Below are 45561 nucleotides of genomic sequence, written 5' to 3' on the forward strand. Positions count from 1 at the left end.
TCAACGCCAACTTACTGGATTTCTATCTTGCTCACATCAACCTCATTCCCGAGGATTGGAAAGGGAAGGCAGTGTTCTTTTGGGCAACCATCTACCGCCGCTCGGATGGCAGTCTGTACGTTCGCTACCTTTTCTGGAGTGGCGGCGGGTGGTACTGGCTCTACAATTGGCTCGACGATGACTGGGGTGATCATAATCCCGCGGCTTCTCGCAAGTAATTAAGTCCTTTGAGCTTAGGAACTTAGGTCTGTTTGGCCTTTGAACTTAATCCTTTGGACTTGAGTCCATTCGACCCACAATGGTTTGTCTTACAAACTGGCGTGGGTCGTTTTATTTTTGTATAATGAACTAGGCGCAGCTTGTGGCATAGATAAAAAGGGACGGGTTTTTGGGTTGATGGGGCACTATCATTTGTTAATAGAACATAAGACAAAGACCATATTTTTTAAAAGACAGTTGACAATATTATTGTAAGAAATTACAATATATATTGTAATAATTTACAATGATATTATGTTAAAGCTCGGTTCGGAAATCACGATTAAACTATTAGATTATTATTTTTTGAATCCCAAAAAAGAACATCACATTAATCAGTTGGCCGATGTTTTAAAAATTGACCCGGGAAATTTATTCCGTAAGTTAAAAGAATTAGAGAATGAAGGCGTTTTGGTTTCCGAAAAAGAAGGCAACCAGCGACGATTCAAGTTAAACAAGGATTATCCATTTTTGGCAGAATTTAAGAAGATATATGAATCTAAATACGGCTTTTTGTCTTTATTAAAAGAAAAAATTTCTAAATTAAAAAATTTACAGGAAGCATATGTGTTTGGCTCGTATGCCAATAGTCAATTTGGGCCTGAAAGCGATATAGATATTTTGCTTATCGGAAATCATTCTCCGATAAGCGCGAAGAGGATAATTCTTCCTTTACAGAGCAGAACGAAGAGAGAAATTAATATAATAGACCTAACTCCTGATGATTTTGTAAAGCGAAAAAATAAAAAAGATGAGCTTATAGAAAATATTTTTTCTGGGCAGGTGATTAAAATATTTTAATATGTTTGAGAAATTTTGCTTCACTGAAAAACAAATAGATAGGCACTATAAATCTTGCTTAAGAGATTTTTCAATAGCAAGTAAATCTGAAATTCCCGAGGTGGCATTCCGTTTTTGTTATGATGCTATAATCAAGCTGTCCATAACCATCTGCGCGAAGAATGGCTTAAGGGTTAAAGCCAGAGCAGGGCATCATATAGAATTAATCGAAAAATTATCGGAGTTTTTGAAAGATAAAGAAATAGTGATTATTGCAAATGAAATGAGGATTAAGAGAAATAAGGACTTGTACGGAGAGGGAATTTTGATATCAAATATAGATGCCAAAGATTATGTTAAGTGGGCTAAGAGTGTTTTTGGCGCAGCAGATGAATATCTTTTTAAAAAGGGAAGTAGATTAAGATTATAGTCGTAGAAAAACCCAAAAACCCGCTTCAAGCGGGTTTTTGGGTTAGGAATTAGAGGTCTTGGATGGTCGGGGAAGGGAGAGTCGAACTCCCGCCACACGCACCCCATGCGCGCATCCTACCACTGGACCATTCCCCACAGTCGGTTTCTGGCACATCCTATGACTGGACCATTCCCTGTACTAGAGTAAATTATTTACCCCTACTTTTCTTTAAAAGGGTTTTTTTACAGCGGGTGCAGGCCTTAACTCTTTCGCCTGATGCCAATGTAGCCCATTGGAGATTGGGTTTTTTTGATACTTTTGGAGTCGGATTGTATTTTGACATCAGCTTGTTGTATTTTCTTCCCATTACCGGCCCCTTGCCACAGATTTCGCAAACTTTGCTCATTTTAGAATTTTGTTAATTATGTTTTGTTTTTTGTATGAGGTGAGTTTTAGTGTAATTTATTTTCCTGATTTTGACAAGAGCAATTAATCATTTGCCTGCCTTGAGCGGGTTGATAATTTACCATTAATCGTTTATTATTAGGGCATGACTGGAATAGAATTAATAATCGTTATTATCATATTTCTTTTTTCAGTAGTTTTTCACGAAGTTGCCCATGGATGGGTTGCTTTTGCCTTGGGAGATTCTACTGCAAAGAGAGCAGGGCGACTGACCCTGAATCCTTTAAAGCATCTTGACCCGATTGGGTCGGTCCTTTTGCCTGGATTTTTGATTTTGATGAAATTTGCTGGAATGGGCGGATTTATTTTCGGCTGGGCGAAACCAGTTCCGATTAATCCATATAATTTTAAAGACCAAAAATACGGAACCGCGAAAGTTGCGATTGCCGGCTCTGCGGCAAATTTTTCCTTGGCTTTAATTTTTGGATTGGCCCTAAGGTTTCTGCCAATTATCTATTCAATCCAGGGCGTGGGTTTGATTTTCCTATATATTGTCCAAATAAATTTGATTTTAGCGATATTTAATCTGCTTCCGATTCCGCCGCTTGACGGGTCACATATTCTTTTTACTTTTTTGCGCAAGAGAGCGGATAAGCTTAAAATGTTTTTAGTTCAGTATGGATTTTTTCTATTGGTTTTCATAATTTTTTTCTTTTTTCAATATATTGCCCAAGCAGTCCTGTGGTTGATGCAGCTGATAATCGGAATTTCAATATAATTTTTGTTTGACAAAAATTTTTTGTTCTGCTAATTTAAATCGTACACAGAATTGTATTTGTTTTTAATTTGAGCGAACCCCGCCTTGGGCGCGGGATACACAATTTTGCAGCCATTCAGGCCGCATCACAAGTGATTTGCCTTCATAGGCAAAATTGGTACATGCCAACTATTCATCAATTAATTAAAAAAGGCAGAAAGAAGCAGGTTTCAAAAGATAAAACGCCTGCTTTGGCTTTTGTTTTTAATACTATTAAAAACAGGCCCAAGAAACATGATTCTCCTTTTAAAAGAGGGGTGTGTATTAAGGTTTTTACAGTCACACCAAAGAAACCTAACTCTGCGTTGAGAAAAGTGGCGAGAGTGCGATTAAGTAATGGAATGGAGGTTTCAGCGTATATTCCGGGCGAGGGCCATAATCTGCAAGAACACTCTGTCGTGATAGTAAGGGGAGGAAGGGTTAAGGATTTGCCTGGCGTGAGATATCATATTGTCCGCGGAATTTTAGATACGAGCGGGGTGGAAAAAAGAAAACAAGGCAGAAGTAAATATGGAGCCAAAAAACAAGCATAATAAAAAATAATATTAATTATGAGTAAGAAGAAATACATTCAAGTAAAACCAGACCCGATTTATAACGACATGACTGTCGCTAAACTTATTAATTACATAATGCGAAAGGGGAACAAATCTATTGCGCGTAAAATAGTTTATAGCGCATTGAGCATTATCAAAGAAAAAACAAAACAAGAGCCAGTTCAATTTTTAGAGAAAGCGATTCAGAATGCTTCTCCGGTTTTGGAAGTAAAGTCAAAGAGAATTGGAGGGGCAAATTATCAAGTCCCTATTGAAGTTTCAAAAGAAAGGAGAGTGGCATTAGCTGTGAGATGGATAATTCAAGCTTCAAAGAAAGGCAAGGGGTCAATGGCTGAAAAATTAGCAAAAGAATTGATGGAAGCAGCGGAAAACACAGGCAATGCTGTCAAGAAGAAAGAAACTGTCCACAAAATGGCAGAAGCCAACAAGGCCTTTGCGCACTTTGCGTGGTAAAGTTATTTCTTAGCGAGGGCGAGCCAGCAGACGAAGCCCGAGCTTAGAAAGAACTTTACCCGCCCTGGGCGGGTGTGTAATTTTCTAACAGCTCAGCGGCGCAAAACCTTGCTTCGCTGAGAAAATTAACATGCGTGAATTTTCAGTAGAAAAATATAGAAATATAGGAATCATCGCCCATATTGACGCCGGAAAAACCACGGTTTCCGAGCGAGTTTTATTTTACACAGGCATTTCTCATAAAATAGGAGAAGTTCACGAGGGAGAGGCGATTATGGACTGGATGGAGCAGGAAAGAGAGAGGGGAATTACAATCACTTCTGCTGCCACCACTTGCTTTTGGCATCCGACAGAAGATGGCGAGAGCAAAGAACGGGAGTGTAAAATAAATTTAATTGATACGCCAGGACACATTGATTTTACTGCTGAAGTCCAGAGGTCTTTAAGAGTTCTTGACGGCGCAGTAGTTGTTTTTGACGGCGTGGCAGGAGTTGAGGCGCAGTCGGAAACTGTCTGGCACCAAGCTGATAAATTCAAAGTCCCCAGAGTTTGTTTTATTAATAAATTAGATAGAATGGGGGCTTCTTTTGAATATAGTTTAAAAACAATTTGGGAGCGGTTAACCCCCAACGCTGTTGCAGTGCAAATACCTATTGGACAGGAAGGAAATTTTTCAGGGGTCATAGATTTAATCACTATGAAGGCCGTAAAATTTGAAGGTGAGAATGGAGAAAAAGTCATAGTTGAAGAAATCCCTGATGATATGAAAGACAAAGCAGAAGAATGGAGAAAAAAAATGCTTGAAAAAGTGGCGGCCGAAGACCATGGACTTCTGGAGAATTATTTGGAGGGCAAAGAGGTGGGAGTTGAACAGATAAGAAAAGCTATTAGAAAAGGCGTGATTGATTATCAAGTAATTCCTGTTTTCTGCGGTTCAGCTTTAAAAAATAAAGGCACCCAATTAGTATTGGATGCTGTTGTTTATTATTTTCCAAGTCCAATTGATGCGCCTCCAATCAGAGGAAAGGACCCTAAGACCGAGGAAACTATTGAAAGGAAACCGAGCGATGATGAGTCATTTTCAGCTCTCGCATTTAAGGTTGCCACAGACCCTTTTGTTGGCGCCCTCACTTATTTCCGTATATATTCCGGAAAATTGTCTTCTGGCACAAGCTTGTTAAATTCCAGCAATGGGAAAAAGATAAGAATAGGAAGAATAGTGAGGATGCACTCCAATCATAGAGAAGAGGTTGAGGAATTGTACGCAGGCGATATCGCGGCAGCCATTGGGTTGAAAGATGTGGAAACAGGCCACACTATTTGCGACCCAGATAATCCAATAATTTTAGAAAAGATAATTTTCCCAGAGCCGGTAATTTCTATTAGGATTGAGCCAAAAACAAAAGCTGACCAAGAAAAATTGGGATTAGCTCTGAAGAAATTGGCTGAAGAAGACCCGACATTTAAAGTCAAAACAGATGAAGAAACAGCAGAAACAATTATCTCTGGTATGGGAGAACTGCATTTGGAAATTTTAGTGGACAGGATGAAAAAAGAATTCAAAATGGAAGCCAATGTGGGCAGGCCACAGGTTGCTTACAAAGAAACAATTTTAGCAGAGGCGGAAGCAGAAGGAAAATATATAAGGCAAAGTGGAGGCAGGGGACAGTATGGGCATACTTGGGTGAGGGTTAGTCCGAAAAAGCCGGGTGAAGGATTTTTGTTTGTTGATGAAATTAAAGGAGGTATTATTCCTAAAGAATATATTCCAGCAGTCCGCAAAGGGATTGAAGAGGCAATGGAGAGGGGTATATTGGCAGGATTCCCAATGGTTGATGTGGAAGCTGCATTATATGATGGTTCATTTCATGAAGTTGATTCTTCAGAGTCAGCCTTTAAAATAGCAGGGTCAATGGCTTTTCAAGCAGCAGCAAAATTAGCCAAGCCAGTATTGCTTGAGCCGATTATGCGTCTTGAAGTTAGTATTCCTAATGAATTTTTCGGAGACATTATCGGAGATTTAAATGCCAGGCGGGGGAGAATAAAGGAAAGCTTTGATAGGGCTTCTATGAAAGTAGTTGAAGCATTTGTGCCTTTGGCAGAGATGTTTGGATACGCAACTTCATTGAGGTCTATGACTCATGGCAGGGCTGCTTTTACTATGGAATTTAGCCATTATGACCAGGTTCCGCATAATACTACCCAGAAGATAATAGAAGCAAGAACATAATCAATAATCATTAATCAATAATCATTAATCATTAAATATTAGTATGGATTTTAATCAGATAAAAAAGTTAATAGATAAAGAAGGTGGCAAGGTAATTGTTGTGGAAAATGGCGAACCGATTTTGGTTATCTCAAGAATAGAAACAGAAAAAGAGAATCAGCAAAAAATGTCGTTTGAAAAAAAGAGACAAGCAATGCGCAATATATTTGATGAAAGCAAAGGAATTAGCCAAAGCACAGAATTGCTTGCCAAGGAAGAATTGCCAGCTGAAGAATTAACAGTTGAAGATTTGCCATTTTAATGCTATCATAGATTCGCTTGCGTATATTTAGGCGCAAGGGGTTGACTTTTTTTCACATTTAAGTAATATACTTAATACAATTGTTTTAAAATTATAATTAATATTTAGTAAGTAAAAATATGGCTGAAAAAGAAAAATTTGAGCGAACAAAACCTCACATTAATGTGGGGACAATTGGTCATGTGGACCACGGCAAGACAACTTTGACTGCCGCGATTTTGAAAGTTCTTCACCTAAAGGGGTATAGGGCTTCTCAAAAAGGCATTGACCAGATTGATTCTGCCCCAGAAGAGAAAGCCAGGGGCGTGACCATTAATATTGCGCATGTGGAGTATGAAACAGAAAAGAGGCATTATGCTCATATTGATTGCCCGGGTCACAGCGATTACATTAAAAACATGATTACTGGCGCTGCCCAGATGGATGGAGCGATTTTGGTTGTGTCTGCAGTTGACGGGCCAATGCCCCAGACCAGAGAACACATTTTGCTTGCTCGCCAGGTAGGCGTTCCAGCGATTATCGTTTTCCTTAATAAATGCGACGCAGTTGATGACCCAGAGATGATTGGATTGGTAGAATCAGAGATAAGAGAATTATTAAAGAAATATGAATATCCCGGAGACGAGATACCAATTATTAGGGGTTCTGCTTTAAAAGCGGTGGAGGTTACATCTGCGGACGACGAGGCAGCCAAGCCGATATTAGAGCTTGCCAAAACGCTGGATGAATATTTTCCAGAACCGCAGAGACCAATAGACCAGCCATCTCTTATGGCTATAGAAGATGTTTTTTCTATAGAAGGCAGGGGAACAGTTGCTACTGGCAGGATTGAGAGAGGCATTATTAAATCAGGAGAAGAAATGGAACTTGTGGGGATTCACCCAACAACCAAAACCACTGCTGTTAGTATAGAAATGTTTAATAAGATATTAGACGAAGGAAGAGCAGGAGATAATGTTGGTATCCTGTTAAGAGGGCTTAAAAAAGAAGATGTGGAAAGAGGACAGGTGCTGGCAAAACCAGGAACAATCACTCCTCATACTGAATTTGAAACAGAGATTTATGCTTTGACAAAAGAGGAAGGAGGCCGCCATACCCCGTTTTTCAAAGGGTATAAGCCACAGTTCTACATCCGCACAACTGATGTTACCGGAGATGTTATTTTGCCTGAAGGAACAGAAATGGTTATGCCAGGCGACACTGCCAATTTAATAGTTAAACTGATAGCGCCGATTGCTTTGGAGGAAAAAAATAGATTCGCCATTAGAGAAGGCGGAAGAACTGTTGCATCCGGAGTTGTGATTAAAATAATTAAATAAAATAAGTAATAGTTCTTTTAAAGATGCCTACCACAAAGAAAGCCAAGATAGAGGAAGCGCCACAAAAAATTAGGATTAAGCTGAAGGCGTATGATAACAAGGTGCTGGATAAAAGCGCTCGACAGATTGTTGAGACGGTTTTGAGATATGGCGCCAAGATTTGCGGGCCGGTTCCTTTACCAACAGAAATTCACAAATACACTGTTAACCGCTCAAGTTTCGTTCATAAAGACGCACGAGAGCAGTTTGAGATAAGAGTCCATAAGAGATTGATAGATATTTTGGATTCAGACCAAAGAGTGGTAGAGTCATTGACGAATTTAAATTTGCCGACAGGAGTTGATATTCAAATTAAGATTTAAGGAGTCAAGTCCATTAGATGGATACTAGCCCCCATGAAAGACGCATAAACAATGTGCCGGGTTGGTTAACCCGGTATTTTGTTGAAAAAATAGTATGAAAAAAATTATTCTTGCCAAAAAAATAGGGATGACCCAGATATGGAAGGATGACAAGATTATTCCAGTGACCCTTGTTCAAGCAGGGCCTTGTTCTATTACTCAATTAATGGCCAAAGAAAAGGATGGTTATGACGCTGTTCAGATTGGTTTCCAAGGATTGAGAAAAAGAAAAATAACAAAGAGCAAGAAAAAGAAACCATTTTCATATTTGAAAGAATTTAAGACAAAAGGCGAACAAGGGGAAATAAAAAAGGGAGACATCATAGATGTGAATATCTTTGAGCAAGGGGATAAAGTTAAGGTTTCTGCTATTTCCAAGGGAAAAGGGTTTCAAGGAGGCGTGAAAAGATGGGGATTTGCTGGAAGAAAAAAAACGCATGGGACTAAGCATGAGTCAAGGACAATCGGTTCAATCGGTTCTTCATTTCCCCAGAGAGTATTAAAAGGAAAGAGAATGCCTGGAAGGATGGGAACGGGAAGGATAACAGTGAAAAATTTGGAAATAGTGAAAATTGATAAAGAAAAAAATCAGATTGCTTTAAAAGGAGCAATCCCTGGCAGAAAAGGAACTTTAGTGGAAATAAAGGAATTTTAGTTAAAATATATGAAGATTGATGTCTATAATTCAATAGGGGAAAAGAGCGGGCAGATGGAATTGCCCAAGAAAGTATTTGATAGAGACCCTAATCCTGATTTAGTTCATCAGGCGGTTATTAGCATGCAATCAAATAAGAGAAATGTTATAGCCCACACTAAAGACAGGTCAGAAGTTAGTGGCGGTGGAAAAAAACCATGGAGACAGAAAGGAACAGGCAGGGCAAGGCATGGCTCTTCAAGGTCTCCAATTTGGATTGGCGGAGGAGTTACATTCGGGCCCACAAATAAGAGGAATTTTAAAATGGTAGTTCCCAAGAAAATGAAAAAAATGGCTTTATTTTCAATACTTTCCGACAAGGTCAGAAATCAAGAAATTTCAGTTATTGATAATTTGACTATTGAAGAGGCAAAGACAAAAACAATCAACAAGATATTAACAAATTTATTAAATAAGATTTATCCTGAACAGAAAAAAGGAAAAAAACGAGCGTTTAAAAGCGTTCTTATTATTTTAGACAAGAAAGACGATAAGCTAATAAGGGCAGTAAGAAATATCCCGAAAATAAATATAATTGATGTTAGGAACTTGAGCATATTAGACGCAATATCTACCCAACGCTTGATTTTTTTGAAAGATTCAATTAAGACAATTAAAGAATTGTCTGCTTAATAATATGTCTATTTTTGATGTTTTTAAAAAGAAGGTAAGACCGGAAATAAAGAAAGAGCAAAAGAAAGAAATGCCAGTTGTAGAGAAAGCGGTCAAAAAACCGGAAGTTAAGGTTGTGGTGAAAAAAGAGAAGAAAGAGAAAAAAGAAATAGTAAAAGAGATAAAAGAAGCAAAGAAGAAAGGGGCAACAAAAAAACAAGGAATTCTTGCGCCAGACGAAAAGACAGAAGAGAAAAAGATTGTTAAGCCCAAAAAAGCGGTCAAGCCAACCAGTTTAGCGTGGAAGGTCTTGGTTAAGCCGCATGTCACAGAGAAAGCGACTTATTTGGGGGAAAAAAATGAATATGCGTTTGTTGTTTCTAAGAGCGCCAACAAAATAGAAGTGAAGAAAGCGATAGAAGATGTTTATGATGTTAATGTTGAGAAAGTGAGGATGATAAATATTCCGGGTAAAAAAAGAAGATTAGGAAGAGTGAAGGGGTTTAAGAGTGGATACAAAAAAGCGATTATTAAAATCAAAAAAGGACAAGAGATTGAGGTCTTGCCGAGATAATTTTTAATAATTATGAAGAAATATAAACCAACAACTCCAGGGAGACGACATGCCACGATAGAGGATTTTTCAAATCTGGACAAGAAGAGGCCAGAGAAGAGTTTGGTTATTAAATTGAAAAAGAAAGCTGGACGGAATAGTCAAGGAAAGATTACTGTGAGGCATAAGGGCGGTGGAGCAAAACGGCTTTATCGTATAATTGATTTTGCCAGAAAGCGACTTGATATTCCTGCAAAAGTCCTTGCCTTGGAATATGACCCTAATAGAACTGCTTTTATAGCTCTTATTGAATACAGCGACGGGGTTAAAAAGTATATTTTAGCGCCACAGGGTTTGAATAAAGGAGATACTGTTATAACAAGCGAAAATGCGGAATTGAAGCCAGGGAATAGGACGAAATTAAAAAATATACCCATTGGCACAGATATTTATAATGCAGAGCTTTTGCCCGAAGGCGGTGGAAAATTAATCAGGTCAGCTGGTTCCTCTGCTAAGGTCTTCGGTAGTGAAGAAAAATATATTCATATAAAGATGCCGTCTGGTGAAATGAGGAAATTACATCAGGAATGCTTTGCTTCTATCGGCGCATTATCCCGGCCAGAGCATAGATATGTGAAAATAGGAAATGCTGGACGAGCGAGACATATGGGGAGGAGGCCTACAGTGAGGGGTTCTGCGATGAACCCTCATGACCATCCGCATGGCGGAGGAGAAGGCAGAACAGGTATTGGATTAAAATATCCTAAAACGCCTTGGGGCAAACCAGCATTAGGTAAAAAAACCAGAAAAAGAAAGAACACGAACATATTTATCATTAAAAGACGGAAGTAATATAAAATTATGTCACGGTCACTTAAAAAAGGTCCTTATATAGAGGAGAGATTGATAGAAAAAGTTAAGAAATTAAGAGCAGGAGACCAGACAGCCATAAGAACTTGGTACAGGTCCTGCACAATCATTCCTGAAATGGTGGGTTTTGTTTTTGAGGTTCATAATGGCAAAGATTTCATAACAGTGCAGGTTAGAGAAGATATGGTTGGACATAAATTGGGAGAGTTTTCTCCGACAACCAAATTTATAAGGCACGGAGGAAAAATGCAGAGAGAGTTGAGCGGGTCAGAGAGTAAGCCGCAAGAAGCGCCTGCAGTAGGAAAGAAATAAAACGATTATGGAAAAAGAAATTAGCGCAAAATTAAATCATTTGAGAATCGCTCCACGCAAAGTGCGGTTAGTAGCGGATTTGGTTAGAGGGAAAAATGCTCTTGAGTGTTTGGTATTTTTGAATCATACTAGTCAAAAATCTGCAGGCCCAATTGCCAAACTCTTGAAATCAGCTGTTGCTAATGCTAAAAATAATTTTCAGATAGATGACAAAAATTTAAGAATTGTTAAGATAACAGTGGATGAAGGGCCGAAATTAAAGAGATGGAGGTCAAGGTCTATGGGAAGGGCTTATGCAATCCAGAAGAAAACAAGCCACATTACTCTTGTTCTGAAAGAACAAGAGAAGCCAAAACACAAAATAAAAAACAAAAAGCAAGAAGCAAAACGAGCGAAAGAGATTGCAACCCCAGAAATAAAAAACAAAGAACAAAAAGACAAAAAAGAGAAGATAGCGCAAAAGAAACAAATCAAAAAAATAAAGAAATAACTTTTAACTTAGCGAAGGAATATGTCACATAAGGTTCATCCAAAAGCATTCCGATTGAGAGAGAGCTCTGACTGGGTCTCTCGATGGTTTGATGAAAAGCAATCCCCAATATATTTAGAGGAGGATTTTAAGATTAGAAGATTCTTAGTGGAAAAATTCAAAGAAGCAGGCATTGAAAAGATTGAAATTGAACGGTCTCCAAACAGGGTGAATATATTAATACATTCTTCCAGGCCTGGCCTTATTATCGGCAGAGGCGGTCAGCAGATAGATGAATTAAAGGATTTGTTCCAAAAGAAAATTCTTAAGAGACAATTGGACGAGAAACAAGCATTAAAGATTGAGATAAAGTCAATCAAAAATCCTTGGATAAGCGCTCCATTGGTAGCCCAATGGATGGCTCAAAGAATAGAGAAGCGAATGCCTTTTAGGAAGATAATGAAACAATCCATTTCTATGGTTATGGGGTATAAGGAGGCAAGGGGAATAAGAGTGCAGGTTTCTGGACGACTAAATGGCGCATCTATTTCCAGAACAGAATGGCTCCAGAAAGGGCAGTTGCCAAGACAGACCATTAGGGCGAATATTGATTATGGCTTTAAGGAGGCAAATTGCACTTATGGCACAATAGGAGTAAAAGTTTGGATTTATAAAGGAGAAACATTTGAATAAAAAATATGTTATATCCTAAAAAAGTAAAACACAGAAAATGGCACAAGGGCAGAAATAGGGACAGGCAGATTGATACTCGTGGCACAGAATTGGCCTTCGGAGATTTCGGATTAAAAGCAATGGAATCGAAATGGATTACTGCCAGACAGATTGAGGCGGCAAGAAGGGCAATTATCAGGTATCTTAAAAAAGGCGGACGGCTTTGGATAAGGATTTTTCCTGATAAGCCGATTACAACCAAGGGAGCAGAGGTGCCTATGGGTGGAGGGAAAGGTTCAGTTGACCATTATGTATTTTCAATTAAACCAGGACGAATTATTTTTGAAATAGCAGGAATCAGCGAAGAAATGGCGAGAGAGGCGTTTGACAGGGCAGGTCATAAGTTTGGAATTAAAACAAAGTTTATTAAACATGAAAGCTAAGGAATTAAAAATTAAAAGCGAGGTGGAGTTGAAAAAGATGATTTTTAGCGACAGAGAGAAATTGCGCAGTTTAAGATTTAATTTGGCGGCAGGGAAAGTCAAAAATGTAAAAGAAATTAGGAATAGAAAGAAAGATATCGCTAAAATTTTAACTATTTTAAACCAGGAAAAACATAAATAAAAATTATGAGTAAAAAACGATTAAAAGGCATAGTTGTTTCTGATAAGATGGATAAAACCATTGTAGTTAAGGTTGAGATATTGAAAACCCATCGGTTGTACAGGAGAAAGTATAAGTCCCACACGAAATACAAGGCGCATGACGAAATGAATGCTTTCAAGACAGGGGATGTGGTAGTGATAGAGGAGACAAGGCCATTGAGCAAGGATAAGACATGGCGAGTAATATCCGAAAATCAAAAAGCCGAAACCCAAAATTTAAAAACATGATACAGGTTCAAACAATGTTAAATGTAGCTGATAACAGCGGAGCAAAAGTGGTCCAATGTTTTAAGGTTTTGGGAGGCAGCAAGAGAAGATATGCGCAGATAGGGGATATTATAGTAGTAGCTGTGAAGAAAGCAGAGCCAAGAAAGATAGTCAAGAAACACGACAAAACAAGAGCTGTTATTGTAAGACAGAAAAGACCGTTAAGGCGTTTAGATGGTTCGTATATCAGCTTTGACGAGAACGCAGTTGTGATTTTAGAGGGCAAAACAAAGGAGCCCAAAGCAGGAAGGTTGTTTGGTCCAATACCAAGAGAAATCAAAGAAAAAGGATTTGATAAGATAGCTGCTTTAGCAAATGAAATAATATAATTATATGTCAGATGTAAAACAAGGAGACACAATTTTAATAATAGCAGGCGATGACCGTGGAAGAACTGGAAAAGTGATTAAAGTTTCACCTTCAGCAAGAATTCAGGTTGAAGGAATCAATATCCAGAAAAAGCATCATCGACCAAAGAAAGAAGGCGAAAAAGGCCAAGTGATTGAAAAGCCCGGCTTTATTTCTATTTCAAATGTTAAGATAATCTGTCCTAAATGCGGGAAGCCGGCTAAAATAGGGCATACACAGGCAGGAGATAAAAGAAAAAAACGAGTTTGTAAAAAGTGTCAGGCAGTGATTTAAATATAAAAAAAAGAAATGATGAGATTAAAGGAAAAATATCATAAAGAAGTGGTGCCGAAATTAAAAGAGAAATTCGGTTATAAAAGCATTGCTGCAGTGCCTTGCATTGAAAAAGTGGTTGTTAATACTGGCTTTGGACGATTAGTTAGCGGGAAAAGCAAGCAAGACGCGGCAAACGAGTATAAGGATATCTTGGAGGATTTGGCATTGATTACTGGGCAAAAACCGATTTTGCGAGAGGCGAAGAAATCAATTTCAACATTTAAGATTAGGGAGGGCGCGCCAGTAGGCGCTATGACAACATTGAGGAAGCAGAAGATGTATGACACATTGGAGCGGTTAATCAATATTATTCTGCCCCGCACAAGAGATTTCGCTGGATTAAATCCAGATTCAGTTGACAGAGATGGCAATTTAACGATAGGAATAAAAGAACAAATCGTTTTTCCGGAAATAAGCGCTGAAAAAACTAAAAGAATATTTGGTTTTGAGATTACTGTTGTGACAAGCGCTAAAAATAAAGAAGAGGGTATGGAATTATTTAAATCATTAGGTTTCCCGATAAAAAATAATGCCTAAAGAATCACAGATTGTAAAATCAAAGAGAAAGCCGAAGTTCAGCACAAGAACTGTTAGGCGTTGTTTTAGATGCGGAAGGAGAAGGGCTTTTATGAGAAAATTCGGACTTTGCAGAATATGCTTCCGCGAAATGGCAAATGAGGGGTTGATCCCAGGAGTAAGAAAATCATCATGGTAAATTTTTCATTTTTCATTTTTAATTTAGTTATATGACAGACCCAATAGCAGATATGTTAAATAGAATAAGGAATGCCCAAGCAGTGCTTCATCCATCTGTAGATGTGCCGTATTCAAATTTTAAATACAGTTTAGCAGAAATCTTTTTAAAACAAGGAGTGATTAAAAAAATAGAAAAAAAACATAATAAAACCAGAAAGATTATCAGAATTACTTTGAAATATAAAGATAATCAGCCGATTATCAGCCATTTAGAGAGAATTTCAAAGCCAGGGAGAAGGGTCTACGCTTCAAGTAAGAGAATCCGATTATCCAGAGGTGGCGGTGGATTTATTATTGTATCAACCCCCAAAGGACTGATGATTGGTTGGGAGGCGAGGAAACAAAATTTGGGAGGTGAGATAATAGCAGAAATTTGGCAGTGATTAAGCAAATAAATAATTAAGCAAATAAGAAATTTAATATATGAGTCGCATAGGTAAACAACCAATTAAAATCCCGGACAAAGTAGAGGTGAATATAGACGGGAATAATATAACAATCAAGGGCCCTAAAGGAGAGCTTAAAGTTCAGATTCGTCCTGAAATAGAAGCAAGTGTTCAGGATGGTCAAATATCATTTAACATCAGGGAACAGGGCAAAAATGCCAGCGCTTTTTGGGGATTGACAAGAGCGTTAGTAGCTAATGCTGTTAAGGGAGTAATCGAGGGATATAATAAAAAATTAGAGATTCAGGGAGTTGGATATCGGGCAAGAGTTGAAGGAGATGGTTTGATTCTGGAGATGGGCTTTTCTCACCCGATAAATCTCAAAACGCCGGAAGGAATAGATTTTGCGGTTGAGAAGAATATTATTATAGTTTCTGGAATTGATAAGCAGTTGGTGGGAGAAACAGCAGCGAAAATAAGGAGGGTAAGACCGCCAGAGCCGTATAAAGGAAAGGGGATTCGTTATGTCGGAGAAGTCGTCTTGAGAAAAGCGGGTAAAAGAGCAGAGAGTGCGAAGGTGTAATTTTTAAATAATATATCAACATGATTGGAAGAAGAATAAAAAGAATACAAAGGCATAATAGGGTAAGGGGAAGAATTAGTGGCAAAAAGGATTGTCCCCGACTTTGTGTTTTTAGGTCAGCAAGCCATATATACGCCCAATTGATAGATGACGATATTCAAAAGACATTGGTCTCTGCAAGTGATGTTGAAATTAAAAAAGACAAAGAAGAGAAAGGGAAGATTGGAATTGCTTTTAAAACAGGTGAGTTAATAGCGGAGAAGGCAAAAGAGAAAAAAATTACAAAGGTTGTTTTTGACAGGGGTGGCTATAAATACCACGGAAGAGTAAAGGCATTAGCCGAAGGCGCGAGAAAAGGCGGATTAAAGTTTTGATGATTCAATCTTAATTATATGTTTAAAAGAATTAATCAACAAAAAGAAACAGAAAAAGACGAGTTTGACTCTAAGCTTTTAAGTTTGGACAGGGTTGTGAGGGTGACTGCAGGAGGTAAGCAAATGAGGTTTAGGGCGGTTATGGTGGTAGGTGATAGGAACGGCAGAGTTGGAGTTGGAGTGGCTAAGGGCTTGGATGTTGCGCAATCAGTAGAAAAAGCAACTAAGTCAGCCAAGAAAGAATTACTTACAGTGCCAATGAAAGGAGGCACTATTCCTCATGAGGTTAGGGCGAAATTTGGAGCAGCAAGAGTTCTATTAAGACCGCAGAGAGCAGGTAGAGGGTTGGTCGCAGGCGGCACAGTGCGGGTTATTTGTGATTTAGCTGGCATTAAAAATGTTTCATCCAAGATTTTGGGAGGTACTAGAAATAAATTGAATAATGCTCGGGCAACAATGTTGGCATTGAGTAAATTAAAATTGTAAAAGAGAAATAAAAAGATGCAGTTACACGAAATAAAGCCAAAGCATAAGAAAAAAACCAAGAAGCGAATCGGTAGAGGCGGAAAGCGAGGCACTTACTCTGGCAGGGGAATGAAGGGGCAGAAATCCAGAGCAGGCAAGAGCTTTGAGCCGATTATCAGGGGTTTCATTAAAAGATATCCAAAATTAAGAGGATATAAATTCGGTTCCAAGGGCGAGCTGGTATTTATAATTAATCTTAAAACGCTTCAGGAAAAATTTGATGATAATGCTGTTATAAGTCCGATGGTCTTGCTTGATAAGAAATTAATTCATAAAATAAAGGGGAAGATGCCTTTGGTTAAAATTTTGGGTGAGGGTGATGTTAGCAAAAAATTTGTTGTCAAGTGCTGCAAGATTTCTAAACAAGCTGAAGAGAAAATAATAAAAGCAGGGGGAGAAGTGAAAAAGTCAAAAGTAAAAAAGACGGAATCTAAAAAATGAATTTTAGTAAAATAATTCAGATATTTAAAATAAAGGACTTGCGCAAGAAGATTTTGTTTGTCTTGGCAATATTTTTGTTATTCCGATTGATGGCAAATATACCAGTGCCGGGCATTGATGCTCAAAACCTTCAAGGGTTTTTCGATAGATTTCAGATGTTCGGTTTGCTAAATATTTTCACTGGAGGAACATTAGCCAAGCTTTCTATCGTGATGCTTGGAATCGGTCCATACATCACAGCAACAATCATTCTTCAGCTTTTAACAATGATTTTCCCTGCTCTGGAGAAAATATACAAAGAAGAGGGGGCGGCTGGCAGACAGAGATTCAATCAATACGGTAGAATCTTGACTATACCTTTGGCAATAATGCAAGGATATGCCATGCTTAATCTTCTTCAAAGGACTCCGACTGCCGGTGGAGAGCCGGCCATTGGAGCATTGTCTCCGATTATGATGATAAGCGCATTGATTACAGTCACCGCTGGAGCTATGTTTTTGGTTTGGCTGGGGGAAATGATTACTGAAAAAGGGATTGGTAATGGCGTTTCTTTGTTGATTTTTGCCGGCATAGTGTCAAGTATTCCGGGGAACATCTATCAATTCGCTTTTAGCTGGGACCCAGCGCAATTGCCGGGCTATCTTTTATTTTTTGGCGCAGCGTTTTTGATTATTATAGGAGTAGTTTTAGTTACAGAGGCAAGGCGTAATATTCCGGTTTCATACGCCAAAAGAGTGAGGGGTAATAAGATTTATGGAGGGTCTTCCACTTATCTTCCGCTGAATGTTAATCCAGCAGGGGTAATTCCGATTATTTTCGCTCTTTCAATCTTGCTTTTCCCGCAAATGATAGGCAGTTTCTTCGCTAATGCGGGGGGCGTGGTTGGCTCAATAGCCAGGTCAGTGGCAAACTTTCAGAACCATGAGATTGCCTGGGGCACCACTTATTTCATATTGGTTTTTGCCTTTACTTATTTTTATACAATGGTTACTTTTGACCCGAAAGCGATTTCTAATAATTTAAAAAAGATGGGAGGATTTGTTCCTGGCATAAGACCAGGGGAATCCACCGCATCATTTCTCACATATATTCTCCACCGAGTTTTGTTTATCGGGGCAATGTTTTTGAGCGTTATCGCAATTATGCCTTATCTGATAAAAGGAATTACAGGTGTTACTTCTTTTAGTTTCTTAGTAGGAGGAACATCTCTTTTAATCGTTGTGGCAGTTGTATTAGATACTGTGAAGCAGATAAACGCTCAATTGCAGATGAGGGAGTATGAGACCTTATAAGTCCAAAGTCCAAAGTCCAAATCAAGCTCAAAATCCAAATTAAATAATATTATTTTGATATGGCGAAAACTAATAATCAACAGATAATCATCATTTTGGGACCGCCGGGTGCAGGGAAGGGCATACAGGCAACGCTTTTAGCCGACAAAATGGGTTTTTATTATTTCGACACAAGCAAGATTATTGAACAGAAAGTGATGAATGCTCGAGACGGTGAGGTTCAGAAAATTGGTGGCAAGGAATATAATTTATTGGCGGAAAAGAAATTATGGGAAGATGGGATACTTTGCACTCCGTTATTGGTCGCCTTTTGGGTCAATAACAGAATTAAGGAATTGGCAGAACAAGGCGAATCAATTATTTTTGCAGGCAGTCCCAGGACATTGCCAGAGACGAAAGAAATCATGCCAGTCATGGTAGAATTTTATGGCAAGGAGAACATAAGGGTTATTGTGTTTGAACTTAAGGCTGAGGATAGTATTTGGCGAAATTCTAATAGACGGATTTGCGAACTTATGAGGCATCCTATTTTATTTAATAAAGAGACCGAGAATTTAAAGATTTGTCCATTAGATGGTTCAAAATTAATTAAAAGAGAAAAATTAGACGATACAGAAGTAATAAAAATTAGATTAGAGGAATATAAAAATAGAACTCTTCCAATAGTTGATTATTTAAAAAATGAGGGGTATAAAGTGACAGATATTGACGCTTCGCCAGCGCCAGCAAATGTTTTTGATAATGTTCTTAAGGCGATAAAATGATTCCTATCAAAACTCCACAAGAAATAAAAATAATGGCAGAAGCAGGGAAAATCCTGGCAGAGATTATGAAAGAGATAAAATCAGCAGTCAAGCCAGGAATTACCACTAATGAATTAAATAAGCTCGCTCAAGAGCTTGTTTTTAAATCCAATACAATTCCTGCGTTTTTGGGATATGATGATTTCCCAGCAGTTCTCTGCACTTCAATTAACGAAGTAATAGTGCATGGCATTCCATCAGAATATGTTTTAAAACAAGGAGATATTTTATCCCTTGATTTAGGGATAATGTATAAAGGGTATTTTTCTGATATGGCAATTACAATGCCTGTGGGAGAGATAAGTATTGAGGCCTGGCAATTAATTAGGGCAGTTAAAAAATCTTTAAGTATTGCTATTAAAAAAGCAAGGCCAGGCAATACTCTTGGGGATGTGGGGAATACGATTGAGAGGTATTTAGAGAAAAGAGGACTTTGCGTTGTGAAAGAACTCTGCGGACATGGAATTGGCAGAAAACTCCACGAAGAACCGGAGATTTTAAATTATGGGAAGAGAAAAAAAGGAGAAGAGCTCAAGCAAGGAATGGTTTTATGTCTTGAGCCAATGGCAGGCATTGGAATAGGCAAAATCAAAAAAGCGCCAGACAGATACGGACTTCAAACCATAGATAATTCTCTTTCCGCGCATTTTGAACACACAATCGCGATAACCAGCAACGGCAATCGCATCTTGACAGAATAAGCATTAACTGTTAGGGTAAAAATAGAACAAAGGGAAGAAAAGGAGGTGATTGGAAATGGGACCATTCGAAAGTTTTGTCAGGCCTCCAAAAGTGCCTATTGGAGTTGTTGCTTTCTCGTTCGGGCTTACTAAATGTGAGCCCAATCCTTGCAATATTGCTCTTGCAAAAGCAGTGCAAAGGATTGTGCGAGAAGAAAAGCAGCGAGGAATCAGCGTTGTGGTGGTTGCTCAATGGGAGATAACGACCGCTCTTCCGTCAAAAATGATTGACTATATAGTGGTGAATCATCGTCAGCGATGTATTTATCTTGACAGCGAAGAGGTTATGGCTCAGGCAGCCGAGGTATTTAGCAGGGAAGGGGTTTCGCACGTTATCCCAGTGGCAAATCCTTTTCTGCACCTTCACAAATGTCGGCAGCTTGTAAAGCAATCAGGGTTCACGCCTATTGCAAGGAATATCGGTCGGATAGGTTTTTGCCAGAAATCCACCCAATGGTGGACGCGTGGTCCAATCCGTCTGATTCTCTACGCAGTTCTCCAGAAGTTTTTTGGATGGCGCGGGAGATGAGGCATTCTTATCTCTGTCTCAATAGCCCCAGCGTTTCATCGTGGGGCTACACTAGGCACTTGTTTCTGCGGAAATAAGTGCCTTTGTCTTTTTCTGCGCGCTATTAATAGATATTACTAGGCAAGACGAAAATTACCCGCCCCTACGAAAATTACGAGGCCCGGCCTCGTAATTTTCGTAAAACGTCGGAAGCCATACCAGTATTGAGGATTCTCACAACCCGCCCGGGGCGGGTAATTTTTCTGGCCTAATGTTTGGAGGTCGGACCTCTAAACATTCTAACTAAAATCTGCCGAGAAAACTTGCCGAGAAACGATCTCGGCAGATTCTCGGCAAGTTTTTGACATTTGGGGGAGGTATGATAGGCTTAGCTTACCTAATCAGCCAGAAAAAGGAGGGGAAATGTTCAGAATCTTATTATTGGCGGCGTTGGCGGCGTTGGCGGAATCTCTGGTAAGCTCTTTCCTTATTCATCATAATCTCTTCGGCCCAGTTGCGCTGTTCTTGTGCAATTGCTCACCATGGATTGACCTGCCTTTCCTATTTCTAAAGAGTTATAGGTTGAGGTTTTTGCGGGTAAGACTTATTGTGAGCTTTTGTTTCACATCGGCATCGTTTGCTTGGGCACTTCATATCCATCACTTGATTCTTGAAATGTGGCTTTGGATTGCCTTGGTCGCAATAGTCCTCGCAATAGTCCTTCTGTCATATATGATGGATTCGATAAGAGAAGAGATAATGGACTGCATCTCTTATTTGTTCTGGGGGATTGACTCGGACGCCGAGTTTTAAGGGCGCTTATTGGTTCAGTTGAGGGGACCTTAAAGGCGCCCCTCTTTGTTTTTTATTAATGAAATGGTAAAATAATAAAATAATTAACAATCAATCCGCACGAGGCGGGCGAGTGATAAGTGATAAGTAATAAGTGATAAGTAATAAGTGATAAGTGATCAATAATTAATAATTTATTATGAAACTATCAGTTATTTTTCCTGCTTATAACGAAGAAAAGAGAATACCCAAAACCGTTCGCTTAACAAGCGAGTATTTAAAGAAACAATCTTATGATTACGAGATTTTAGTGGTTAACGACGGCTCAAAAGATAGAACTGCGGAAGTTGTAAAAAAATTAGAAGCAGAAATCCCAAACTTGCGGTTGATTGATAATGAAAAAAATAAAGGCAAGGGCGGAGTTGTAAGACAAGGCATGCTTGAAGCAAAAGGCGAATATCGGTTATTCTCTGATTCTGATAATTCCACTTCAATAGACCAAGTGGAAAAAATGTGGCCATTTTTTGAGCAAGGATTTGCCGCGGTAATCGGGTCAAGAGATGTTAAGGGCGCTGTCCTGAATCCGCCCCAGCCATGGATAAGGAAAGTTATTCTCGGAGACAGCTTCAAGCTTATCAGGAAGTTTATTATCGGACTTTGGAATATTCAAGACACCCAATGCGGTTTTAAAGGATTCACTGCCAAGGCAACAGAAGATATTTTTTCAAAAGCAAAAATTGATGGATTTGTTTTTGATGTTGAATGTCTGGTGCTGGCGAAAAGATTGGGATACAAGATTAAGGAAATGCCTGTGATATGGGTAAATGATTTAGAAAGCAAAGTTAAGCTTAAGCATATAATTAGGATGTTTACAGGGATGATAAAATTAAGAAAAGATTTAATTTTAGGGAAATACAATGGCAAAAAATAAAGAGGAAAAACTTCCTTCAGAATTGCGTTTTGCCTTAATTTCAGGGGATTGGGTAGTTATTGCTACTGGCAGGTCAAGAAAGCCAGATTCTTTTAAGAAAGAACAAAGAGTAATAGAAACAATACCTGAAAAAGATTGTTTTTTTTGCAACATAGAAACCCAATTGCCTCCGGTTTTGATTTCGCGCAAAGGGAAGATAGAAGAATTTCCACATGATTATGATAAAAAAATTAAAATCCCAAAAAATTGGACGATTATTGTTGTTCCAAACAAGTATCCGGCGTTTAGCAGATACGGCAAAGGATTAGATATCAGAAAAAGAGGTCTTCATTCTTATATGAACGCTTATGGCGTGGCAGAAGTAATAGTTACGCGCCATCATACAAGGCAAATAGCAGAATTTAATTTGGAGGATATTAAAGAATTATTAGATGTTTATGAGGAGAGATATGTGGAAATAATGAAAGAGCCACACATAAACTATATTTCTATTTTTCATAATCACGGCAAAGAAGCTGGGGCATCGGTGTCTCATCCTCATTCTCAAATTATAGCTGCGCCCGTTATAGACCCAAAAATTAAAAGAAGCTTATCAGGGGCAAAAGATTATTTTGACCATAATAAAAAATGCGGGCACTGTGAAATGAATGAGTGGGACAGAAAAAGCAAAGAACGATTGATTTTTGAGAATAAGGAATTTTTAGTTGTCTGCCCATTTGCTTCTAAAACCGCATTTGAAATGTCGATTACGCCGAAGCAGCATTTGCCTTATTTTGAAAGGATAACAGATGAGCAGAAGAAATATTTAGCAGAAGCATTTTTTGTGGCAATGAGAAAATTAAATAAAGGGTTGGCAGACCCTCCATATAATTTTTTTCTACAGACAGCGCCCTGTGATGGCAGGAATCACGATTATTACCATTGGCATTGGATAATCGCGCCAAAGACAGGAACTTGGGCTGGCTTTGAAATGTCAACAGGCATAGAGATTTCCACCATAGAGCCGGAAAAAGCAGCAGAATATATTAAGAAGCAGACAATTTAATATTTAAGATATGATTCCATTAGTTGTAGCAAATTGGAAATGTAATCCGCAGACGCTTGCTCAAGCAAAGAAGCTTTTTTTAGCAGTGAGCATGGGAATAAAAAAAACAAAAGCAGAGGTAGTAATCTGTCCTCCTTTTATTTTTATCCCAGGGATTAGCGCTGTGATAAAAAGCCCCATTAAATTAGGCGCACAAGACGCTTTTCCCCAAGAAGGTTCTTTTACTAGTCAGATTTCAGTCCGAATGTTAAAGCTATTTGGCTGTGAGTATGCGATTATCGGGCATAGCGAAAAAAGGGCGTTGGGAGAAACAGATGAGATGATAAATAAAAAAATCATGGCATGTTTAGACAATGATATAATTCCGATTTTCTGTATCGGGGAGAGTTGGCAAGAGAGAAAAAAAGGCAAGACGGAACAAGTTTTGGAAAGGCAGTTAGAGCTTGGCTTAAAAGATATTTCAAAATTCAAAATTCAAAATTCAAAATTAACTATCGCCTACGAGCCGATTTGGGCGATTGGTACTGGAAATGCTTGCGATTTAGACAAGGCGAGAGAGGCGAAGGCATTGATTAGAAAAAACCTGGCCATGCTTTACGGGAAAACCAATGCTCAAAAAATAAGAATCATCTATGGCGGGAGCACTAATCCTGACAATGCTTTGGGATTTGTCAAAGAGGCGGGGATGGATGGATTGCTATCCGGAGGAGCTTCGTTAGACCCAAGAAAGTTTATTGCTATTTTAAGTAAATTTTGATATATAGAACAGAATGCAAGACATTACCGCAGGAAAATTTTATAACCCCACTAAAGGAAAAATTGATTTTGACGAAGTAATAAAAGAGATATTCTCATACATTAAAGAGTGCCCAAAATATGATTATGAGATAATTGTGGGATGCGATTCCTCTTCTGGTCAAGAGCCATTTTTTCCTATTGCCATAGTAGTTTTGAGAAAGGGCGCAGGCGGAAGATTTTTTTTGAAAAGGATTAAATATCATAACAGAAAATTTTACAATCTCCACGAAAGAATTTTAGAAGAAGTGCTGTTGTCCTGTAGATTGGCTTTGGTGTTGAGAGACAGGACACAGGAAGAGACCCTGAAATTAGCCGAGCCCTTGGACTATGAATTCCGTTATATCCATGCGGATGTCGGGGCTAACGGCGCTACCAGGGATATGATTAAAGAAGTTGTCGGGCTCATCAAGGGTAATGGTTTTGAGGCGAAAATAAAGCCAGAGTCATTTGTTGCCTCATCTATCGCAGACAGATTCAGCTAAAATTTTATTAATGAATCATCTTAAACTGCGGAAATTATTTTTAGAGTTTTTTGAGAAAAGAGGGCACAAGATTGTCTTGTCTTCTTCATTGATTCCGAGCGACCCATCAGTGCTTTTTACCACTGCTGGAATGCAGCAATTTAAGCCGTATTTTATGGGTGAAAAGTCGCCTTATGGAAAGAGGGCAGTAAGTATCCAAAAGTGCGTAAGAACTTCTGATATTGATGAGGTAGGGGACAAGAGTCACCTAACTTTTTTTGAAATGCTCGGCAATTTCAGCTTCGCTGATTATTTCAAAAAAGAAGCAATAGAAATGGCAATTGATTTTTTAGTGAAGAAATGTAAATTGTCAAAAAAGAAACTTTGGTTCACCTTTTTCAGTGGACAAAATAGCTTGCGAGAGGATGCGGAAAGCAAAAAGTTTTTATTAGAATCAAAGGTTTTAGCTGAAAGAATTTTTCCATTTAATAAAGAGACCAATTGGTGGGGACCGACCGGAAACGAAGGGCCTTGCGGACCAACAGTTGAAATCTATTTTGATTTAACAGGCAAGCCATGTGATTTAGCAGACAAGTGTCTGCCCAACTGTGAATGTGGAAGATTTGTTGAAATCTGGAACCTTGTTTTTAACGAGTATTATCAGAATCAGGCAGGCGAATTATCAGCGCTTGAGCAAAATGGCGTTGATACAGGGATGGGCCTTGAACGGTTAGCAGCAGTTTGTGAGAAAAAAAATTCTGTTTTTGAAACCGACTTGTTTACGCCGATTATGAAGATTCTTAACAATGGCGATAGTCCTGAAAAACAGCGGATTATAGCAGACCATATTAGAAGCGCAGTGTTTTTGATTTGCGAAGGCATATTGCCTTTAAATGTGGAAAGGGGATATGTTTTAAGAAGATTATTGAGAAAAATTTTTACCAATATTGAGATTTTAGAATTAGAACAGGAAAAGATTTATGAGTTAGCAAAAGCGGTCGTGGAAAATTACAAAAATATTTATCCTGAAATAGGACGCAACGAAGATAGAATAATCACTGTTATCCAACAAGAGTCAGAGAAATTTGAAAAAGCGAAAGAGTCAGGCAGGAAAATATATGATAGAATAAAGAAATCATTGTTGGAAGGAATAATTACCGGAGCAAACGCTTTTGAGCTTTATTCAACCCACAGCATACCCTTGGAGATTACGGAAGAATGGGCAAGACGAGATAATATGAAAATCAAGAATAGAGATGATTTTTTTAAGCTTCAAAAAGAACATCAGGAAATTTCCCGGGCTGGAGCAGAGAAAAAATTCGGAGGAGTCGGCAAAGAAGCGTCTTCGCCAGAAGCAATCAAGCTGCATACGGCAACTCATCTTTTGCACGCATCTTTAAGAAAATTACTTGGGGACGGAGTAAAACAAATGGGCTCTGATATAACTTCAGAACGATTGAGATTTGATTTTTCTTTTGATAGAAAACTGACAGATGGAGAAATAGGGGAGATAGAAAAAATGGTCAATGAAAAAATCAAGGAGAATCTGCCAGTGAATAAGAACGAAATGACCCTTAAAGAAGCTATAGATGGCGGAGCAATAGCGTTTTTTAGAGAAAAGTATCCTGATACAGTAAGCGTCTACTCTATCGGAGGCTTTTCAAAAGAAATTTGCGCTGGGCCTCATATAGAAAAAACAGGCCACTTGGGTAATTTCAAAATAACAAAACAAGAGTCAGTCGGCTCTGGCATAAGAAGAATTAAGGCCATCTTAGGACAATGAAAAAGAAAATTTACGATATTACACCACCTCAAAAACAACCCCAAAGATTCATTCCTGGAAAAGTTATTCCTATTAAAGAGGAGAAAATAGGGGTGGAGCCAAATGGAAATATCGCTATCCCAGAAATAAAAGTTTCAGAAATAAAAAGAAAAGGAATCAGCCCGGGGGAGAATTTTCAAAAAGCGAAAAAGTTCTCGGCATGGAAAATTGCCATACTGGTTATTTGTATTGTAATAGCTGTGGGCGGTTATTGGACTATTTCCAGCACTAATAAGATAACGATTGAGCTCGTTCCTGCCACAGAATTATTTTCTTTAGAAACCTCTATTGCCCTAACTGCCTCTACAAGCGAATTTATGCTTGCTTCAGAGTTATCCCAAACCATTATTCCTGTTGAACTAATAGAAATAGAAAAAGAGTTTAACAAGGAATTCTCAGCAGGTCAGGCAATAGTTGAAGAAAAAGCGAGAGGCACGATAAGGGTGTATAATAAACACATGCGCGACATCAGCTTGGTTGAAAACACAAGGTTTTTGTCTTCAAGTGAACCGACTCGCCAATTCCACGCTGAAACAAAGATAGTCGTTCCAATGGGCGGTTATGCAGATATTCCAGTAATCGCCAGCGAAGCAGGAGGGGAATATAATATTGAGCCCTGCACTTTTTCTGTGCCTGGGCTAAGGAATTTTTCTCCGCCTCAATTGTATTACGACATTTATGGAAAATCATTTTCCGATATGCAAGGAGGGAGAAAAGAAACAATTTTAAAGGTCACAAAAGAATCTTTAGAAAATGCTCAAAAAGAGCTTTTGGCTGTGGCTAAACAGGAGATGGAATCGGTTTTACAAAAAGAGGCAGGCGATGATTATAAAATTCTTGGCGATAGCATAGAGATTGAACTAATTAATGGAAGTCCGCTTAATGTCCAAGAAGGACAAGAGATTGATAAGTTTGTATACCATATTAATGTAAAAGCCAAGGCCTTTATGGCAAAGAAAGCAGATTTATTAGAATTTGGAAGAGCGTATCTTGGCGTCAACATGTCTAGTAACAAAGAGTTTATTGACGAATCAATTGACATTGCTTTTCTTTCAGAATCAGGCGGTATTTTGACAGGACTTAAGGCGAAGTTAAAAGTTTCAGCCCAGATTTATTCCATAATAGACGAAGAATCATTAAGGGAAATAGTCAAGGGTCGGAGTAGGAGCGATATCGCCCGCTACACAATTGGAATCTGTCCCGAATTGGCGAAACAGCCGAAGGTGACATTTAGTCCTTTTTGGGCGCGTAAGGCCTCTTTAAGCGCAGACCAAATAAAGATATCCGTAATTTTCAAGTAATCTATTGACCTATTTTTTAAATAATGTTATGCTGTTTATCACTATTTTGAAATGAGCGAAAAAAAACAAACACATAGATTAGAGGGAGTGATTGAAGAAGCTCTGCCAAGCACTACTTTTAGGGTAAAGCTTGATAATGGCAAAGAAATACTAGCCCATTTAGCAGGCAAATTAAGAATCAATAGGATAAAGGTTTTGCCTGGAGACAATGTGGTGGTTGAGTTGGCATCATTAGACGATGACAGGGGCAGGATAGTTTACAGGAGGAAATAAAATAAATATTAATTTTGATTTGCGTTATAATGTGACGCGAGATTTATTTTATCAGTAAGTTTTTAGATAAATATTCCATGAAAATTCGCGCATCAGTAAAAAAAGTTTGTAATAAATGCAAGACAGTTCGCAGAAAGGGGCATGTTTATGTTATTTGTCAAAACCCGAAACATAAACAGAGACAAGGGAAGTAATTTACCCGCCCGAGGCGGGTGTAAGAATCTGTAATAATTCGTAAATTTATAAATAAACCCACTCATTAACAGCTTCTAACATGGCGAGAATATCTGGGGTAAATTTACCCCCTAAAAAAAGAATAGAGATAGCGTTGACTTATGTATATGGCATAGGCAATTCTTCAAGTAAAAAAATTTTACAGGAACTTAAGATTGATTTAGATAAAAAGGCGGAAGAGTTAAATAATGATGAGATCCGGCTTATTCAAGATGCGATTAGCGCTAAATATAAGGTAGAAGGAGATGCCAAAAAGATTCAGATGATGGCGATAAAGCGTCTGAAAGACATCAATTCTTGGAGAGGCAGTAGGCATAAGAAGAATCTGCCAGTGAGGGGACAAACCACGAGAGTAAATTCAAGGACAGTAAGGGGCAACACAAGGAAGACAGTTGGTTCTGGCAGAAAGGCAGCACCAGGACCAAAATAAGTATAAAAATCAATGGGAAAGAAAAAAGTTATTAAAAAGAGTACAGAAGAGCTACTTAAAGAGCGAGAAGACATAGAAAGCAAGATGCAAAAGGGAGCAGGAGAATTAGGGGCTGACAGGGCTCGTGTCCAGAATGGATTTCTTTACATCTATTCTTCTTACAACAACACGATTTTAACGCTCACCGACGAGATAGGCAGTGTTTTGTGTTGGATTAGCGCCGGCAAAATCGGTTTCAAGGGCACAAAAAAGGGGACTCCTTATGCTGCTAACAGGGTGGCAGAATCAATGGCTCAAAATATTCAGAAATTTAGATTAGACAAAATTAGTGTAAAGGTTAAGGGCATTGGAAGCGGGCGCGAATCAGCCATCAGAGCATTAGCTGCGCACGGAGTTAATATTGTTTCAATTGAAGACAAGACCTCTGTTCCGCACAATGGTTGTCGTCCCGCTAAACCAAGGAAATGTTAGTAATAATAAAAAGGCATTAAGCGCAAGGTCTTATGGAAAATGCAAAATGTAAAATTTGTCGCAGAACAGGTAGAAAATTATTTCTCAAAGGAGAGAAGTGTCTTTCTGCTAAATGTCCGATGATCAAGAAAGCGTATCCTCCTGGCAGTGCGGGAAAGAGAAGGGGTAGGGCGTTATCAGAATATGGTAAGGAGTTGAAGGAAAAACAGAAATTAAAGGAATGGTATGGTCTTAGAGAGAGGCAATTTAGTAATTATGTCAATAAAGTGTTGGAAAAGGCGCACAGAGCCAAAACAGAAGAAAATCCAGCAGAGCTTTTGGTAAAAGAGTTGGAGAGTCGATTAGATAACACTGTTTTCCGCTTAGGCATCGCCTCAAATCGCGCCCAAGCAAGACAATTAGTTTCACACGGTCATTTTTCAGTGAATGGGAAGCCAGTTGATATTCCAAGTTTCTCTTTAAAGAAAGGAGACAAAGTAAGCATCAGGCCAAATTCTTTGAAAAAGCCGGTGTTTGAAAAATTATCAGTAAATATTAAGAAATACCAAGCTCCGACCTGGCTTAAGCTTGATAAAGAAAAGATAGAAGGCGAGTTCATCGGAAAGCCCAATCTTGAAGAAGTTGCTCCGCCAGCGGAAATATCCTCAATATTTGAATTTTATTCAAGATAATTTATTTTCTCATTAAACCCGAACGAACCCGCCCAGGGCGGGGAGTGAGGGTAAATAAATATGATTTCTTTGCCCAAGGTTCCAATGATTTCTGAAAAAGACAATAATCGCGCTGTATTTATAATTGAAGGATTATATCCAGGATACGGCATCACAGTAGGCAATGCTTTGAGAAGGGTTTTGTTGTCTTCTTTGGAAGGAGCTGCTGTTGCGCAGGCGAGAATCAAGGGAGCACAGCATGAGTTTGCAACATTGCCAGGAGTATTGGAGGATGTTATCACAATTTGTCTTAATTTAAAAAAATTGCGCTTTAAGCTTTTTTCTGACGAACCACAGCAGGCAACCCTTAAACTACAAGGAGAGAAAGAGGTTTTTGGAAAAGATTTAAAATTACCGTCTCAATTAGAATTAGTTAATAAGGATTTGCACATTGCCACTCTTACGAATAAAAAAGCGGTTTTTGAAATGGACATCCTCGTTCAAAAAGGGATTGGTTATGAGCCGAGGGAGACCCGTGATAAGGAAAAATTAGAAATAGGGCAGATAAGTTTGGATGCTATTTATACACCGATACAAAGAGTGAGTTATAAAGTTGATAATATTAGGGTCGGAGACAGAACTGATTTTGAGCGCTTGAGCTTAGAGATAGAAACAGATGGAACAATGAGTCCGGAAGAGGCCCTAATGAAAGCAACAGAGATTTTAATAAATCACTTTACTTTAATTTTTGACGAGAAGAGTAATCTTATAAAAGAGAAGCCATCTGCGAAAAAGCCGAGCGATAAGGACGGTAGCAAGAAAGGCAAGGAAGTCAAAAAAGCCAAAAAGGACAAGAAAGCGAAAGAAGCTAAAGAAGTTAAGAGTTTTGAGGAATTGAAGTTTTCTGTTCGCACAATAAACGCTTTGGATAATGCGCATATTAAAAATATTTCAGGATTAGCGCGTAAAAAAGAAATAGATATTTTAAAAATAGAAGGTCTTGGTCCAAAGGGTTTACAAGAAATCAAGAAGGCCTTTAAGAAATTAGGGATAGAAATGTAATAGTAAAATAATATATGCAGAAAAGAATTAAAGGCAGAAAATTCCATAGGAAAGCAGGTCCGAGAAAAGCGCTTTTGAAGACATTAGCTTCGTCTTTGATTTTGAAAGGAAAAATTGAAACAACAGAAGCGAAAGCAAAAGAGCTATCTTCTTTTATTGAGAAAAAAATAACTAAAGCTGGAAAAGGAGATTTGGCAGCGAGAAGGGAATTGGCGAAATTATTTGCCCCGCTGATAGTGAAAAAGTTAGTAAACGAAATAGCGCCTCTTTACAAAAATCAGCAAGGGGGCTATACAAGGGTTATCAAGACAGGACCAAGGAAAAGCGATAGCGCGAGAATGGCAATAATAGAGCTGATAGAAAAGCCAAAACCCAAAACCCAAAATCCAAAAACTGAAACCCGAAAATAGCAGAAATTATTAATCAATAATTATTAATCACTAATATTTATCGTTGATTATGGAAAGGCAGACACATACAATTGACGCAGCAGGAAGGCCATTGGGGAGAGTGGCAACACAGGTGGTCGCGCTGTTGCGCGGTAAACATAAGGAAGATTTTGTTCCAAATAAAGATATTGGCGATTTTGTTGTAATCACTAATTTTGGAAAAGTGAAATTCACAGGAAAGAAATTGGAGAAGAAAAATTATTACCGATACTCTGGGTACCCGGGTGGGTTGAAAGAAATTCCTTTATCAAGGATTTTTTCTCAAGACCCAGCTCAAGTAATGAGGAGGGCAGTGCTTGGAATGCTTCCGAAGAATAAACTAAGAGACCAGCAGATAAAACGGCTGAAAGTAGAGTTGTAATAAATAGTTATTAACATTATGCCAGAGAAAATAAAAGCAACAGTCAAGAAAACAGCGAAAAAAACAATGCCAGCAACCAAGGTGTTGGTTAAGCAAAAGGCGCCCAAAAAAGCGTTGAAAAAAGAAATCAAGACAGCTGTTTTAGAATTGCCGGTCAAGAAGAATATAGCAGCAGAAAGATACATTGAGGCAGTTGGCAGAAGAAAAACCGCTGTTGCCAGAGCGCGTCTTTTTACAGCAAAAGACAAGATAGAGTTTTTGGTTAATGGAAAGGACTTTAAAGAATATTTTCGAAGTTCGGAATCGCAAAGGAATGTTTTATCAGCTCTTGAGATGATGAACTGCTTAGATAAGTTTAATATTTCTATTAAGGTTTCTGGAGGGGGGATTAGCGCGCAATCAGAAGCAGTGAGACACGGCATTTCCCGGGCGCTCATAAAGTTTAATCCTGATTTCAGGAAACGACTCAAAAAAGCGGGATTTTTGACCCGCGACCCAAGAATGCGTGAAAGAAAGAAATTTGGTTTAAAGAGAGCAAGGCGCGGACCACAATGGTCAAAGAGATAAAATATAATAAAAACAAAACCACAAAACCGTCATTTAGGCGGTTTTTGGATATTTTTTACTTTATAATATTGTCGCTTGAAAAGAGGTTATTATTGCTTAAAATAAAGAGCTTGTTTGAGAGCCAGAATATTGTTGGGTTCGGAAAAGCTGTCAACTCAATTAAGTTCGGCTTCTGGCGATTGTCAATTTCCGTAATCTTCACTGATTCATTGATGCGGAATATCAAATAATGGTTGTTCAGCCAATTTAAGTTTGTGATTTCTTGTGAAGAGCTATAAAGCAATATTTTTTCCTCTTTGGCTCTTTGTGGTTGGCTTTTTTCTTCCTCAAGATAATAGAGCCATATTTGGTTGCCAGTATTAATAGCGATTTTTTTCATATCTTCGGAAAAACTAATTTGTTTTGCTGAATCAAAAATTTTTTCCAAAATGCGTTTTTCATGGTCGAGATGATAAAGCCCCTCATCCTCTTTTAGGAAAATATCTGACAAGCTATTGGACAAAATCTGGTAATTAGCAGTTGGCTTTATAGTTATTGGTTTTACATTTAATATCTCTGTAAGCGATATTTTGTCCCTATTAATTGTTCCTTTATAAATAACGCCTGATTCGCTTAGCCAGATGATATAATTATTAATAATCGCATAAGCCAAAACATTCTGTTTTAATGATGGGTCTGAAAAATCAAGCACAGTTTCCTCCCCATTGCCCCTGATAATAAAAATCGAGAACAGGGGACTGATAGCATTAGTGGCGCTACTGGTTTTTGTTGAGGTGGCTGTCGGGGCATATGAAATAAAAAATATCTCTTCGGAATTATTGGGGTTAAAGCTGATATTTTTAATTTTCTTATCTACATCAATTACAAAGAGCCCTTTATCAGGAGATGGTTCTGCTGTTAAATATTGTTTTTCTCCTTTTTTATCAAGTTCAACTAAAATCTTCTTAGAATCGCTTGACCAGATAATATTTGTTGGTTTTGCGCCAGAAATTTTTTTGGTTGTTAGCGAACCATTGCCTGATTCAAGGATTTGTAAGTCGTTTTCAGCCAGTATTTGCTTTTGTTCTTGATTTTGGAAATCAAAAGAAGAGAGTGACCACCCATTATCAGTCATAATTTCTATAATCGCTTTTTTCTCGTCTGGCGCAGGGGAAAGGGCTTTGATATCTTTTAATGCAAGATTAAATAAAGGATTCTTTGGAAAAAGAACGATATTTTTTGCTTCTGTAACTATTTTTTCCCCTACGCTAAGCTCTTTTTCCCAAGAATAATAATCGCTTTTTTGGATTGAAATTTTGTAGTTTTTTGGCAAAAGTCCAGCCATCAGCACTGTGTCAAAAAAGAAACTTGTTTTTTTATACGGTTTGTCATCAATATATACCATAACTCCGGGTGGTGAAATTTTAAAGAAAAGTCCGCCTGTTTGGACAATCCTTATATTATCAAAATCAAAACGATACCCAGAAGCGTATAAAATGACAATCGGCGTGATTATGATAAACAGTGCGCAGATTGATAGAAATAAGATTTTTTTAAAGCGCTTAGTCATTTTTATGAGTGTTTATTAGTATAAATACAAGCAGGCGTTGATTAATGTCTATTCTAACATAACCATTCCCAACTTGCTAATTTTTTGTTTTGAGGGTAAGATAAAAATATCCATGGCAGAGCAATTCATAATCAACGGCGGAAAACGGTTGAAAGGAACGATAGAAGCGAGGGGCGCCAAAAACGCCTGTTTTCCTATTTTGGCTGCCACCCTGCTCACCAATGAAGAGTGTATTATAGATAATATCCCTTTGATTGAGGATGTTTTTTGTTTAATAGAGATAATCAAGAGTTTAGGCAAAGAAGTAGAATGGATTAAAAAGAGGACACTGCGCATTACACAGAAATCCCCATTGGACGCGAAAAAAATTAATCAAAAATTGGTTTCTAAATTAAGGGGTTCTGTTTTGCTTTTAGGACCCTTGTTGGCTCGATGCAAAACAATAAGATTCGCCCAGCCCGGGGGTTGTGTTATTGGAGCAAGACCAATTTCAACCCACTTAGATGCTTTTTCCCAATTAGGCGTAGACATAGGGGAAGAAGTGACAGAACAGGCAGAATATTTCCGTTTAGAAATTAAAAATAAGTCGGCGGATGAGATAATCCTCAACGAGTTTAGCGTAACAGCCACTGAAAATGCGCTTCTTTTTGCCAGCGCTCTTCCAAAGAAAACCATAATCAAAGCAGCGGATTGTGATTATAGCACACAGGAATTGGTCAAGTTTTTAAATAAAATGGGCGCGAAGATTAAGGCGTTTGGTTCTCATAATTTTTCAGTTGTTGGTAGAAAGAAGCTTTCAGGGGCAAAGCATAAAATTTTAAACGACCCGATAGAGGCGGGAACCTTTATTTTAATGGCAGCAGCCACAAGGAGTGATATTATTGTTAAAAATGTAGAGATTTCATACTTGGAATTCCCATTAAAGCGATTAAGGGACTTTGGCTTGCCAATAGAGATTATTGGTAAAGATAAGGTTAGGGTAAAACAATGGGCAAGTTTTAGAATGGAAAAAGTTCAGGCAATGCCTTTCCCCGGCATACCAACAGACCTTTTGCCATTGTTCGGTGTTTTGGCAACACAGGCCGAGGGAACAACCTTACTGCACGACCCTTTATATGATGGTAGATTAAGGTATTTAAATGAACTGAATAAAATGGGGGCGCAGATAATTTTTGCTGACCCGCATCGGGCTATTATTAATGGACCCACGACCCTTCGGGGCGTGACTGTTGATTCGCCTGATTTGAGAGGAGGAGCGTCATTGATAGTCGGAGCATTGCTTGCAAAAGGAGAAACAGTTATAAATAATATCTATCAGATAGATAGAGGGTATGAAAGAATTGAGGAAAGATTGCAGAAGTTAGGCGCAGACATTAGAAGAGTGCAAAGTTAGTTTAATTTTTAATTTCCAATTTTGAATTTTGATTAAATTTTGAATGATTGAACTTTTAATTCAAAATTAAGTAATTGGAAATTGATTCAGAATTCAAAATTAAAAATTAGTTTACATGTTTATACGAAAAATTGGAATTGATTTAGGAACTTGTAATTCATTAGTATTTATCCCAAAGAAAGGGGTTGTTTTGACAGAGCCATCTGTTGTCGCAGTTGATGTGAGTGAGAATAAAATTTTAGCTGTTGGCCAAGCGGCAAAGGAAATGACAGGGAGAACTCCAGAAAATATAACAGTTTTTCGTCCGCTTAAAGATGGGGTTATTGCTGATTTCCGGATAACCGAAGCAATGTTGAAATATTTTATTACGAAAGTTAAGCCCAAATACCAGTTCATAAAACCAGACCTAATAATATCTGTGCCAGCAGGAATCACTTCAACTGAAAAGAGGGCAGTGATTGAGGCCGCTGTTTTAGCAGGAGCTAAAAACGCTTATATTGCCAAAGAGCCGATTCTGGCAGCCATAGGAGCAGGAATTCCGATTCATACCTGTTCTGGTCATATGATTGTTGATATAGGCGGAGGAACGACCGAAGTAGCGGTGATATCTTTGGGCGGGATTGTGACATTTAATTCTATTAGGATGGCTGGGGACAAAATGAATGTTGCAGTAAGCGAATATATTAAAAAGAAGCATAATCTGGCAGTTGGAGAACAGACAGCAGAAGATGTAAAAATAAAAGTTGGGACAGCAGTGCCAGAAGAAAAAGAGAGATTTATAGAAATCAGGGGCAGAGATTTGGTTTCAGGACTGCCAAGGAGCATCAAGGTTTCTTCAAACGAAGTGAGTGAAGCAATTCAAGATGTTTTAGAAGAAATAATTTTGGCAATCAAATCAGTTTTACGCGACACTCCGCCCGAACTGGCTTCTGATATTATGGATAAAGGCATGGTGCTTTCCGGAGGAGGAGGACTGTTAAGAAATCTTGACCAATTAATAGCCAAAGCAACAGGCGTGCCTTGTTTTTTGGCAGATGAGGCTTTCTTTTGTGTGGCAAAGGGAACAGGGGTAGTATTAGAGAATCTTGATGTTTATAAGCGGAGCATAATGAGCAAAAAATAGTTTTTATGATAATAGGGCACAATAAACAATGGGAATTTTTAAGTAGATGTATTCAAAACGATAGGGTGGCTCATGCCTATTTATTTTATGGGCCTTTGAATATAGGGAAAAGGACTATTGCGATGGAATTTATTAAGTTATTAAATTGCCGTAATCCTAATATTGAGCCGTGCGGAAAATGTGAGAGTTGTGAAAGATTTGAAAATGGTATTCCTTCCAGTTTATTTTTTTTGAAACCAGAACCGCCAGAAAACAGCGAGGCAGAAGATGAAGGCAAGAATTTGGCGATACGGGTTGAGAGAATTTTTCAGTTAAAATTAGGGCTATCTCTTTCATCTGCATACGCAGGTTATAAAGTGGCGATTATAGATGATTCAGACGCAATGACTTATGATGCGCAGGGAGCGCTTTTAAAAATATTAGAAGAACCGAAAGGCAAGACAGTGATAATTTTAATCGCAGAACAGCCAGACAAGCTTTTACAAACAATTGTTTCAAGATGCCAGTTAATAAGATTTGATTTGCTCCAGCAGAAGCGCATAGAAGAATCGCTTATAAAGAATAATGCTTCTGCGAAGTTGGCTAAAGAAATTTCTTGGTTATCGTTTGGCAGGCCAGGGTTGGCGATGGAGTATTACAAAAATCCAGAAACAGCTGAACTGCAAAAAAAGCGGATAACTGATATTGTGAAGCTTTTAAGCGCGCCGTTGAGTTCCCGCTTCAAGTATGCCGAGGCGCTTTCTAAAGACACTAAAGAAATGTATTTTGCGCTGGATATATGGCTAAGTTTTTTCAGAGAGCTTTTATTAGAGAGCTTGGGGAAAGAAAAAAACATTTTTATGCCTGCCAAATGCAATTATTCAAAGACAAAGATAAGAAGCATTATCGGGCTTATTGAAAAAATAGGATTTGTTATTAAAACCACTAACACGAATCCAAGATTAGCAATGGAAGTCCTGCTTATGAAAATATAATAATCAACCCGCCTCAGGCGGACGAGCAATCAATAATTAATAATCAATCATTAATAACTATGCATAAACAAAGCATTGAGAAAATAAGAAAAGGACTTGACAAGGTTTTTGAATTTGCTAAACTTAATACATTAACCCCCCCTCCGACATCTTTTGATCTCGGAGGGTTTGTTTTATGAACGAAAGGATTTTCCTTATTATTGATGGCAGTAATTTTTATCATCGCTTGAAAGAGTTAGAATTGAAGAATTTGTTGAATTTTGATTATGGGCGGTTTAGTCAATTTTTGACAGGGAAAAGAGAATTAGTGCGTAAGAGCTATTATATCGGAGCGATTCGCACGGAGAGCAATAATCCAAAGAGTTATAAGCTATGGAGAAATCAGAGAATTCTGATAGGCCGACTCAAGAAACAAGGTTTTGAAATGGGCATGGGGCATATGTTGAAAACAGATGTTTATCATGAGAAAGGCGTTGATGTTTTAATGGCAGTTGATTTATTGATTGGAGCTTATGAAAATACTTATGACACAGCTATTCTCATTACTTCTGATACTGATCTTTTACCTGCCATAGAAAAAGTTAGATCTATGGGCAAGAAAATAGAGTATATAGGATCTTCTATTAAGCCGTCTCTGGCTCTGGTGGCAAATTCTGATATAAGGAGATTATTAATAAAAGAGGAATTAGAGCAATTTATTAAATCTGTGTAGATGTTTGACATCTACACCATCCACACGAAAACACTTAATTTATTAGATTAAAAATATGTATAAACAAATTATTGAAAATGTTAAAAAAGAGCTTGATAAACTGGTGGATTTTTTTAAGAGAGAAATGCAGCAAGTTCGTTCTGGCACTGCTAGTCCGGTTTTGGTTGAAGATATAGTGGTTGATTGCTTTGGGTCTAAATTGCCGATTAAGCAATTGGCGAGCATTTCTTGCCCAGAGCCAAGGCAGATTTTGATTCAGCCATGGACCAATGAATATTTGGGGGCTATTGAAAAAGCGCTCCAGCAGGCGGACTTGGGCACTTCTCCTGTGGTTGACGGAAGGGCTATCAGGATTAGTTTACCACCACTCACCGGAGAGTTTCGCGAAAAACTTATTCAGCAAATTTCCCAGAAAGCAGAGGAATCATATCAGACATTAAGAAGGTGGCGGGATGATGCTTGGAAAGAAATCCAAAATAAATTCAATCAAAAAGAGATTTCAGAAGATGACAAATTCAAGGCAAAGGATGAGCTTCAGGAAGTAATAGATGAATACCATAAAAAAATAGAAGAGATTAGGGAACATAAAAAGAAAGAGATATTAGAATAATATATGTTATTAGTCATAATTGTTTTTCTTCTTATTTTCAGCTTTGTAATTCTTGCTCACGAATTTGGGCATTTTATAGTTGCTAGAAAATCAGGAGTTAGGATTGATGAATTCGGAATCGGCTATCCTCCAAGAATTTGGGGCAAGAAGATAAGGGGCGTCACATACTCTATTAATTGGATCCCTTTTGGTGGATTTGTAAAGATATATGGAGAAAATTCCGAGAAGGAAACGCTGAAGGATTCTGATAGTTTTTGCTCTAAGTCGCCAAAAATCAAGGCAGGAATACTTTTAGCTGGTATCGGAGCTAATTTGTTTGTTGCAATTATTTTCTTTTATTTCCTTTTAGGATTTCATAATTTTCAAACATTTCAGAGCCAATTCTTTGATTATCAATTTCCTTTTGGTCAGCAAAATGATTATCCAATGATTTCAGAGGTCTTAGACGGTTCGCCAGCCCAAGAAGCAGGCATAAATGAATTTGATGTGGTTATTGCAGGAAATGAAGAGTATTTTTCTAATTCAGATGAACTTATTAATTTTATTGACCAAAATAGAGGAGAAGAAATTACGCTTTATCTCGCAAACGCCCATAATCCAAACGAAGAAAAAATAGTCAAACTCGTGCCGAGAATTGACCCTCCAGAGAATAGCGGAGCTATCGGAGTGATGTTAGGAGATGTGAGTCGTCTTTCATACCAAGGTATTCCCAATAAGGCATTTTCAGGAGTGTTGCATACGCTGAATCTTGGACATTTTACATTCAGCGCGCTTGGACATTTAATAAAAATTTCTATAGTTGAGGGTGATATAAGGCCGCTTTCTACTTCATTTTCAGGCCCAGTAGGCATTTTGGCATTTACCAAATTAAGTATGGCTGGCGGGGTCTGGCAATTATTCTATTTTATAGCAGCCATTTCTCTTGGTTTGGCAGTGATAAATATTTTGCCGATTCCGGCTGCTGATGGCGGAAGGTTGGTATTCGTGATTTATGAAGCCATTTTCAAAAAGAGAGCGCCCGCAAGAGTCGAGCGGGCAGTAAATGCTTTTGGAATGTTTTTTCTATTAGCGCTATTCCTTATAATTACCATTAAAGACATAATACAATTTAAAGATATATTAATAAAATGAGACAATCCAAATTATTTTACAAAAGCAAAAAAGATGTTCCTAAGGATATAGATGCTATAAGCCATCAGTATTTATATCGTGGCGACTTTATAGACCAGCTTGGTTCAGGTATTTATAGTTTTTTGCCTTTGGGTTGGACGGTCCACCAAAAAGTCGCTCAAATTATCAGGGAAGAGATGCTCGAGATTGGAGCGCAGGAAGTTTTTCTGCCAATGATGCATCCAAAAGCAATTTGGCAGAAGACAGGTAGGTGGGATAAAATGTCGCCACCGCTTTTTAAGCTTAAAGACAGCCATAACAAAGAATTTGCCCTTGGCTCAACCCACGAAGAGATAATGGCGAAAATTGCCAAAGATAGAATATCATCATACAAGGATTTGCCTTTTTATTTGTTTCAAATTCAGACCAAATTTAGGAATGAGATAAGGTTTAACGGAGGGCTTCTTCGCACAAGAGAATTTGCGATGAAGGATTTATACAGTTTCCACGCTGATGAAAAAGATTTTCAGAATTATTATCTCAAAGTGGCAAAAAGTTATTTAAAGATTTTTAAGAGGTGCGGGTTGTCAGTAAAAATGGTGGAGGCATCCGGAGAAGGGTTCACGAGTTCTTTTACTCATGAATTTCAGGCGCTTTCGCCAGTTGGCGAAGATACGATTATTTATTGTCCAAAAAGTGATTTCGCCCAGAATAAGGAAATCGCAAAAAATAAAGAGGGCGATAAATGTCCGAAGTGCGGGGCAATACTGAAGCAATCAAGAGGCGTAGAAGTCGGCAATATTTTCCCATTGGGCACAAAATATTCTGAACCATTTGACCTGTCTTTTATAGACAAGGATGGAAAAAAGAAATTAGTTATTATGGCCTCCTATGGCATTGGAGTTGGGCGGCTTATAGCAACGATTGTTGAGGCAAACCATGACGACAATGGAATTATCTGGCCCAAAGAAGTTGCTCCTTATGCGGTTCATTTAGTGCCAATAGACCTTAAGGATAAGAAAATCAAGGAGCAGGCAGACAGGATTTATGACCATTTACAAAAGACCAAGGTTGAAGTATTATACGATGACAGAATGGATGTTGGGCCTGGGCAAAAATTGATTGAGTCGGACTTGATAGGCATCCCATTGAGAATTGTCATAAGCGCGAAGACGTTGGAAAAAGACAGTGTTGAAGTTAAAGAAAGAAGCAAAAAACAAGTCAAGTTTGTTAAAATTAAGGAATTATAATCTTGAATTTTTAACTGTAACTTTTGATTTTCAATTATGTTTAATCCTTTTTCTAATTTAAAGAAAGATATTGCCATTGACTTGGGCACAGCCACAACTCTTGCTTATGTGAAAGGAGAGGGGATTGTCATTACAGAGCCGTCTGTAGTAGCGATTAACCAAAAAACAGGGCAAGTTTTAGCAATTGGTCAGGAAGCCAAGAGAATGGTAGGCAGAACCCCGACCCATATTGTCGCCAGCAGACCATTGGTTAAAGGCGTAATTTCGGATTTTGAAATAGCCGAACAAATGCTTAAATATTTTATAGAAGGCGCTTATAAAAATCGGGTTGTTTTTCCAAGACCAAGAGTGATTGTTGGTATTCCTTGCGGGCTCACCGAGGTGGAGAAAAAATCGGTTCGAGATGCTACTAAGAATGCTGGTGCTAGAAAGGTTTATTTAATAGAGCAACCAATCGCAGCTGCGATAGGAGCGCGTTTGCCGATTCAGGAGCCGGGCGGGAATTTCATTGTTGATATAGGGGGTGGAACGACCGATATTGCGGTGATATCTCTCGGCGGGATTGTCCTTGCCCAAAGCTTGAAGATTGCGGGCGACAAACTTGACCAGGATATTATTGATTTCAGCCAAGAAGAATATCACTTATTAATTGGTTCTCGTACTGCGGAAAAAGTAAAAATCAAAGTTGGCTCGGCTTATTCCAGTAAAGAAATTAAATCCAGTAAAAACGGCAAAATAGAGATGCCGATTCGTGGGAGGAATTTGATTACTGGGTTGCCGGAAGAGGTGATAGTGGGCGAAGAGAGCATCAGGATTGCTCTTCAGAAATCAATAAAGCAAATCGTGAGCGCTATTAAAGACACGATAGAGGCGACTCCACCGGAATTAGTGGCTGATGTTATGGCTCGGGGAATTTTCTTGGCAGGAGGCGGGTCTATGTTAAGGGGGTTAGCCGAATTAATTTCCAAAGAAACTAAAATTCCGACTAAAATTATTGAAGACCCTTTAACTGCAGTGGTGAGGGGCGCTGGCATGGTATTGGAAAATCTTGACCAGTTAGAAGATGTTTTATCTGAAAAAGAAGAATTTGAGCCACCGCACCAGTAAAGTTGAATTAATCATTTAAGCAAGTAAGCAAGCGAGCAAGTTAGCAAATAGACATGTTTAATTCTTATTGTTTAGTTGATTATGATTGACCTCAAACAAGTTAAACATATTGCAGAATTAGCGAGAATAAGTTTTACAGAAAAAGAACTGAAAGGATTTCAAAAAGACATTTCAGCTATTTTGGATTATATTGATAAGCTCAAAGAAGTTGATATTGAAGATGTGAGCGCGATGAGCCATTCTGTTAATTTGAAAAATATTACCAGGATTGATGAAGTAAAATCATCAAGTGATGAGCTTGTTGATGAACTTGTCAATGCAGCTCCTTATAAAAAAGGAAGGGCTATAAAAGTAAAGCCGATATTTTAATCATGGATTTATCATCCCTAACCATTAAAAAAATTATACGAGGGCTGGAAAGCAAAGAGTTCTCTTGTAAAGAAATAATTGATGGCTATCTGGGCAATATTTCAAAGAAAGACAAAACCATCAACGCCTTTATTTCTGTTTTTGAGAAAGAAGCAAAAGAGCAAGCAAAAGAAATTGATATAATGATTTCCGCCAAAAGCAAATTGTTGCCTTTAGCTGGAGTTGCTTTGGCAATTAAGGACAATATTTTGGTGAAAGGGAATCGTTCCACTGCTGGGTCCAAGATTTTAGATAATTATATCGCCCCTTATGATGCGACTGTTGTGAAGAAACTCAAAGAGGCAGGAGCGATTATTATTGGCAAAACAAATATGGACGAATTTGCTATGGGCTCTTCTGGAGAATATTCTGCTTATGGTGTGACTAAAAATCCCAATAATTTGGAATATACGCCAGGCGGCTCTTCTTCTGGTTCAGCTGCTGCAGTAACTGCGGATATGTGCGCTGGAGCGCTTGGTTCTGACACTGCCGGCTCGGTACGACAACCAGCTTCTTTTTGTGGGATAGTTGGAATGAAACCGACCTATGGGGCGGTCTCTAGATACGGATTGATAGCTATGGCTTCATCTCTGGACCAGATAGGCGTATTGGCTAAAAATGTAGAGGACGCCAAGATTTTATTTGATATAATAAAAGGCAGGGATAAAATGGATTCAACGAGCTGCGAAATGGGCAGGGAATATGGGGCTATTGAAAAACCGATTAAGGATTTGGTGATTGGTTTGCCAAAAGAATGCTTTGGCAAAGGGATTCAAAAAGAAGTGAGAGATGTTTTAGAGGTTTCAATCCAAAGATTAAAGGAGAGTGGAATCAAATTTGAAACATTAAGCTTACCACATGTTGGCTATGGCGTGTCATGCTATTATATTATTACGCCAGCAGAGGTTTCCAGTAATTTGGCGCGTTATGACGGCATAAGATACGGAGCATCAGAACAAGGAGATGAATTATTGGATACATATATGAACACAAGAGCTAAATATTTTGGGAATGAGGTAAAAAGAAGAATAATATTAGGCGCTTTCGTTTTGTCCTCTGGCTATTATGACGCTTATTACTTGCGCGCCCAGAAAGTAAGGACTAAAATCGTAGAAGATTTTAAGAAAGCGTTTGGTAAAGTAGATTTAATTCTTACACCCACTTTACCGACCCTTCCGTTCAAACTCGGAGAGCGATTAGACGACCCGTTGTCAATGTATTTAGCAGATTTATTGACTGTTCCCGCTAATTTGGCAGGGCTTCCGGCAATATCAGTCCCAGCGGGAGAATCAAGCGGTTTGCCAATCGGGCTTCAACTAATTGCCCCGCACTTTGAAGAGGATTTGCTTTTTAGCGCAGCTAATTATTTTGAAAATGGAATTACCTGAAAATATCTTTAATATAATTGTTTCTCCGGAGATACAAAGAGCGTTTTTGCCCATTAAAATTTTGGCGATTGTTTTTTCAATTTTGCTCTTTGTTGCGATTGTATATTTTTTATTTACCACAAGCTATCTCCGCAGTTTATATCTTAATGATTGGGATGACTATAGATATTGGAGGAAAAATTATGGTCCAGGCGCAGTCAAGGGGAAGAGAAGAATACTAAAACAAGCGCGTCAAGAACAGAAAGAGGAATTTCCTTTTGAAGAAAAAGAGAAAGAGAAAGAAAAAGAAGAACAGGCGATAGAATCATTAGAAACAGAGAATTTAAGACATGGCAGGGTTGAGAGAACTGATTGGGAAAGGGTCTCGGACCGACTTGAAAGCAAGGGAGAGTTGAATTATAAGTTGGCATTGATTGATGCGGATAAAATATTTGTTAAAATGATGGCGAAATACGGGAAAGAATTGTCATCTGAATCAATTTCTAATTTTGATGAAATTATGGAAGCAAAAAAAGTGTTGGAAAAGATGCTTGATAATCCCAAGACCATATTAACCCAAGACAGGGCAAAAGAATTGGTTGGTATTTATGGCAAGGCGCTAAAAGAGATGGGGGAAACGGATGTTTAAATTTTCAATTATTTAATTGTCATAAGTTGATTTTTTGTTTTATTTAAGGTACTATGCCTCTACAAGGAAGTATTTTATAATTAAGACACATTATTAATTTATATGAGAACCTTAATTTCAAGGTTCTGCGAGCGAAGTGAGCAGGTTCTTATAATTTTTAATTTATTTGATTTCATAAAATTTCAAGGTTCTGCGAGCGAAGTGAGCAGGTTCTTATAGCGGGGTAGAGAAGTAGTATCTCGGGGGTCTCATACTCAAAGTGTGACCCAGGACAGTAATGTTCTGTGGAAAATTCCCTAAATTGCTGGAAAACCATTAGAGCTTCTTTTACAACAGCGTAATTCGAAAGGATAGGCGCGATTGTTTGAAAAAAAAGAAGATTTGGCAATCAGCAGCCAAGTCCAGCACATAATCTATGTGCTGAAAAGGTTCAGAGACTATAATGGGAACTCCACACATAATGTTTTATGCGCGGAGATGGTATAGTCCATTCTTCTTGGAAACAAGAAGTATAATAGAAGCCCCAGACACCCGTGCAATTCGGGTCCCCGCGACATTAGAAAAAGTTAATGAGCTTTAGCGAATTTATTTTTTGTTATGTCCTGAGGAGAGAAAACGACGAAGGACTTCATTTTTAGAGTATAGTTTTTCACTCTGTTAAAGACACAAGAGGGCGTAAATTAATTACATTATTTATTGCCGGTGTAGCTCAGCGGCTAGAGCAGAGGAATCATAATCCTTGTGTCGGGGGTTCGAACCCCTCCACCGGCATAAAAACGAATTTGGGGGCGTAGATCAATTGGTTAGATCGCATCCCTGTCACGGATGAGGTTGCCGGTTCGAGTCCGGTCGTCCCCGCAAAAACAAAAAAACGCCAAAAGGCGTTTTTTTGTTTAGGTGGAGGTTCTAATCTGGTCCCGGAGAGCACGCTGGTCCCGGAGAGCACGAATGATGTGTTCTCCGGTTTTATTGCATTTTTGCATTAAAAAGAGTAAGTTAAAAATATGTTCTAAAAGTCCTTTTACAAGGAGGTGAGAAAAATGGAGACAGGGAAGATGATGTTCATTATAAATCCGATGGCAGGGAATTGGCTGAATCTGAAGCAACAAGATAAGCTGATTAAGCAGATTAGAGGGTTTTTTGGGAGAGTTACAATTGTTTTTTCCGAAGCAGAAGGAGAAAACAATATCAGTAATCTTGCAAGAGAAGCCCAAAAGAACGGATGCAACACTATTGTTGTGCGCGGTGGCGATGGAAGTTTGAATTGCGCCATAAACGGGTTGGATCTTAGTGATCCTTCTATCGTAGTTGGCGTTATCCCTGCTGGCACTGGCAATGATGTTGCTTCAACATTAGGTATTCCTTGGGAGACAGAAGAAGCACTTAGTGTCATTAAAGATGGGCATACTAGGCAGATTGATTTAGGAATAGCAAATGGTGTTTGTTTTGCAAATACCATAAGTATTGGGTTGGATGCTTTGATAAATCAAAAAGCAACAGATAGAAAACCATTCTTTCAGGGA

Annotated in this window: 62 protein-coding genes and 3 tRNA genes; 62 read left to right on the top strand and 3 right to left on the bottom strand. The window is 38.4% G+C overall.

Features of this window, described 5'->3' with window-relative positions; all coding sequences use genetic code 11:
• The 3 genes from KJ562_01315 to KJ562_01325 all read left to right on the top strand — a co-directional run.
• Window positions 1–218 (top strand): hypothetical protein (locus KJ562_01315; protein ID MBU3964354.1); only part of this gene is annotated, 218 nt, incomplete at its 5' end.
• A gap of 295 nt (window positions 219–513) precedes the next feature.
• Window positions 514–1059: a nucleotidyltransferase domain-containing protein gene (locus KJ562_01320; GenBank protein MBU3964355.1), complete on the top strand. Its 546-nt coding sequence runs from the start codon at window positions 514–516 to the stop codon at window positions 1057–1059.
• A 1-nt stretch (window position 1060) separates the two neighbouring features.
• Window positions 1061–1468 carry a hypothetical protein gene (locus KJ562_01325; GenBank protein MBU3964356.1) on the top strand — a complete coding sequence of 136 codons (408 nt, stop codon included), beginning with the start codon at window positions 1061–1063 and terminating at the stop codon, window positions 1466–1468.
• 63 nt (window positions 1469–1531) lie between these two features.
• Here the strand turns inward: KJ562_01325 and KJ562_01330 are convergent.
• Both KJ562_01330 and KJ562_01335 read right to left on the bottom strand, forming a co-directional pair.
• Window positions 1532–1605: transfer RNA gene (locus tag KJ562_01330), tRNA-Pro, on the bottom strand.
• 53 nt (window positions 1606–1658) lie between these two features.
• Window positions 1659–1856: a 50S ribosomal protein L28 gene (locus KJ562_01335; protein ID MBU3964357.1), complete on the bottom strand. Its 198-nt coding sequence runs from the start codon at window positions 1854–1856 to the stop codon at window positions 1659–1661.
• 144 nt (window positions 1857–2000) lie between these two features.
• Between KJ562_01335 and KJ562_01340 the strand changes: the two genes are divergently transcribed.
• The 45 genes from KJ562_01340 to rpsI all read left to right on the top strand — a co-directional run bounded on the left by KJ562_01340 (window position 2001) and on the right by rpsI (window position 31786).
• Window positions 2001–2633 carry a site-2 protease family protein gene (locus KJ562_01340; protein MBU3964358.1) on the top strand — a complete coding sequence of 211 codons (633 nt, stop codon included), beginning with the start codon at window positions 2001–2003 and terminating at the stop codon, window positions 2631–2633.
• Between the two features lie 161 nt (window positions 2634–2794).
• Window positions 2795–3205 (top strand): 30S ribosomal protein S12, encoded by a 411-nt coding sequence (gene rpsL / locus KJ562_01345; protein MBU3964359.1) that lies wholly within the window; start codon window positions 2795–2797, stop codon window positions 3203–3205.
• A gap of 18 nt (window positions 3206–3223) precedes the next feature.
• Entirely contained in the window at window positions 3224–3682 is a 459-nt protein-coding gene (gene rpsG / locus KJ562_01350) for a 30S ribosomal protein S7 (GenBank protein MBU3964360.1), read from the top strand.
• 130 nt (window positions 3683–3812) lie between these two features.
• On the top strand, window positions 3813–5912 hold the full coding sequence (fusA, locus tag KJ562_01355) for an elongation factor G (protein ID MBU3964361.1): 2100 nt from the start codon (window positions 3813–3815) through the stop codon (window positions 5910–5912).
• Window positions 5913–5955: 43 nt separating this feature from the next.
• Complete coding sequence (locus KJ562_01360; GenBank protein MBU3964362.1) at window positions 5956–6213, top strand: hypothetical protein; 258 nt, start codon at window positions 5956–5958, stop codon at window positions 6211–6213.
• Window positions 6214–6332: 119 nt separating this feature from the next.
• Complete coding sequence (gene tuf / locus KJ562_01365) at window positions 6333–7532, top strand: elongation factor Tu (protein MBU3964363.1); 1200 nt, start codon at window positions 6333–6335, stop codon at window positions 7530–7532.
• Window positions 7533–7555: 23 nt separating this feature from the next.
• Window positions 7556–7894, top strand: coding sequence for a 30S ribosomal protein S10 (gene rpsJ / locus KJ562_01370; GenBank protein ID MBU3964364.1), 339 nt, complete (start codon window positions 7556–7558; stop codon window positions 7892–7894).
• Between the two features lie 94 nt (window positions 7895–7988).
• Window positions 7989–8588, top strand: coding sequence for a 50S ribosomal protein L3 (gene rplC, locus KJ562_01375; protein MBU3964365.1), 600 nt, complete (start codon window positions 7989–7991; stop codon window positions 8586–8588).
• Between the two features lie 9 nt (window positions 8589–8597).
• Window positions 8598–9260, top strand: coding sequence for a 50S ribosomal protein L4 (gene rplD, locus KJ562_01380; GenBank protein ID MBU3964366.1), 663 nt, complete (start codon window positions 8598–8600; stop codon window positions 9258–9260).
• 4 nt (window positions 9261–9264) lie between these two features.
• Complete coding sequence (rplW, locus tag KJ562_01385) at window positions 9265–9813, top strand: 50S ribosomal protein L23 (GenBank protein ID MBU3964367.1); 549 nt, start codon at window positions 9265–9267, stop codon at window positions 9811–9813.
• A 6-nt stretch (window positions 9814–9819) separates the two neighbouring features.
• On the top strand, window positions 9820–10644 hold the full coding sequence (gene rplB / locus KJ562_01390) for a 50S ribosomal protein L2 (protein ID MBU3964368.1): 825 nt from the start codon (window positions 9820–9822) through the stop codon (window positions 10642–10644).
• 9 nt (window positions 10645–10653) lie between these two features.
• A complete protein-coding gene (gene rpsS, locus KJ562_01395; protein MBU3964369.1) occupies window positions 10654–10974 on the top strand; it encodes a 30S ribosomal protein S19 in 321 nt (106 codons plus the stop codon).
• A gap of 7 nt (window positions 10975–10981) precedes the next feature.
• Window positions 10982–11464 carry a 50S ribosomal protein L22 gene (gene rplV / locus KJ562_01400; protein MBU3964370.1) on the top strand — a complete coding sequence of 161 codons (483 nt, stop codon included), beginning with the start codon at window positions 10982–10984 and terminating at the stop codon, window positions 11462–11464.
• Between the two features lie 21 nt (window positions 11465–11485).
• On the top strand, window positions 11486–12136 hold the full coding sequence (rpsC, locus tag KJ562_01405; GenBank protein ID MBU3964371.1) for a 30S ribosomal protein S3: 651 nt from the start codon (window positions 11486–11488) through the stop codon (window positions 12134–12136).
• A gap of 5 nt (window positions 12137–12141) precedes the next feature.
• Entirely contained in the window at window positions 12142–12558 is a 417-nt protein-coding gene (gene rplP / locus KJ562_01410; protein ID MBU3964372.1) for a 50S ribosomal protein L16, read from the top strand.
• Window positions 12548–12739: a 50S ribosomal protein L29 gene (gene rpmC, locus KJ562_01415; GenBank protein ID MBU3964373.1), complete on the top strand. Its 192-nt coding sequence runs from the start codon at window positions 12548–12550 to the stop codon at window positions 12737–12739. Before rplP ends, rpmC begins: the two co-directional genes overlap by 11 nt.
• Window positions 12740–12744: 5 nt before the next feature.
• A complete protein-coding gene (gene rpsQ / locus KJ562_01420; GenBank protein MBU3964374.1) occupies window positions 12745–13008 on the top strand; it encodes a 30S ribosomal protein S17 in 264 nt (87 codons plus the stop codon).
• Window positions 13005–13376, top strand: a complete 372-nt coding sequence (gene rplN / locus KJ562_01425) for a 50S ribosomal protein L14 (GenBank protein MBU3964375.1) — start codon at window positions 13005–13007, stop codon at window positions 13374–13376. Before rpsQ ends, rplN begins: the two co-directional genes overlap by 4 nt.
• A gap of 4 nt (window positions 13377–13380) precedes the next feature.
• Window positions 13381–13689: a 50S ribosomal protein L24 gene (rplX, locus tag KJ562_01430; protein MBU3964376.1), complete on the top strand. Its 309-nt coding sequence runs from the start codon at window positions 13381–13383 to the stop codon at window positions 13687–13689.
• Between the two features lie 15 nt (window positions 13690–13704).
• Window positions 13705–14268, top strand: coding sequence for a 50S ribosomal protein L5 (rplE, locus tag KJ562_01435; GenBank protein ID MBU3964377.1), 564 nt, complete (start codon window positions 13705–13707; stop codon window positions 14266–14268).
• Window positions 14261–14446, top strand: a complete 186-nt coding sequence (locus KJ562_01440; GenBank protein ID MBU3964378.1) for a type Z 30S ribosomal protein S14 — start codon at window positions 14261–14263, stop codon at window positions 14444–14446. Before rplE ends, KJ562_01440 begins: the two co-directional genes overlap by 8 nt.
• Before the next feature lie 31 nt (window positions 14447–14477).
• On the top strand, window positions 14478–14870 hold the full coding sequence (gene rpsH, locus KJ562_01445; GenBank protein MBU3964379.1) for a 30S ribosomal protein S8: 393 nt from the start codon (window positions 14478–14480) through the stop codon (window positions 14868–14870).
• 40 nt (window positions 14871–14910) lie between these two features.
• Complete coding sequence (gene rplF / locus KJ562_01450) at window positions 14911–15456, top strand: 50S ribosomal protein L6 (protein ID MBU3964380.1); 546 nt, start codon at window positions 14911–14913, stop codon at window positions 15454–15456.
• 20 nt (window positions 15457–15476) lie between these two features.
• Entirely contained in the window at window positions 15477–15830 is a 354-nt protein-coding gene (rplR, locus tag KJ562_01455; GenBank protein MBU3964381.1) for a 50S ribosomal protein L18, read from the top strand.
• Window positions 15831–15848: 18 nt separating this feature from the next.
• Window positions 15849–16316, top strand: coding sequence for a 30S ribosomal protein S5 (locus KJ562_01460; protein MBU3964382.1), 468 nt, complete (start codon window positions 15849–15851; stop codon window positions 16314–16316).
• 15 nt (window positions 16317–16331) lie between these two features.
• Complete coding sequence (rplO, locus tag KJ562_01465) at window positions 16332–16796, top strand: 50S ribosomal protein L15 (GenBank protein MBU3964383.1); 465 nt, start codon at window positions 16332–16334, stop codon at window positions 16794–16796.
• Entirely contained in the window at window positions 16793–18088 is a 1296-nt protein-coding gene (gene secY / locus KJ562_01470) for a preprotein translocase subunit SecY (GenBank protein MBU3964384.1), read from the top strand. The genes rplO and secY overlap by 4 nt, the downstream gene beginning before the upstream one ends.
• A gap of 59 nt (window positions 18089–18147) precedes the next feature.
• The gene (locus KJ562_01475) at window positions 18148–18852 is read left to right on the top strand and encodes a nucleoside monophosphate kinase (GenBank protein ID MBU3964385.1); all 705 of its coding nucleotides are present in this window, start codon (window positions 18148–18150) and stop codon (window positions 18850–18852) included.
• On the top strand, window positions 18849–19592 hold the full coding sequence (map, locus tag KJ562_01480; GenBank protein ID MBU3964386.1) for a type I methionyl aminopeptidase: 744 nt from the start codon (window positions 18849–18851) through the stop codon (window positions 19590–19592). The genes KJ562_01475 and map overlap by 4 nt, the downstream gene beginning before the upstream one ends.
• A gap of 55 nt (window positions 19593–19647) precedes the next feature.
• Window positions 19648–20160 carry a hypothetical protein gene (locus tag KJ562_01485; GenBank protein MBU3964387.1) on the top strand — a complete coding sequence of 171 codons (513 nt, stop codon included), beginning with the start codon at window positions 19648–19650 and terminating at the stop codon, window positions 20158–20160.
• Window positions 20161–21130: 970 nt separating this feature from the next.
• A complete protein-coding gene (locus KJ562_01490) occupies window positions 21131–21862 on the top strand; it encodes a glycosyltransferase family 2 protein (GenBank protein ID MBU3964388.1) in 732 nt (243 codons plus the stop codon).
• Window positions 21849–22907, top strand: coding sequence for a DUF4931 domain-containing protein (locus KJ562_01495; protein ID MBU3964389.1), 1059 nt, complete (start codon window positions 21849–21851; stop codon window positions 22905–22907). The genes KJ562_01490 and KJ562_01495 overlap by 14 nt, the downstream gene beginning before the upstream one ends.
• A gap of 10 nt (window positions 22908–22917) precedes the next feature.
• Window positions 22918–23664 (top strand): triose-phosphate isomerase, encoded by a 747-nt coding sequence (tpiA, locus tag KJ562_01500; protein ID MBU3964390.1) that lies wholly within the window; start codon window positions 22918–22920, stop codon window positions 23662–23664.
• Between the two features lie 13 nt (window positions 23665–23677).
• Window positions 23678–24187: a ribonuclease H-like YkuK family protein gene (locus KJ562_01505; GenBank protein ID MBU3964391.1), complete on the top strand. Its 510-nt coding sequence runs from the start codon at window positions 23678–23680 to the stop codon at window positions 24185–24187.
• A gap of 10 nt (window positions 24188–24197) precedes the next feature.
• On the top strand, window positions 24198–25949 hold the full coding sequence (locus KJ562_01510; protein MBU3964392.1) for an alanine--tRNA ligase: 1752 nt from the start codon (window positions 24198–24200) through the stop codon (window positions 25947–25949).
• A complete protein-coding gene (locus KJ562_01515) occupies window positions 25946–27289 on the top strand; it encodes a hypothetical protein (GenBank protein ID MBU3964393.1) in 1344 nt (447 codons plus the stop codon). The genes KJ562_01510 and KJ562_01515 overlap by 4 nt, the downstream gene beginning before the upstream one ends.
• A 51-nt stretch (window positions 27290–27340) precedes the next feature.
• Window positions 27341–27562, top strand: coding sequence for a translation initiation factor IF-1 (infA, locus tag KJ562_01520; GenBank protein ID MBU3964394.1), 222 nt, complete (start codon window positions 27341–27343; stop codon window positions 27560–27562).
• Between the two features lie 77 nt (window positions 27563–27639).
• Window positions 27640–27756, top strand: coding sequence for a 50S ribosomal protein L36 (gene rpmJ / locus KJ562_01525; protein ID MBU3964395.1), 117 nt, complete (start codon window positions 27640–27642; stop codon window positions 27754–27756).
• An 80-nt stretch (window positions 27757–27836) separates the two neighbouring features.
• Window positions 27837–28226 (top strand): 30S ribosomal protein S13, encoded by a 390-nt coding sequence (gene rpsM / locus KJ562_01530; GenBank protein ID MBU3964396.1) that lies wholly within the window; start codon window positions 27837–27839, stop codon window positions 28224–28226.
• 12 nt (window positions 28227–28238) lie between these two features.
• Window positions 28239–28697: a 30S ribosomal protein S11 gene (rpsK, locus tag KJ562_01535; GenBank protein ID MBU3964397.1), complete on the top strand. Its 459-nt coding sequence runs from the start codon at window positions 28239–28241 to the stop codon at window positions 28695–28697.
• Window positions 28698–28729: 32 nt separating this feature from the next.
• Window positions 28730–29368 (top strand): 30S ribosomal protein S4, encoded by a 639-nt coding sequence (gene rpsD, locus KJ562_01540; GenBank protein MBU3964398.1) that lies wholly within the window; start codon window positions 28730–28732, stop codon window positions 29366–29368.
• Between the two features lie 54 nt (window positions 29369–29422).
• The gene (locus KJ562_01545) at window positions 29423–30409 is read left to right on the top strand and encodes a DNA-directed RNA polymerase subunit alpha (protein MBU3964399.1); all 987 of its coding nucleotides are present in this window, start codon (window positions 29423–29425) and stop codon (window positions 30407–30409) included.
• A 14-nt stretch (window positions 30410–30423) separates the two neighbouring features.
• Window positions 30424–30819 (top strand): 50S ribosomal protein L17, encoded by a 396-nt coding sequence (rplQ, locus tag KJ562_01550; protein ID MBU3964400.1) that lies wholly within the window; start codon window positions 30424–30426, stop codon window positions 30817–30819.
• 49 nt (window positions 30820–30868) lie between these two features.
• The gene (rplM, locus tag KJ562_01555; protein MBU3964401.1) at window positions 30869–31219 is read left to right on the top strand and encodes a 50S ribosomal protein L13; all 351 of its coding nucleotides are present in this window, start codon (window positions 30869–30871) and stop codon (window positions 31217–31219) included.
• A 165-nt stretch (window positions 31220–31384) separates the two neighbouring features.
• Entirely contained in the window at window positions 31385–31786 is a 402-nt protein-coding gene (gene rpsI / locus KJ562_01560) for a 30S ribosomal protein S9 (protein MBU3964402.1), read from the top strand.
• 55 nt (window positions 31787–31841) lie between these two features.
• Here the strand turns inward: rpsI and KJ562_01565 are convergent, their stop codons facing one another.
• Window positions 31842–33335 (bottom strand): hypothetical protein, encoded by a 1494-nt coding sequence (locus KJ562_01565; GenBank protein ID MBU3964403.1) that lies wholly within the window; start codon window positions 33333–33335, stop codon window positions 31842–31844.
• 112 nt (window positions 33336–33447) lie between these two features.
• On the opposite strand from KJ562_01565, the gene murA reads away from it, so the two are divergent.
• The 14 genes from murA to KJ562_01635 form a co-directional block, all read left to right on the top strand.
• Entirely contained in the window at window positions 33448–34728 is a 1281-nt protein-coding gene (gene murA / locus KJ562_01570) for a UDP-N-acetylglucosamine 1-carboxyvinyltransferase (GenBank protein MBU3964404.1), read from the top strand.
• Between the two features lie 115 nt (window positions 34729–34843).
• Window positions 34844–35851, top strand: coding sequence for a rod shape-determining protein (locus tag KJ562_01575; protein MBU3964405.1), 1008 nt, complete (start codon window positions 34844–34846; stop codon window positions 35849–35851).
• 5 nt (window positions 35852–35856) lie between these two features.
• Window positions 35857–36825, top strand: a complete 969-nt coding sequence (locus KJ562_01580; protein ID MBU3964406.1) for a DNA polymerase III subunit delta' — start codon at window positions 35857–35859, stop codon at window positions 36823–36825.
• 175 nt (window positions 36826–37000) lie between these two features.
• The gene (locus KJ562_01585; protein MBU3964407.1) at window positions 37001–37537 is read left to right on the top strand and encodes an NYN domain-containing protein; all 537 of its coding nucleotides are present in this window, start codon (window positions 37001–37003) and stop codon (window positions 37535–37537) included.
• A gap of 55 nt (window positions 37538–37592) precedes the next feature.
• The gene (frr, locus tag KJ562_01590) at window positions 37593–38147 is read left to right on the top strand and encodes a ribosome recycling factor (protein MBU3964408.1); all 555 of its coding nucleotides are present in this window, start codon (window positions 37593–37595) and stop codon (window positions 38145–38147) included.
• A gap of 3 nt (window positions 38148–38150) precedes the next feature.
• On the top strand, window positions 38151–39278 hold the full coding sequence (locus tag KJ562_01595) for a site-2 protease family protein (GenBank protein MBU3964409.1): 1128 nt from the start codon (window positions 38151–38153) through the stop codon (window positions 39276–39278).
• Window positions 39275–40507 (top strand): hypothetical protein, encoded by a 1233-nt coding sequence (locus KJ562_01600; protein MBU3964410.1) that lies wholly within the window; start codon window positions 39275–39277, stop codon window positions 40505–40507. Before KJ562_01595 ends, KJ562_01600 begins: the two co-directional genes overlap by 4 nt.
• Window positions 40508–40543: 36 nt before the next feature.
• Window positions 40544–41614 carry a rod shape-determining protein gene (locus tag KJ562_01605; protein ID MBU3964411.1) on the top strand — a complete coding sequence of 357 codons (1071 nt, stop codon included), beginning with the start codon at window positions 40544–40546 and terminating at the stop codon, window positions 41612–41614.
• A gap of 81 nt (window positions 41615–41695) precedes the next feature.
• The gene (gene gatC / locus KJ562_01610; protein ID MBU3964412.1) at window positions 41696–41983 is read left to right on the top strand and encodes an Asp-tRNA(Asn)/Glu-tRNA(Gln) amidotransferase subunit GatC; all 288 of its coding nucleotides are present in this window, start codon (window positions 41696–41698) and stop codon (window positions 41981–41983) included.
• Window positions 41984–41985: 2 nt separating this feature from the next.
• Entirely contained in the window at window positions 41986–43410 is a 1425-nt protein-coding gene (gene gatA, locus KJ562_01615) for an Asp-tRNA(Asn)/Glu-tRNA(Gln) amidotransferase subunit GatA (protein MBU3964413.1), read from the top strand.
• Complete coding sequence (locus tag KJ562_01620; GenBank protein MBU3964414.1) at window positions 43397–44038, top strand: hypothetical protein; 642 nt, start codon at window positions 43397–43399, stop codon at window positions 44036–44038. The genes gatA and KJ562_01620 overlap by 14 nt, the downstream gene beginning before the upstream one ends.
• A 698-nt stretch (window positions 44039–44736) precedes the next feature.
• Window positions 44737–44809: transfer RNA gene (locus KJ562_01625), tRNA-Met, on the top strand.
• Window positions 44810–44822: 13 nt separating this feature from the next.
• A tRNA-Asp gene (locus tag KJ562_01630) sits at window positions 44823–44896 on the top strand.
• A gap of 182 nt (window positions 44897–45078) precedes the next feature.
• Window positions 45079–45561 (top strand): hypothetical protein (locus KJ562_01635; GenBank protein ID MBU3964415.1); only part of this gene is annotated, 483 nt, incomplete at its 3' end.

This window comes from Patescibacteria group bacterium (assembly GCA_018900835.1).
Classification (GTDB): Bacteria; Patescibacteriota; Minisyncoccia; order Minisyncoccales; family PEYH01; genus PEYH01.

Excerpts from the sequence above, each read along its gene's own strand:
- KJ562_01600 (MBU3964410.1), top strand. The coding sequence starts at position 39,275 with ATGAGACAATCCAAATTATTTTACAAAAGCAAAAAAGATGTTCCTAAG.
- rpsS (MBU3964369.1), top strand. The coding sequence starts at position 10,654 with ATGTCACGGTCACTTAAAAAAGGTCCTTATATAGAGGAGAGATTGATA.
- KJ562_01340 (MBU3964358.1), top strand. The coding sequence starts at position 2,001 with ATGACTGGAATAGAATTAATAATCGTTATTATCATATTTCTTTTTTCA.
- KJ562_01440 (MBU3964378.1), top strand. The coding sequence starts at position 14,261 with ATGCCTAAAGAATCACAGATTGTAAAATCAAAGAGAAAGCCGAAGTTC.
- KJ562_01585 (MBU3964407.1), top strand. The coding sequence starts at position 37,001 with ATGAACGAAAGGATTTTCCTTATTATTGATGGCAGTAATTTTTATCAT.
- map (MBU3964386.1), top strand. The coding sequence starts at position 18,849 with ATGATTCCTATCAAAACTCCACAAGAAATAAAAATAATGGCAGAAGCA.
- rpsG (MBU3964360.1), top strand. The coding sequence starts at position 3,224 with ATGAGTAAGAAGAAATACATTCAAGTAAAACCAGACCCGATTTATAAC.
- rplO (MBU3964383.1), top strand. The coding sequence starts at position 16,332 with ATGCAGTTACACGAAATAAAGCCAAAGCATAAGAAAAAAACCAAGAAG.
- KJ562_01595 (MBU3964409.1), top strand. The coding sequence starts at position 38,151 with ATGTTATTAGTCATAATTGTTTTTCTTCTTATTTTCAGCTTTGTAATT.
- rpsK (MBU3964397.1), top strand. The coding sequence starts at position 28,239 with ATGGGAAAGAAAAAAGTTATTAAAAAGAGTACAGAAGAGCTACTTAAA.
- secY (MBU3964384.1), top strand. The coding sequence starts at position 16,793 with ATGAATTTTAGTAAAATAATTCAGATATTTAAAATAAAGGACTTGCGC.
- rpsH (MBU3964379.1), top strand. The coding sequence starts at position 14,478 with ATGACAGACCCAATAGCAGATATGTTAAATAGAATAAGGAATGCCCAA.
- KJ562_01575 (MBU3964405.1), top strand. The coding sequence starts at position 34,844 with ATGTTTATACGAAAAATTGGAATTGATTTAGGAACTTGTAATTCATTA.
- KJ562_01515 (MBU3964393.1), top strand. The coding sequence starts at position 25,946 with ATGAAAAAGAAAATTTACGATATTACACCACCTCAAAAACAACCCCAA.
- rpsM (MBU3964396.1), top strand. The coding sequence starts at position 27,837 with ATGGCGAGAATATCTGGGGTAAATTTACCCCCTAAAAAAAGAATAGAG.
- KJ562_01485 (MBU3964387.1), top strand. The coding sequence starts at position 19,648 with ATGGGACCATTCGAAAGTTTTGTCAGGCCTCCAAAAGTGCCTATTGGA.
- rplD (MBU3964366.1), top strand. The coding sequence starts at position 8,598 with ATGAAGATTGATGTCTATAATTCAATAGGGGAAAAGAGCGGGCAGATG.
- KJ562_01475 (MBU3964385.1), top strand. The coding sequence starts at position 18,148 with ATGGCGAAAACTAATAATCAACAGATAATCATCATTTTGGGACCGCCG.
- rpsJ (MBU3964364.1), top strand. The coding sequence starts at position 7,556 with ATGCCTACCACAAAGAAAGCCAAGATAGAGGAAGCGCCACAAAAAATT.
- tpiA (MBU3964390.1), top strand. The coding sequence starts at position 22,918 with ATGATTCCATTAGTTGTAGCAAATTGGAAATGTAATCCGCAGACGCTT.
- rplM (MBU3964401.1), top strand. The coding sequence starts at position 30,869 with ATGGAAAGGCAGACACATACAATTGACGCAGCAGGAAGGCCATTGGGG.
- frr (MBU3964408.1), top strand. The coding sequence starts at position 37,593 with ATGTATAAACAAATTATTGAAAATGTTAAAAAAGAGCTTGATAAACTG.
- KJ562_01320 (MBU3964355.1), top strand. The coding sequence starts at position 514 with ATGTTAAAGCTCGGTTCGGAAATCACGATTAAACTATTAGATTATTAT.
- KJ562_01460 (MBU3964382.1), top strand. The coding sequence starts at position 15,849 with ATGTTTAAAAGAATTAATCAACAAAAAGAAACAGAAAAAGACGAGTTT.
- rplF (MBU3964380.1), top strand. The coding sequence starts at position 14,911 with ATGAGTCGCATAGGTAAACAACCAATTAAAATCCCGGACAAAGTAGAG.
- rplP (MBU3964372.1), top strand. The coding sequence starts at position 12,142 with ATGTTATATCCTAAAAAAGTAAAACACAGAAAATGGCACAAGGGCAGA.
- KJ562_01335 (MBU3964357.1), bottom strand. The coding sequence starts at position 1,856 with ATGAGCAAAGTTTGCGAAATCTGTGGCAAGGGGCCGGTAATGGGAAGA.
- KJ562_01505 (MBU3964391.1), top strand. The coding sequence starts at position 23,678 with ATGCAAGACATTACCGCAGGAAAATTTTATAACCCCACTAAAGGAAAA.
- gatA (MBU3964413.1), top strand. The coding sequence starts at position 41,986 with ATGGATTTATCATCCCTAACCATTAAAAAAATTATACGAGGGCTGGAA.
- KJ562_01325 (MBU3964356.1), top strand. The coding sequence starts at position 1,061 with ATGTTTGAGAAATTTTGCTTCACTGAAAAACAAATAGATAGGCACTAT.
- rplE (MBU3964377.1), top strand. The coding sequence starts at position 13,705 with ATGATGAGATTAAAGGAAAAATATCATAAAGAAGTGGTGCCGAAATTA.
- rpsL (MBU3964359.1), top strand. The coding sequence starts at position 2,795 with ATGCCAACTATTCATCAATTAATTAAAAAAGGCAGAAAGAAGCAGGTT.
- KJ562_01495 (MBU3964389.1), top strand. The coding sequence starts at position 21,849 with ATGGCAAAAAATAAAGAGGAAAAACTTCCTTCAGAATTGCGTTTTGCC.
- rplX (MBU3964376.1), top strand. The coding sequence starts at position 13,381 with ATGTCAGATGTAAAACAAGGAGACACAATTTTAATAATAGCAGGCGAT.
- rplQ (MBU3964400.1), top strand. The coding sequence starts at position 30,424 with ATGCAGAAAAGAATTAAAGGCAGAAAATTCCATAGGAAAGCAGGTCCG.
- gatC (MBU3964412.1), top strand. The coding sequence starts at position 41,696 with ATGATTGACCTCAAACAAGTTAAACATATTGCAGAATTAGCGAGAATA.
- rplW (MBU3964367.1), top strand. The coding sequence starts at position 9,265 with ATGTCTATTTTTGATGTTTTTAAAAAGAAGGTAAGACCGGAAATAAAG.
- rpsQ (MBU3964374.1), top strand. The coding sequence starts at position 12,745 with ATGAGTAAAAAACGATTAAAAGGCATAGTTGTTTCTGATAAGATGGAT.
- KJ562_01580 (MBU3964406.1), top strand. The coding sequence starts at position 35,857 with ATGATAATAGGGCACAATAAACAATGGGAATTTTTAAGTAGATGTATT.
- infA (MBU3964394.1), top strand. The coding sequence starts at position 27,341 with ATGAGCGAAAAAAAACAAACACATAGATTAGAGGGAGTGATTGAAGAA.
- rplN (MBU3964375.1), top strand. The coding sequence starts at position 13,005 with ATGATACAGGTTCAAACAATGTTAAATGTAGCTGATAACAGCGGAGCA.
- rpmJ (MBU3964395.1), top strand. The coding sequence starts at position 27,640 with ATGAAAATTCGCGCATCAGTAAAAAAAGTTTGTAATAAATGCAAGACA.
- KJ562_01620 (MBU3964414.1), top strand. The coding sequence starts at position 43,397 with ATGGAATTACCTGAAAATATCTTTAATATAATTGTTTCTCCGGAGATA.
- rpmC (MBU3964373.1), top strand. The coding sequence starts at position 12,548 with ATGAAAGCTAAGGAATTAAAAATTAAAAGCGAGGTGGAGTTGAAAAAG.
- rplR (MBU3964381.1), top strand. The coding sequence starts at position 15,477 with ATGATTGGAAGAAGAATAAAAAGAATACAAAGGCATAATAGGGTAAGG.
- murA (MBU3964404.1), top strand. The coding sequence starts at position 33,448 with ATGGCAGAGCAATTCATAATCAACGGCGGAAAACGGTTGAAAGGAACG.
- tuf (MBU3964363.1), top strand. The coding sequence starts at position 6,333 with ATGGCTGAAAAAGAAAAATTTGAGCGAACAAAACCTCACATTAATGTG.
- rpsC (MBU3964371.1), top strand. The coding sequence starts at position 11,486 with ATGTCACATAAGGTTCATCCAAAAGCATTCCGATTGAGAGAGAGCTCT.
- fusA (MBU3964361.1), top strand. The coding sequence starts at position 3,813 with ATGCGTGAATTTTCAGTAGAAAAATATAGAAATATAGGAATCATCGCC.
- KJ562_01565 (MBU3964403.1), bottom strand. The coding sequence starts at position 33,335 with ATGACTAAGCGCTTTAAAAAAATCTTATTTCTATCAATCTGCGCACTG.
- rplC (MBU3964365.1), top strand. The coding sequence starts at position 7,989 with ATGAAAAAAATTATTCTTGCCAAAAAAATAGGGATGACCCAGATATGG.
- KJ562_01605 (MBU3964411.1), top strand. The coding sequence starts at position 40,544 with ATGTTTAATCCTTTTTCTAATTTAAAGAAAGATATTGCCATTGACTTG.
- KJ562_01510 (MBU3964392.1), top strand. The coding sequence starts at position 24,198 with ATGAATCATCTTAAACTGCGGAAATTATTTTTAGAGTTTTTTGAGAAA.
- rplV (MBU3964370.1), top strand. The coding sequence starts at position 10,982 with ATGGAAAAAGAAATTAGCGCAAAATTAAATCATTTGAGAATCGCTCCA.
- KJ562_01490 (MBU3964388.1), top strand. The coding sequence starts at position 21,131 with ATGAAACTATCAGTTATTTTTCCTGCTTATAACGAAGAAAAGAGAATA.
- KJ562_01360 (MBU3964362.1), top strand. The coding sequence starts at position 5,956 with ATGGATTTTAATCAGATAAAAAAGTTAATAGATAAAGAAGGTGGCAAG.
- rpsD (MBU3964398.1), top strand. The coding sequence starts at position 28,730 with ATGGAAAATGCAAAATGTAAAATTTGTCGCAGAACAGGTAGAAAATTA.